The organism is Novosphingobium sp. 1529, from assembly GCF_040544855.1.
GTDB lineage: Bacteria > Pseudomonadota > Alphaproteobacteria > Sphingomonadales > Sphingomonadaceae > Novosphingobium > Novosphingobium capsulatum.
Map to the genome: position 1 here is coordinate 113,091 of NZ_JBEPKW010000010.1, position 54,004 is coordinate 167,094.

Here is a 54,004-nt window from a genome sequence, read left to right on the forward strand (position 1 = left end):
ACCACGCCGCCGCGCCTGCGGCTGCGCGACGCGGCGGGGCAATGGCATCAGGGCCAATGGACAAGGCCCGATTTCCCCGTGGCCGCCGAACTGGTCATCGCGCCTTCGGGCCTGGCGGGCCCTTTGCGCCTCGTCTCGCCGTTGGGGCAGCCGTGAGCGTGGCACAGCCCCCGCCGCACGAACGCGGCGCGGCGCTGCTGGGTGTGCTGCTGCTGGTGGCGATCATGGCCGTGCTGGCCGGCCTGATGCTCGATCGGCTGGGTCTGGCCACGCGGCTGGCGGGCAATGCGCAGGCGCAGGCAGCTGCCCGCCGCGCCCTGGCCGAAGGGGAAGTGCGGTTGCTTGCCAGGCTTGCCCAGCCCGGCGGCGCGCTTCACCGGGCGGAGCGTGGCGGTTGGGCGGTGCCGCGCGGGCAGATTGCCTGGCAACTGGCGCCGGGTGGCAACTGCTTCAACATCAACGCGCTGGTTGATGCGGCGCCCGATGGCACGCTGCGCGTGCGCCCGGCGGGCCTGCTCGAACTGCGCGCGCTGATGGCCTCGCTCGGTATCGGCAGCAGCCAGGCCGCGTCATTGGCTGCGGCCATGGCCGATTGGATCGATAGCGACGCGCTATCCTTGCCTGATGGCGCAGAAGATGCCGACTATGCCCGCCTGGCTGCGCCCTATCGCACCGCAGGCCGCCCGCTCGTGGCCGTGGGCGAACTGCGCGCGGTGCGTGGCATGACTGGGGCCCTCTATACGCGGCTTGCCCCCTGGCTCTGTGCCTTGCCCGAGGTGGGCAGCTCGCCTATCGCGCTGGGCAGCCTGGTGCCGGGGCAGGGGCGCCTTCTGGCAATGTTCGCGCCCGATGCGCTGAGCGTGGCGCGGGCCGAGCAGATCATCGCCCAGGCGCCACCCGGCGGCTATCGCGATCTGGCCTCTGCGCTGGGCGCGGGGCAGGGGCTGGCGACCGGGGAAATCGTGCTGGTCGATCGCTGGCTGCGGGCGCGGCTGGTCGCCACGATCGATTCGCAAGCCTTGGAGGAAGAGCTGCTGATCGATGCCGGCACCACCCCGCCACGGATCGCCGGGCGCAACTGGGGCGAGGCGGCTGATCGCTGAAAAAGTTATCCCCCGATGCAAGTTTTCCCTTTTCAAGGCGGCAGGATTGTTGCAAGGGCGGCCACCCGAACGGAGCACGCATTTGCAGCTTCGCTCGGAACGCGGAACAACGCCCCAGGGCGCCGCCGTGGCGATCGTAGCTCAGTTGGTTAGAGCGCCGGTTTGTGGTACCGGAGGTCGGGGGTTCGAACCCCCTCGATCGCCCCATTTCTCCCGACATGACAAGACATTCCCTGCGGGGGGCCCGGCGCGGCATTGGCGCGCCCGTTTCATCCCAAGGTTCAAGGCCTTCGCGCCGCTGTTTTGCTTGCCCTTGATCTGGCGCAATGGCACAGCATGCGGGCCGGGCCATGCCCGGTGGAGAAGGATCCCAAGTTCAAAAACATGCACGGTTTTGCGAACCCCGCCCGATTCCTGCGGCTTGCCCGCTGGCTCATGCCGCTGTTGCTGGGGGTTGGCCTGGTCCTGGCCTTTGGCGCGCTGGCCTGGGGCCTGCTGATGGTGCCGCCTGACCGGCTGATGGGGCAGACCGTGCGCATCCTGTTCATCCACGTGCCCTGCGCCTGGCTGGGCATGGCGGGGTGGACCACGATCGCGGTGTCGAGCCTGGTTGAACTGGTCTGGCGCCACCCGTTGGCGGCCATCGCGGCGCGCGCGGCGGCGGTGCCGGGCGCAGCATTCACGGCTATGTGCCTGATCACCGGATCGATCTGGGCACGGCCCACCTGGGGCACATGGTGGGTGTGGGATGGCCGCTTGACCAGCTATCTCATTCTGCTGTTCCTCTATTTCGGCTATATCGCGCTGGCTGGCGCGGCGCAGCGCGATGCCGCCGCCGGCAGCGGGGCCAGCCGCATCACCGCCATCTTCGGCATGGTTGGCGCGATCAATATCCCGATCATCAACCGTTCGGTGGTGTGGTGGAACAGCCTGCACCAGCCCGCCTCGATCACGATGGGCAAATCGGCCATCGATGCCACGTTCCTGTGGCCGCTGCTGATCGGCGCGCTGGGCTTTTCCTGCATTTTTGGCGGTGTCGTGCTGGCGCGCATGCGCACGCTTCTGGCCGATATCCAGGCCGAGGCGCGCCTGCGCCGCAAGGCCATGGCCTGATGTTGCACCGCGCGCTGCTGTTCCACGGAAACCCGCATCATGCATGAACGACTTGATCAATGGCACTATGTGGTGGCGGCCCTCACCATCGGGGTGGTGGGCACGCTGCTGCTGGTTGGCATCACGCTGTGGTCGATGCGGCGGGCAGAGGCCCGGCGCGACGCGGTGCGCGGCGGAACCCGCGCCCAGGCACGAAAGAACGAGGCATGAGCGCGATCAAGGCCAAGCATCAACGGTTGGTCCTGCTGGTGATCGCGCTGGCGGCGCTGATCGGGGCCGGGCTGCTCGCCGCCTGGGCGCTGTCCAAGCAGGCCAGCTATTTCTATGTGCCGAGCGACCTGATGGCCCATCCGCCCGAACAGGGCCGCGCCGTGCGGCTGGGCGGCATGGTGCAGCGCGGCTCGATCAAGACGATGCCCGATGGCGTGACGATCACGTTCGTGGTCGGCGATGGCAAGGCCACCGTGCCGGTGCGCTATGCCGGGATCACGCCGGATCTGTTCGTCGAAGGATCGGGCGTGGTCGCCGAAGGCCGCATGGAGGGAAAAACCTTCGTGGCCGACAATCTGCTGGCCAAGCATGACGAGAAATATGTCCCGCGCGAGATGAAGGACATGACAGAAGGGCAGGCCAAGGCCGTGGTGGCGGAAACGAAATGATCGCGGAACTCGGTCTTGCCATCCTGTGGATGGCGGCGGCGCTGGCCGTGCTGCAACTCGTGGCGGGCGCCCTGGCGCTGCGGCCGCAAGGCGCGGCGATGCTGGGCGTGGTGCGTCCGGTGGCGGTGATGCAGGGCATTCTGGTGGCGCTGGCCTTTGCCGCGCTGATCACCCTGTTCGTCACCACCGATCTCTCGGTCAAGCTGGTGGCGGAAAACAGCCACTCGGCCAAGCCACTGATCTTCAAGATTGCCGGCACCTGGGGCAACCACGAAGGCTCGATGCTGCTGTGGGTCACGATCATGAGCCTGGCGGGTGGCTTCGTGGCGCTGGTGGAACGGCGCCTGCCGGAAAAGACGCTGATGGCGACGCTTGCGGCGCAGGCTTTCGTCAGCCTCGGCTTCTACGCGTTCCTGCTGCTCGCCTCCAATCCGTTTGCCCGCCTGCCGCAGCCCGCGCCAGAAGGCGCCGGGCTCAACCCGTTGCTGCAGGATATCGGCCTCGCGTTCCATCCGCCCACGCTCTATGTCGGCTATGTCGGGCTTTCGATCGCGTTCAGTTTCGCCGTGGGCGCGCTGATCACCCGCGATGTCGGCCCGGCGTTTGCCCGCGCGATGCGGCCTTGGGTGCTGGGCGCGTGGATTTTCCTGACCATCGGCATCACCGCGGGTTCCTACTGGGCCTATTACACGCTGGGCTGGGGCGGCTGGTGGTTCTGGGATCCGGTCGAAAACGCCTCGCTCATGCCCTGGCTCGCAGCCACGGCCTTGCTCCATTCGGTCTCGGTGCTGGCGGCGCGCAATGCGCTGCGCGCGTGGACTGTGATGCTGGGCGTGATCGCGTTCTCCATGTCGATGGTTGGCACATTCCTGGTCCGCTCGGGCATTCTCACGTCGGTCCATGCCTTTGCCGTCGATCCGGCGCGGGGCAGCTTCATCCTGGCGCTGCTGGCGATCTACATCGGCGGCGCGCTGCTGTTGTTTGCCCTGCGCGCCAGCACGGTGACCGAAGGCGCGCGCTTTGCTTTCGTCAGCCGCGAGGCGGCCTTGGTGTTCAACAACGTGATGCTGTGCGGCATCCTCGGCATCGTGCTGCTCGGCACGCTCTATCCGCTGCTGACCGAGGCGTTCGGCGTCAAGGTTTCGGTGGGCCCGCCCTATTTCAATCCGGTGTCGGCGATCTTTGCCTTTCCGATGATCGTGGTCATGGCCGTGGGGCCGCTGCTGCGCTGGAAGGATGATCGGGGCGGGCGCATCGCGCCGGTCCTCGCCGTGCCTGCGTTGGTGGCCATCGCCGCCGGTGGCGCGGCGTTTGTCGCCGGGGTAAGGGTGCTGCCGGCGTTGGGCCTGGCGCTGGGCGCGGGGCTGGCCATCGCCAGCCTGCTGCCGCTGCGGGGACGCAACCTGCGCCGCACGCCGCTGCCCATCTGGGGCATGGTCATTGCTCACCTCGGCATTGCCGTGGCGGCCCTGGGCATGGCCAGCGAAAGCGCGTTTTCCACCGAAACCCTCGCCGCGCTCAATCCGGGCGAAACCCGCCAGGTCGGGCCCTATGCCCTCACGCTCGATCGCATCGATCCGGTAGCAGGGCCCAATTGGACCGCGCTGCAGGCCACGGTTTCGGCCCGCTATGATGGCGGCGATGCCACGGTGCTGCTGCCCCAGGCGCGGGTCTTTGCCAATCCGCCGGGCACGCGCACCGAATCCGCTCTGAAAACCCGCTGGAACGGCCAGCTTTATGTGGTTTTGGGTGAAGAGGGCCAGGATGGCCGCTGGCAGATGCGCTTCTGGTGGAAGCCGTTCGTGCCGCTGATCTGGCTGGGCGGCCTGCTGGTGGGCTTGGGTGGCTTCCTGGCGCTGATCGGCCGGGTGGCGCGCGATATGAAGCGCCTGGTCGCGATCGACAAAATCGCGTTCCGCCGGGAAAGGCAGGGACGATGAGCACGCAACCCGCTTCCCCCGCGCGCCGGCCAGGCCTGGCGCTGTGGTTGCCGCTGGTGCTGTTCGGCGGTTTCCTGGCGCTGGTGGTCTATGGCCTGGTGCGGCCAGACAACCGCGAGGTGGCCAGCACGTTCATCGGCAAGCCGATCCCGGCGTTTGCGCTGCCGCCGGCCAGCGATGACCGGCCGGGCCTGAGCAGTGCCCAGTTCGTGGGTGGCAAGCCGCGCCTGCTCAACATCTTTGCCTCGTGGTGCGGCCCTTGCGCGGTCGAATCGCCGCAACTAGCGCAACTGGCCAAGGCCGGGGCGGAGATCGACGGCGTGGCGATCCGCGATCGCAAGGATGATTTGGCGCGGTTCCTGGCCGCCAATGGCAATCCCTTTGCCCGCATCGGCCAGGATGATCTCAGCAAGGTGCAGATCGGCATCGGTTCGTCAGGTGTGCCGGAAACCTTTGTCGTCGATGCCCATGGCGTGATCCGCCACCAGCATATCGGCGCGATCATGCCCGAAGACGTGCCGGTGATCCTGGCCAAGCTCAAGGAAGCCGAACAATGAAACGGGCTCGTTTCATTTCTGCGGCGACGCTGGCGCTGCTGCTGCCGCTGGCGCCGCTGGCCGCGCAAGACAGCCTGCCGCCCGCGCCCTATGCCTATCGCCAGCTGCCCGATCCGGCGCAGGAGGCCAAGGCGCAGGCGCTGATGGAAACGCTGCGCTGCCTCAAGTGCCAGAGCCAGTCGATCGCCGATTCCGATGCCTCGATGGCTGGCGACATGCGCAACGAGGTGCGCACCCGCATTGCCGCCGGCGAAGATCCCGAGGCGATCCGGCAGTGGCTGATCGATCGCTATGGCGATTATGTCAGCTATACGCCGCAGGTGAAGCCGTTGACCTGGCCGCTGTTTGCCGCGCCGGTGCTGTTTCTGGGCTTTGCCGCCCTGCTGCTGCGGGGCCGTTTCCGCCGTGGAAAACGGGCCGATGCGGCCCTGCGCAAGGACAAGCCATGACCTGGGTGATCGTTCTGGGCGTTGCGGCCATCGTGTTTGCCGCGCTCGTGCTGGTGGGGCGGCTGCCGCGCGCCGGATGGGAAGTGACCGGCGCTGCGCTGCTGTTCGGCCTGGCGGGCTATGCCCTGCAGGGGCACCCGGCGGAGGCTGGCGCACCCACCCCGGCTGTGGAAAACGCCGCCGTGGCGGACGCGGCCCTGCTCAAGGAGCGCCAGGCCATGGGCAGTGCCTTTGGCAAGGGGCGCAGCTGGCTGATCCTGGCCGATGGCCTGACCCGGCAAGGGCAATATCGCGCCGCGGCCGATGTCTTGGCCAAGGCCGCGCAGGAAAACCCCGACGATGCCGATATCGAGGTGGCGCTCGGCAATGCTCTGGTCGGCCATAGCGAGGGCCTGATCACCCCGGCCGCGCAATATGCGTTCCGCCGCGCGGCGATGATCGATCCCAATCACCCCGGTCCGCCATTCTTCATGGGCCTGGCCATGGCGCAATCGGGGCGCCTTGCCGATGCCCGGGCGCTGTGGGCCGATCTGCTCGCTCGCTCGCCCGCCGATGCGCCCTATCGCCAGGATCTGGCGATGCGGCTGACGCGGCTGGACCAGATGATGGCGGCCAGCGGCATGCCTATCCCGCCGGCACAGCCTGAGGCATCGGGACAGGCGCAAGCCGCCAAGGCCCCGTCTGGCGCAGCAACCCCCACGCCCAAGCCCGCCGCACGGTGAAATATCGGGAACCGCTTGCCACAGATGGCGGTTTGGTCACCATTGCTTCAGGTTGGGCGCCGGTGCTAAGCGCCGCCCCGATTCGGCTCTATCGCGGGCCGGACAGTGCAATGGGGCCGAAGCGGCCGGGGGCAGTCTCGCCATGAACAATGCCGTGGGTGATGCCGTGGGTAACGCCGGAACCGCAGGGAATCCGTCCACGGCCAATGCTGCCTCGCCCGTTGCGGGCCATGGGCATGCGCATGGCCAGGGCCGTGGGCAGGCCAGCCTGATCAAGATGGCGGTCGGCGCTGTCGGCGTGGTCTTTGGCGATATCGGCACCAGCCCGCTTTACGCCTTGCGTGATACATTTGCCGGGCATCATCGCCTGCCGCTCGACCAGACGCATATCTATGGCATCGTCAGCCTGATGTTCTGGTCGATGATGATCATCGTGACGCTGAAATACGTCTCGGTGATCATGCGCGCCGACAACAAGGGCGAGGGCGGCAGCCTGGCGCTTTTGGCGCTGATCAACCAGCACACCGCCGGCAAGCGCTGGGGCCGTGGCATCGTTCTGCTGGGCGTCTTTGCCACCGCGCTGTTCTATGGCGATTCGATGATCACCCCGGCGGTGTCGGTGATGGGCGCGATCGAGGGGCTTTCGGTCTATCAGCCCAGCATGCAAAGCTGGGTGGTGCCGATGGTGGTGGCCATCCTGATTGCCCTGTTCCTGATCCAGAGCCGGGGCACCGAGCGCGTCGCCACGTTCTTTGGCCCGATCATGCTGGTCTATTTCGCCACGATCGCGGTGCTGGGCGCCATGAGCATTGCCCTGCTGCCCGAGGTGATCGGCGCGCTGTCTCCGCATCACGCCGTGGCCATGTTTGCCGCCGATCCGTTTCGCGGTTTCCTGGCCATGGGCGCTGCCGTCCTGGCGGTGACCGGGGCCGAAGCGCTCTATGCCGACATGGGCCATTTCGGACGCAACCCGATCCGCGTGTCCTGGCTGGCGCTGGTGCTGCCGGCGCTGGTGCTCAACTATCTGGGCCAGGCCTCGTTGCTGATGCGTGAAGGCTCTGCCGCGCTGGTGAGCCCGTTCTATTTCCTGGCGCCCGACTGGTTCCAGTGGCCGCTGCTGATCATTGCCAGCCTGGCGGCGGTCATCGCCAGCCAGGCGGTGATCTCCGGCGCGTTCTCGGTCACCCAGCAGGCGATCCAGCTGGGGTTCATCCCGCGCATGACGATCCGCCATACCAGCACGTCGGCCGGGCAGATCTATATCCCGGTGATCAATTCCGCGCTGATGGTGGCAGTCATCCTGCTGGTGCTGATGTTCCGCCATTCGTCGAACCTCACGGCCGCCTATGGCATCGCCGTGACCGGCGCGATGATGATCGACAACGTGCTGCTGGGCGTGGTGCTGATCAAGCTGTGGCACTGGCGGCCGGTGCTGGCCACGGGCCTGCTGGCGCTGTTCATGGCGATCGACCTTGGCTACCTGGGCGCCAACCTGACCAAGATCCCCGATGGCGGCTGGGTGCCGCTGGCCATGGGCATCACCATCTTTACGCTGCTGACCACCTGGTCGCGTGGGCGCGCCCTGATGCGCGCCGGGATGGCCGAAGGGTCCATTCCGCTCGAAGTGTTCACCAAGTCTGCCCATTCCAGCGCGGCGCGGGTGGCCGGTACGGCGATCTTCATGGCCTCGGCCTCCAACGGCGTGCCCTCGGCGCTGTTGCACAACATCAAGCACAACAAGGTGCTGCACAACCGGGTGGTGATCCTGACGGTGCAGATCCAGGACGAACCCTATGTCGATCTGGCGCAGCGGTCAGCGGTCAAGGATTTCGGCAACGGCTTCTATCGCCTGACGCTGCGCTTCGGCTTCCTGGAAGAGACCGACGTGCCCGCCGCGCTCAAGACCATCACCACCTGCGGCGAACCGTTCGACATGATGAAGACCAGCTTCTTCCTCTCGCGCCAGACGCTGATTCCGTCGGACAAGCCGGGCATGGCGCTGTGGCGGGAAAAGCTGTTTGCCTGGATGCTGCGCAATGCGGCGAGCGCCATGGAATTCTTCCGCTTGCCGACGAACCGTGTGGTCGAACTTGGCAGCCAGCTGCGGATTTGATCGAAAGCGGCGCCGTGCAGGGCTTGCCGCTGCGGCGTGGCATGCCATGCTCTGTAAGCTGCGCAATCTTGGGGCGCCCTGCGCGTGACTGAAGCTGATATCCTCCGCGATATTCTCGATACCCAGCTGGATATGCTGTGCCGGTTCACCGCCGATGGCACGATCCTGTTTGCCAACACCGCCTATGCCCGCATGATGGAAAGCCCGCGCGCCGCGCTGACCGGGCGCAACGTGTGGAAGTTCATCCCCACGAGCGAGCACGCCACGATCCAGCGCGAGATGGCGCTGCTGACCCCGGAAAACCCGTCACGCACCATCGAAAACCGCCTGGAGGCGGCCGATGGCAGCGTGCGGTGGACGCTGTGGCGCAACCATGCGCTGGAATTCGATGCCCACGGCCGCTGGCAGGTGATGCAATCGACCGGGATCGACATTACCGAGCGCAAGATCCTGGAAGACCGGCTGCGCCTGCTGATCGAAGAGCTTAACCACCGCGTCAAGAACTCGCTGATGGTGGTTCAGGCCATGGCCTGGCAATCGTTTCGCGGGATCGAGCAGCCCGCCGCGGCGGCCGTGGAGAATTTTACCGCCCGCCTGCATGCCCTGGCGGCAGCACATACCATCCTCAGCCGTGGTCAGTGGGCTGGCGCGCCGCTGGCCGATGTGGTGCGGCAGGGGCTGACGATCTGCGCAGGCAGTGTGCAGGGCGATGGTGGCGCCCAACGCTTGAGCCTTGGCGGGCCTGATGTGACGGTGGGCGCGGCGGCCACGGTGTCGCTGGTCATGGTGCTGCACGAGCTGGCCACCAACGCTATCAAGTATGGCGCGCTGTCTAACGCCGAAGGCACGGTGACAATTACCTGGGAGGTGGGCGATGATGGCGCGGTGGCGCTGGAATGGCGGGAGCAGGGCGGACCGCCGGTGGCGCCGCCCGCGCGCAGTGGCTTTGGTTCACGCCTGATCCGCGATGCCATCACCCGGCAGCTTTCGGGAGAGGCGCAGATCGATCACGCGCCTGATGGCGTTGTTGTGCGCCTGGTGTTGCCGGCCCAGCATTTTGAAGCGCCTGCCATTGCCCCGATCTGGTCAGACGCGACGAAGGACCCTGCATGACCGACCGCGCCCAATCGCTGTCTGGTCGCCGCATATTGGTGGTGGAGGACGAGTTCATCGTCGCTGCCATGCTGGCCGATGTGCTGGAGGACGAGGGCGCGCAGGTGATCGGTCCGGTGGGGACGCAGGCAGAGGGCATCGCGGCGGCTGCGACAGAATTCCTCGATGCAGCGGTGCTGGACTGGAACCTCAATGGGCAACCCGGGGCACCAGTGGCGCGCGCCTTGCGCGAGCGGGGCATCCCCTTCGTCATCGCCACCGGTTATGGCGCGGTGGAGGCAGAGTTCGCCGATGTACAGATCATGCACAAACCCTATGCCCCCGCTCAGTTGACCGCTTGCCTGGGAGGCTTGCTGGCCGGCTGAGCCGGGGGCACGGAGCCTGCGTTCAAGATCAGTGCTTGAGCGTGTCGGACGCTTCGTCGGCGCCCTGCTTCACGCGATTGCCAAACTTGTCGGCGGCGGTGCCGGCCTTGTCGGCCGCCTTGTCGATCTTGCGGCCAGCGTCGTCGGCGGCCTTGTCAGCGGCCCGGCTGGCATTGTCGAGCGCCTTGTCGGCGGCGGCACCCACGCTATCGGCAGCCTTGTCAGCGGCGCGGCCGGCATCCTTTGCGGCGTTCTGCGCATCGTTGGCGGCCGAGTCGGCAGCGGCGGCCGTCTTGTCCTGGGTCTTTTCCGAGCAGGCGGCAAGGCTGGCGCCGGCCAGCATCAGGGCGGGAAGGGCAAGGAAAATACGGCGCATGTGACGGTCACTCCCGTTCGTGGTGGTTTGCCAAGGCCAACGCCGAACGCGGCTTGGCGTTCCCCCACGCGGTGCGATCAATCGTGTGGCGTGTTGGTCTCGGCCTCTTCCACGCCCTGTTCGCTGCCCAGGCCATGGCGCAGCAGCATCGGGATCTGGGCAAAGGTGAACAGGAACGACAGCGCGCTCACGCCCCACAGCTTGGCCGTCAGCCAGCCATCAAAGGTCAAGGTATGGCGCAGCACTTCGTTGAGCACGGCCAGGAACAGGAAGAACCACGCCCAGTTGCGCGACAGCTTGCGCCAGCCGGTTTCATCCAGCCCGTCGAACGCGCTTTGCAGCAGCATGCGCAGCACCGCCTTGCCGCGCGCCAGGCCGATGAACAGGCCGGCGGCAAACAGCAGGTAGATCACCGTGGGCTTAATCTGGATCCAGAACGGATCGCCCAGGAACACGGTAAGGGTGCCAAAGCCCAGGATCAGCGTGGTGGACAGCCACAGCATCGGCGAAACCTTGCCCAGGCGCCATTTCGACGCGATCAGCGCGGCTACTGTGGCGATCATGAACACCACGGTGCTCTTGGTGATCGCCACCACTGCGCCCACGCCAGCATCGCTGCTCTTGTCCGGGCTGAAATGGCGATAGGCCAGGAAGAACACCAGCAGCGGCCCATAATCGACCGCCAGGTTCACCCAGGATGATTTGGGCTGCGATTTGGGCTGGGCCTGGTCCGCGCTCATTGAAACACCCCTGCAATCACCTTGGCCACCAGATCGGGATCGAACGGCCGAAGGTCGTCGATGGTTTCGCCAACGCCGATGGCGTGGATCGGCAGGCCATACTGTTCGGCGGCCGCCACCAGCACGCCGCCGCGCGCCGTGCCATCCAGCTTGGTCATGATCAGGCCCGATACGCCGGCCACATCCTTGAAAATCTCGATCTGCGACAGCGCGTTCTGGCCGTTGGTGGCATCGAGCACCAGCACCACGTCGTGCGGCGCCTCAGGGTTGAGGCGGCCGAGCACGCGGCGCACCTTGGCCAGTTCGTCCATCAACTCGCGCTTGTTCTGCAGGCGGCCGGCGGTGTCGACGATCAGCACGTCGGTGCCAACATCGGTGGCTGCCTTGACCGCGTCGAACACGATCGAGGCGGGATCGCCGCCTTCGGGCCCGGTGATGATGGGCACGCCCAGCCGATCGGCCCAAACCTTGAGCTGGCCGATCGCGGCGGCGCGGAACGTGTCGCCTGCCGCCAGCATTACCGAATAGTCCAGTTCCTGGAACAGGTGCGCCAGCTTGGCGATCGTCGTGGTCTTGCCCGAACCATTGACGCCAATCACCAGGATCACCTGCGGGCGGGGAAAGGCGACGATATCGAGCGGCTTGGCCACGCCGCGCAGGATCGCGGCGATTTCATCGGCCACGGCGCCGCGCAGGGTGGCATCATCGAGCCCCTGCTCGAACCGGGCACTGGCCAGCTTGGCGCGGATGCGCGCCGCCGCGCGCGGGCCCAGGTCCGACATGATCAGCGCGTCCTCGATCTCGTCGAGCTGGGCCTCGCTCAGGCGCGTGGCGCCGCCAAAGCCCGCCAGGTTGCCGGCCAGCCGCTCCGAGGTCTTGCGCAGCCCGCCTACCAGGCGATCCGACCAGCTGTCGCTACTCATGCCAGCATTCCTTCTTCGATTCTTTCAGGTGTCAGCGTCACCAGGCTGCCCGGCGCGGTGCCGGCAGGCAGGCGATAGGGCGCGAAATCCGGGCCATGGCCGGTGCCGTCGCGTTCGGCAAGCACTTGTGCAGGGCGGCCGACCAGACCTTGCAGCCAGGCCGCACGGGTTTGCGCCACGGCGGCACGCAGTTGCGCGGCGCGTTCGCGCACCACCGGCGGCGGCACTTGCGGCATGCGCGCGGCGGGCGTGCCGGGGCGGGGGGAATAGGGAAAGACATGGCCGTGGACGATGCCGGCCTGCGCCACGATGCTCAGGTTCTCGGCATGCATGGCGGCGTCCTCGGTGGGAAAGCCGGCGATCAGGTCGGCGCCGATCGCCATGTCAGGGCGATGCCGCCGCAGGGTTTCAACCAGGACCAGCGCCTGGGCACGGCTGTGGCGGCGCTTCATCCGCTTGAGCACCATGTCTGCGCCCGATTGCAGCGAGAGATGCACGTGCGGCATCACGCGCGGCTCGTGGCACAAGAGGTCGAGCAGCAGCGGATCGATCTCCACCCCGTCGACCGACGACAGGCGCAGCCGGGGCAGGGCAGGGAACGCGCGCAGGATCGCCGCCACCAGATCGCCCAGGCGCGCGGGTTCTGGCAAGTCTGCGCCCCAGCTGGTCAGGTCAACGCCGGTCAGCACCACTTCGGCCACGCCGTGGGCCAGATGGCCGGCCAGGGTATGCAGCACCTGCGCCACAGGCACCGACCGGCTGGCCCCACGCCCGGCCGGAATGATGCAGAACGTGCAGGCGTGGTCGCAGCCATTCTGCACCGCCACGAACGCGCGGGTATGCCGCTCGGATGCGGCGACCGGCACGGCCGGGGCAGGCACCTGCCAGCGGGCGGGATCGAGCTTGGCTGCGTTGGGCACCACGCCATCCACCTCTGCCATGGCGGCAAAGCCGGCGGGATCGATCGTGGCGGCGCAGCCGGTGACAAGCAGGCGTGCCCCGGGATGATCGCGGCGCAGGCGGCGCACGGCGCGGCGCGACTGGCGCACCGCCTCTGCCGTGACGGCGCAGGAATTGACCACCACCGTGGGCGTGGGCGCGGCGGCCAGCAGATGGCGGATCGTCTCGCTTTCCGACAGGTTCATGCGGCAGCCCAGCGTCACCACGCCAGCCGGATCGGGCAGCGCAGGATCGGCCAGCACAGGATCGGTTGCCACGTCAGGCGCAGAGGCTGCTTGGGCCAAGGCCGGCCTCAGAGCGGGTAGAGCGCGTCGTCGAATGCGCCTTCGAAGCTGGTGGTGGCAGGGCCGGTCATGACGATATGGCCGCCTTCGGGCCAATCGATCCGCAACGCGCCGCCGGGCAGATCGACCGTCACGCTCCGTCCCACCAGCTTGCGGCGCATCGCCGCCACTGCCGTGGCGCAGGCGCCGGTGCCGCAGGCGCGGGTCAGCCCGGCGCCACGCTCCCACACCCGCAGCGAGAGGTGATCGGGGCCGACCAGGCTGGCCACGTTGACGTTGACGCGTTCGGGAAAGACCGGGTCATGCTCGATGATCGGGCCGAGCCGGGCCAGGTCCACTGCGGCGGCATCGGGCACGAAGAACACGGCGTGGGGGTTGCCCACGTTGACGGCCACGGGGTTTTCCAGGTCTTCCCAGGCCAGCGGCATGGCCATGGTATCCATGGCATAGGCCAATGGAATGGCATTCCAGTCGAACCGGGGGGCGCCCATGTCCACCGCGATGCCGGCCTCGCTTGCCTGCGCCTCGATCAGGCCGCCGCCGGTTTCGATGCGGGTGCGGCCCGCTCGTTCGCCGCCCAGCAGCAGGCCCACGGCGCGGCTGGCGTTGCCGCAGGCGCCCACTTCGCTGCCATCGGGATTGAAGATGCGCATCTTCACGTCGGCCTGGTTCGACGGTTCCAGCACGATGAACTGGTCGCAGCCGATGCCGGTGTGGCGATCGGCCAGCGCGGCCGCGCGCGCGGGCGAGACCGGCAGCGCGGTTTCGCGCGCATCGATCACGACGAAATCGTTGCCCAGGCCATGCATCTTGATGAACGGAATACGCATGGGCGCGATCTAGGCGGCAAAGGGTGGCGGCGCAATGGCTGCGCTGCTTGTCACACCGGGTTCAGCCGAGCGCGGCGCGGTTCTGGCCTGGCGTTGCCGGCTCTTGCGCGGCTGCGTCGGCCGGGGTGGCGTTGCCGATCAGCAGATCGTCGGCGGCCAGTGCGGCGCGCACCGTCTGGGCATCCTGCGGATGGCCATAGAGGAAGCCCTGGCCCTTGAACGAGCCCAGCTTGCGCAGCTCTTCGAGCACGCCCTCGGTTTCGATCCCTTCGGCTGTCAGCGGCAGATCCAGCCCCTGGCCGAGCGAGGTGATCGCGGCCACGATCGTGGCGCTGTCCTTGCAGCTGTCGAGCGTGGAGACAAAGCTGCGGTCGATCTTGATGCGGTCAAACGGCAGCGAGCGCAGCTGCGCGATCGAGCTGTAGCCGGTGCCGAAATCATCGAGGCTCAGGCGGATGCCCTGGTTCTTGAGGCTGGCGACCAACGAGCGGACCAGCGGCAGGTTTTCGTGCAGGCAGGTTTCGGTGATTTCCACGTCCAGCCGGTGCGGGGGGAAATTGGCCTCGACCAACAGCTTGAGCAGGCGCTGTGCAAACCAGGGATCACGCAGTTGCAAGGGCGAGACATTGACCGACAGCGTGAGCGAGGGATCCCATTCGCGGGCATCGACCAGCGCCTGGCGGATCAGCGATTCCGAAAGTTCGGCGATCACGCCGATTTCCTCGGCCACGGGAATGAACACGTCGGGTGCGATCAGGCCATGGCGTGGCGATTGCCAGCGGGCCAGCATCTCGAAACCGGAAAGCCGGCCGGTGTCGATGTCGATCTGCTTTTCGTAATAGGGCACGAATTCGCCGCGCGCGATGCCTTCGCGGATGCCGGTTTCCAGCTCGGCGCGGAACCGCAGTTCCTTTTCCATCGTCGGGTCGAACCAGCAGAAGCGATTGCGGCCGCCGCTCTTGGCCTGGTACATGGCGAGATCGGCGTGGTGTTGCAGGCGGGCAGCGATCGTCGCGTCGTCAGCCTGGGGTGGCATGGTGGCGCCATCGCTGCGCGCCAGGCCGATCGACCCGGAAATATCCACCTCGCAATCAGGCAGGCGCACCGGCTCGCCCAGCGTGGCATTGAGCTTTTCGGCCAGTTGCTCGACCATCGCCGCGCGCGCCGGGTCAAACCGCATGGCGCAGGTGAATTCGTCGCCTCCGATGCGGGCGATAATCGCGCCTGCCGGCAATGTTGCGCGCAGGCGATCGGCCGTTGCCACGAGCACCGCGTCGCCGGTCTGGTGGCCATGCAGGTCGTTGGCGCGCTTGAACTTGTCGAGATCGAGCATGAACAGCGCCACGGCGTCGCCATGGGCGCGGGCCTCAGCCACCAGGGCTTCGATCGCGCCATCCAGGCTGCGGCGGTTGAGGCAGCCGGTCAGCGGATCGGTAAAGGCCAGGGTGCGGGCGGTCTCTTCCGCCCGGCGCCGCTCGCGCACTTCGCCGGTCAGTTCTACATACCGGCGCCAGCCAAAGATGATCAGCGCGATATTGAGCAAGAGCGCATTGGCCAGCACCGAATCGACACTCGCCCCGCCGAACAGCACATGGCGCAAGGCGCGGGTGAGCACTGCCGAACCGGACCCCACGAACAGGATGATCGCTGCGGTGATGATGCCCAGGGCGACGACATCGCGCTCGGCACGGGCGATGCCGGTTGGTGCCGCTGATGCGGGTTGGCCGCTTTCCATTGCCGCACTTGCCATACCGTTACCTGCTCGTTTCCCCCGGGGGGGCAGCTTGCATGCATGCCCTGTTACCCACCTGCGGGAAACTACGTGCAGGCTGTTGAAAGATTGGTTAAGGGGCCCAAAGCCCCCGCTTGGCCGGCATTTTTGCCGCAGGAGGGCGCGGCGCAGGGTTGCAATCGGGCAAGGGCGCGGGTAAGGGCACCGCTCTGCCAGAGCCGGGATTCGCCGGCGCTTGCGCAGAGTCGTTTTGTACGCCCCCTGTTGGATGGCGCACGCTGGTCGGCGAGGTTTCGCCCACCGGCGTTTTTCGCGTTATCGGCTGGCGGCGCCCGTTTTGGCAATGGAGCAGCGCGTGTTCGACAGTCTTTCCGACCGGCTTGGCGGTGTATTCGACCGCCTGCGCGGGCGCGGCGCGCTTTCCGAGGACGATGTTCGCGCCGCCATGCGCGAAGTGCGCATCGCCCTGCTGGAGGCCGACGTGGCCTTGCCGGTGGTGCGCCGCTTCATCGATCGCGTTACCGAAGAAGCCGTTGGCCAGTCGGTCCTGAAGTCGGTCACGCCGGGCCAGCAGGTCGTCAAGATCGTAAACGACGCGCTGGTTGAAATGCTGGGCAGCGAGGCCGCCGATCTCGATCTGGCAGCCGCCCCGCCGGTGGTGATCATGATGGTCGGCCTGCAGGGTTCGGGCAAGACCACCAGCACGGCCAAGATCGGCAAGCTGCTCAAGGAAAAGCGCGGCAAGAAGGTGATGATGGCGTCGCTCGACGTCAATCGCCCCGCCGCGCAGGAACAGCTGCGCGTGCTGGGCGAGCAGGCCGGCGTTGCCACGCTGCCGATCGTGCCGGGCCAGTCGCCGGTGGAAATCGCCACGCGCGCACTGCATTCCGCGAAGCTTCAGGCCGTGGACGTGCTGCTGCTCGATACCGCTGGCCGTCTCCACGTCGACCAGGCGCTGATGGACGAGATGAAGGCAGTCGCTGCCATCTCCGTGCCCAAGGAAACCCTGCTCGTCGTCGACTCGCTGACCGGCCAGGACGCGGTCAACGTGGCGCAGGCGTTCGCTGGCGAGGTTGACCTGACCGGCGTGGTGCTGACCCGCATGGATGGCGATGCCCGCGGCGGTGCGGCGCTGTCGATGCGCGCGGTTACCGGCAAGCCGATCAAGTTTGCCGCCACCGGCGAAAAGCTCGACGCGATCGAACCGTTCCAGCCCGAACGTGTTGCCGGCCGCATCCTGGGCATGGGCGATATCGTCTCGATCGTCGAAAAGGCGGCGGCGACGATCAAGCAGGACGAAGCTGAAAAGCTCGCCGCGCGCATGGCCAAGGGCCAGTTCGACATGAACGATCTGCGCATGCAGTTGCAGCAGATGCAGCGCATGGGCGGCCTGGGCGCGCTCGCGGGCCTGATGCCGGGCATGAAGAAGGCCAAGGCGGCGATGGCGCAGTCGGGCATGGACGACAAGGTGCTGCTGCACATGGATGCGATCATCGGTTCGATGACGGCCAAGGAGCGCACCAAGCCCGAACTCTTGAACGCCAAGCGCAAGATCCGCGTCGCCAAGGGGTCCGGCACCACGGTGCAGGACGTCAACAAGCTTCTGAAGATGCACATGGAAATGGCCAAGGCCATGAAGCAGATCAAGAAGATGGGCGGCCTCAAGGGCCTGGGCGCGCTGTTCGGCAAGGGTGGCCTTGGCGCCGCGATGCCGGGCCTTGATCAGCAGGCCGGCCCCGGTGGGCTCGGCGGCGGCATGGGCGGCGGCCTTGGCGGTATGGGCGGCGGTGGCGGCCTTCCCGGCCTGCCCGGCATGGGCAGTGGCGGCTTGCCGTCAAACCTGGCTGACCTGCTCAAGAAGAAATGATTTTATCCTGATTTTTCAGTTTGTTTGAAAGGTAGTCGAATGTCTGTTTCTCTGCGTCTGTCGCGTGGCGGTTCCAAGAAGCGCCCCTATTACAAGATCGTTGCTTCGAACAGCCGCGCCCCGCGCGATGGCAAGTATCTGGAGCAGGTGGGCACCTACAACCCGCTGCTCGCCAAGGACGCCGAAGACCGCGTGCGCCTGGTCGAAGACCGCGTGCGCTACTGGCTCGGCGTTGGCGCCCAGCCGACCGACCGCGTTGCCCGTCTGCTCGACAAGGCCGGCATCAAGGAACGCGCCCCCACCAACAACCCGCAGGCTGGCGAACCCGGCAAGAAGGCCAAGGAACGCGCTGAAGATCGCGCTGAAAAGGCCGCTGCTGCTGCTGAAGCGGCCGCTGCTGCCAGCGCCGAACCGGCTGCCGAAGCCACCGAAGCCTGAGCTTAGGCAAGCGGCATGACGCACGATCGTCCGGTCACGCTTGCGGCCATCGCCGGCGCGCATGGCGTGGCCGGCGAGGTGCGCCTCAAGCTGTTTGGTGAAGGCGTGGCGGCGTTGAAAGCCTACAAGGCGTTCAACGGCGGCACGCTGACGCTGCAAAAGCTGCGCGACGACGGCAAGGGCGGGGCAATCGCCCGCTTTGCCGAAGTCACCACGCGCAACGCGGCAGAAGGCCTGCGCAGCACGGCATTGACCGTCCCGCGCTCGGCCCTGCCGCCGCTCGCCGATGGCGAATATTACCATGCCGACCTGATCGGCCTGCCCGCCCATTCCACCGACGGCACCATGCTGGGCACCTGCGTGGGCGTGGACAATTACGGCGCGGGTGACGTGCTCGATATCGAACGGCCCGATGGCAAGCGCTTCATGGTGCCGATGCGCGCCGAAGCGGTGCCCGAATGGAACGCGGACCGCCTGTTGATTGACGCTCTCTACGCGGAATAGTATATACCTCCCGGATATACGGAGGTTGCCGTGACCGAGCAATTCACTGTCCGAAGTTTCAAGTCCGGCAATTCGGTGGCCCTGCGCCTGCCGAAAGGGCTTGGCATCGAGGCGGGCGAGGAACTGATCGTGGTTCCCCATGCCGATGGCAGCATGACCGCCTGGCGGAAAGCGCAATCGCGCGAGGCCTTTCTGCGGCTGTTTGGCAGCGTGTCTGAAGCCTTCATGGCGCAGGGGCGCGGCGACACCGACCAGGGCGACTATGACTGGCCCGACACGCCGCACCATCCGGCAGCGGCCTGATGTACCTGCTCGATACCAATGCATGCATTGATTTTCTCGCCGGGCGCAGCGAGTCACTTGCCGCGCGCATGGGCGAGAATTTCGGCAAGCTGTTCGTTTCCACGATATCGGTCGCCGAACTGATGGCCGGTATACGCACGTCTGCCGATCCTGGGCGGGACGCAAAGAAGATCGATATTTTCGTGGCCAGCCTGGAAACGCTCGATTTCGACCGTGCCTGTGCCCGTCGTTATGGCGACATGGTGCGCGCCATTGGTGTGTGCAGGAAGAGCTTCGATCGGTTGATCGGCGTGCAGGCGCTGGAACGTGGGTTGACGCTGGTGACGCGCAACGCGCGCGATTTTGCCGATGTGCCAGGATTGAAGATCGAGAATTGGGCGGATTGAAGCACGGTTGCCAAGGCCGCTCCCGCACGCCAAGGCCCCTCCACCAGCCTGCGGCTGGTCCCCCTCCCCGTGTCGGGGAGGATTGAGCAGGACTTTTTTGTAGATGACCTTCCACGCTGCCGTTCTCACGCTTTACCCCGAGATGTTTCCCGGGCCGCTGGGCGTGAGCCTGGCCGGGCGCGCGCTGGGGGAGGGGAAGTGGACGCTCGATCCCGTGCAGATCAGGGACTTTGCCGCCGACAAGCACCGCACGGTGGACGATACGCCGGCCGGTGGCGGGGTAGGGATGGTGCTGCGCGTGGATGTGCTGGCCAAGGCAATCGATCATGCGCGGGGGGTGATGCTGCAGAAGATCCTCCCCGATACGGGGAGGGGGACCGCCGGCGCAGCCGGTGGTGGAGGGGACTCTAAGCCTGAAACGCCGCTTGAGGACGCCAATCCCCTCCACCAGCCTGCGGCTGGTCCCCCTCCCCGGGCCGGGGAGGACATTCCCGTCATCGCGATGACGCCGCGCGGCAAGCCGTTGACCCAGGCCCGCGTGCGCGAGCTGGCGGCTGGGCCCGGCGTCATTGTCGTCTGCGGCCGGTTCGAGGGTTTTGACGAGCGCATATTCGAGGGCCGCCAGGTGGAGGAAGTCTCGGTGGGAGACATCATCCTGTCGGGCGGCGAATGTGCCGCGCTGATGCTGCTCGATGCTTGCATTCGCCTGCTTCCCGGCGTAATGGGCGCGGCTTCTAGTGGGCATGAAGAGTCGTTCGAAAACGGGCTGCTCGAATATCCCCACTATACCCGCCCCCAGGAATGGGAAGGGCGCACGATCCCGCAAGTGCTGCGATCGGGGGATCATGCGAAGATCGCGGAATGGCGGCAACGCCAATCCGAGGATGACACACGGTTACGCAGGCCGGATCTTTGGGAGCGCCACGTCGGCGTTCGGGTCCAGTCTGCCTCTGGCGCGCGGCAAAAAAGTGCAGGACGTTTGAAAAATGAACCTGATTCAGCAGATTGAAGCTGAAGCGATCGCCGAATTCAAGGCGTCGAAGACCATTCCCGAATTCCGCGCTGGTGATACCGTGCGCGTCGGCGTGCGCGTCGTTGAAGGCGAGCGCACCCGCGTTCAGGCCTATGAAGGCGTCGTGATCGCGCGTTCGAACCGCGGCATGGGCTCCAACTTCACCGTTCGCAAGATCTCGTTCGGCGAAGGCGTGGAACGCGTGTTCCCGCTCTACTCGCCCAACATCGATTCGATTACCGTCGTCCGTCGGGGCGTGGTGCGTCGTGCGAAGCTGTACTACCTTCGCGGCCGCACCGGCAAAAGCGCCCGTATTGCCGAGCGCCGTGACACGCGCCCCGGCCAGGAAGGCTGAGAAGCCGCCGCCGCGACACGGAAATGACCGTGAAAAAGGCGTCCTGGCATATCCGCCAGGGCGCCTTTTTTGCTTATCGGGAACATCCCCTTGCCATGCAATTCCGCCTTCACCTGCTTGCCACGGCGCTGGTCTGCGCCCCTGTTCTTGCCCATGCCGCCCCTGCTGGAACAGCCCCGGTGACCGCGCCCAGCGCCGCTCCCGTGCTGACGCTCGAACGGGTGTTCGCCAGCCCCTCGCTCAACGGACCCACCCCGCGCGGCGTGCAGCTGTCGCCCGATGGGCGCTATCTCACCCTGCTCAAGAACCGTGCCGACGATCGCGAGCGGTTCGACCTGTGGGGCTTTGATCGCAAGACCGGCAAGTGGTCGATGCTGGTCGATTCGCTCAAGCTGTCGTCGGGCCGGGTGTTGAGCGAAGCGGAAAAGATGCAGCGCGAGCGCCAGCGTATCGGCGATCTCAAGGGCATCGTCAGCTATGACTGGGCGAGTGACAGCAAGACCGTGCTGGTGCCGCTCGATGGCGATCTGCTGCTCGCCGGGCTGGATGGCAAGGTGCGCAAGATTGCCGGCACCACCGGGGGCGAGTTGAATCCGCGCCTTGGGCCGCAGGGCGATACCCTGGCCTTCGTGCGCGATCGCCGGCTGTGGATCGCGCCGGCCGATGGCAAGGCGCCGCCGCGCGCGATCACGCCAGAGGAAAGCGCCGAAACCGTCCACTGGGGCGAGGCGGAGTTCGTTGCCCAGGAAGAACTCAACCGCATGAGCGGGTTCTGGTGGGCGCCCGATGAAAAGCGCCTGGCCGTGGAACGCTTTGACGAGGCGGCCGTGGGCGTGGTGACGCGTGCGGCGATCGGCGCCGATGGCACGCGCACTTATGACCAGCGCTATCCCGCGGCGGGCGGCGCCAATGCCGATGTCTCGCTGTGGCTGATGGATGCCGATGGCGGCCATCGCGTTCAGGTGGACCTGGGGGCGGACAAGGACATCTATCTCGGCCGCGTCGATTGGGCGAGCGATGGCAAGACGCTCTATGTCCAGCGGCTGGACCGCGCGCAGACCCGGCTCGATATGCTGGCGGTGGACCCGGCGACCGGTGCTTCGCACGTGTTGTTCACCGAGCAGGCGCACGAGAAGAGCTGGATCAACCTGTCGAGCAACTATCGCTTCCTCGATGATGGTAGCCTGATCTGGTGGTCGGAACGCGATGGCTTTGGCCATCTCTATCGCCGCTTCAAGGATGGCCGCTGGCAGCAGCTGACCAAGGGGGACTGGGTCGTCACCGACCTGGTTGGCGTGGACCAGAAGACCGGCCGCGTCTATTTCGCTGGCACGCGCGACGATGTGCTGGCCGGGCAGGTCTATGCCCTGTCGCTCACCGCGCCCGACAAGATCGCGCGGCTGACCGACCTGGCCTTTGACAACAAAGCGAGCATGGACGGCAAGGGCCAGGCCCTGATCGTCACGCGCAGCGCCGATGCGCAGCCGCCGCAATCCTATCTGGCCGATGCCCATGGCAAGCGGCTGGCGTGGATCGAGGAAAACAAAGTGGACGCGGCCCACGCCTATGCCCCCTATCTGGCGGCGCATCGTCCCGCCACGTTCGGCACGATCGCGGCGGCAGACGGCACGCCGCTGCACTACATGATGATCACCCCGCCGATGGTGCCGGGCAAGCGCTATCCGGTGTTCACCTATCACTATGGCGGCCCCACCGCGAACGTGGTGCACAAGGGCTGGCAGGGCGCGCTGGCCCAGGCGATTGTGGCCAAGGGCTATATCTATTTCGCGCTGGACAACCGCGGCTCGGAAAACCGTGGCGTCGATTTCGGCAGCAAGATCTGGCACGCGATGGGCACGGTCGAGGTGGAAGACCAACTGGCGGGTGCGCAGTGGCTCAAGACCCAGCCCTATGTCGATCCCGCGCGCGTCAGCACGTTTGGCTGGTCCTATGGCGGCTACATGACGGTCAAGATGCTCGAAGCGCATCCTGGCGTCTGGGCTGCGGGCATCGCCGTGGCGCCGGTCACCAAGTGGGAGCTTTACGATACCGCCTATACCGAGCGTTATCTCGGCAATCCCAAGCAGGTGCCCGAGGTTTACAAGGCCGCCGGCGCGCTGGAGCAAACCGGGCAGATTCGCGATCCGCTGCTGCTGGTCCACGGCATGGCCGACGACAACGTGGTGTTCGAGAACAGCACCGCGCTGATCGCCAAGATGCAGGGCGAGGCCATTCCGTTCGAGATGATGCTCTATCCCGGCTACACCCACCGCATCAGCGGGCCCAAGGTGAGCCAGCATCTCTACGAGACGATGTTCCGCTTTCTCGACCGCAACGGCGCGGGCAGCGGCAAATAAGACGTTTGGGGGGCAAAAGCCCCTTTCGCTTGGCTGGTTGGAACCAGCCGCTAAGGAACGGGCGCGCGCAAGGCGCCCGCAAGGGAGTGACAGGTATCATGGGTTATCGGGTTGTAGTGGTGGGTGCGACGGGCAATGTTGGCCGTGAGATGCTCAACATCCTGGCCGAGCGCGAATTCCCGATCGACGAGATCGCCGTGCTGGCCTCTTCGCGCTCGCAGGGCAGCGAGATCGATTTCGGTGAAACCGGCAAGAAGCTCAAGGTGCAGAACGTCGAGCATTTCGACTTCACTGGCTGGGATATCGCGCTGTTCGCCGCAGGCTCGGCGCCGACCAAGATCTATGCGCCCAAGGCCGCATCGCAGGGCTGCGTGGTGATCGACAACTCGTCGCTCTATCGCATGGACCCGGACGTGCCGCTGATCGTGCCCGAAGTGAACCCCGATGCGATCGACGGGTACAAGGCGCGCAACATCATCGCCAACCCCAACTGCTCCACCGCGCAGATGGTCGTGGCGCTCAAGCCGCTGCACGACAAGGCCAAGATCAAGCGCGTGGTTGTGGCCACCTATCAGTCGGTGTCGGGCGCCGGCAAGGAAGGCATGGACGAACTGTTCGAGCAGAGCCGCGCGATCTTCGTGGGCGATCAGGTCGAACCCAAGAAGTTCACCAAGCAGATCGCCTTCAACGTGATCCCGCACATCGACAGCTTCCTGGATGATGGTTCGACCAAGGAAGAGTGGAAGATGGTGGCCGAAACCAAGAAGATCCTTGATCCCAAGGTCAAGGTCACGGCAACCTGCGTGCGCGTGCCGGTGTTCATCGGCCACTCCGAAGCGATCAACCTGGAATTCGAGGACGAAATCTCGGCCGTCGAAGCCCAGGACCTGCTGCGCGAAGCGCCGGGCGTGATGCTGGTCGATAAGCGCGAGGACGGCGGCTATGTCACGCCGGTGGAATGCGTGGGCGATTATGCCACCTACGTTTCGCGCGTGCGCGAAGACTCCACCGTCGACAACGGCCTGTCGCTGTGGTGCGTGTCTGACAACCTGCGCAAGGGCGCGGCGCTCAACGCCGTGCAGATTGCCGAACTGCTGGGCCGTCGCCACCTCAAGAAGGGGTGAGCTCGCACACCTTTTGGGTATAGAAAAGGCCCCGGTATCCGCGCTGGATACCGGGGCCTTTTTGTTTGTGGCTACGCAGATTACTGCGTGACGCGGGTGGTGGTGGTTACCGTGCTGGCGGCGGAAGCCGTGCGCACCGGGGTATGCGTGGTGCGGCGGGCCACCTTGCGAACCGTGACCTTCTTCACCGGCGCGCGGGCTGCGCCCTGGGTGGTGACAGTGGTTTCCACCGTGGCCGGCGCGGGCTGCGGCGTGGTCAGCGCCACGGCAGCGGCCTGACGGGCAGCGGCGGCGTCAGCGGCTGAGGACTGCGCGGCAGCGGTGGCGACATCGGCGCGGGCGTTGGCGGCATCGGCCTGCTGCTGCGCGGCATCGGCCTGGGCCTGCGCGTTGGCGACGGCTGCAGCCGACTGGCGCGCGGCCATCTCGGCCTTGTGCTTCTGCATCATGCCAATCGCCGTATCGGCAAGGGCCGAGGCGTGGATGGCGTCATCGATCGCTTCCGGCTTGTGGCCGGCCGACAGATTTTCCTGGGCGTGGGCCAGCGCTGCCTTGGCCTGCGCGGTTTCGCCCGGGCGGAATTCGGCGGTGCCGAGCTGTTCGGCGGTATCGATCTTGGCCTGCGCGGCGGCAATCGCCTGGCGGGCGCGTTCGGCCTTGCCGGTGGCATGGGCGGGGGCCGAGAAACCGGCGATCATGGCAGTGGCCGCCAGCAGCGGCGCGACGAGCTTGGTCTTGGTCATCGAACGATCTCCACTATGGGATGGCCGTGTGCGGCCGTGTTGGCAGGGGGAACCGCAAGCGGCGCGTTTGCGTTCCGCCGCGCTTTCGGTTCATCGTCAACGCGATGCGGTTTGGCGCAGAGGTGTGCCTGCTGTGCGGCAAAGCGAGTGATGCGGGGTTGCGCTGGGCCTGCGCAAAAGAAAGAATGCCAACCCCGAAACTAGAGATTGGCGCTATAGGCATTGCCGAAGCGCACCCCACGCCAGTATGGCCGCCGTCAAGGGCCAGGTTGGTCTTTGCACGTCGCCGGAGGGACAATGTTCGCACACTTCGATGCCCTTCACGCGGTTGCCGGCCTGCTGGTTGGCATTCTCGTGGGCCTGACGGGTGTTGGCGGCGGGTCGCTGATGACCCCGATCCTGGTGCTGATCTTCGGGATCAACCCCGGCACGGCGGTGGGCACCGATCTGCTGTTTGCCTCGCTGACCAAGGTGGTCGGCTCCACCGTGCACGGCAAGCGCAACACGATCGATTGGCCAATCATGGCGCGCCTGGCCGCAGGCAGCGTGCCCGCAGCGATTGCCGCGCTGGTCGTGCTGTCGTGGGCGGGCAAGGTGGGCGGGCACACCAGCCACACCATCCTGCTGGTTCTCGGGGTAATGTTGATCCTCACCTCGATCGCCACGCTGTTTCAAAAGCGGATCGTGGCGATGGTCCGCCATGTCGACGCAACGCAGGTGGGCCTGGGCACCGCTGACGAGGCCAAGCCAGTCTGGGCGACCGTGCTGCTGGGCGTCGTGCTGGGCGTGCTGGTCTCGATCTCGTCGGTGGGGGCAGGGGCGATCGGCGTGACTGCGCTGCTCATGCTCTATCCCACCTTGCGGATTTCGCGCATCGTCGGCACCGATATCGCCCATGCCGTGCCGCTGACCATGGTGGCCGGCTTTGGCCACTGGATCATCGGCGACGTCAATCTGGCGCTGCTCGTGGCGCTGCTGCTTGGCTCTATCCCCGGGGTGATCATCGGCAGCCTGTTGTCGACCCGCGCGCCCGACCGTATCCTGCGGCCGGCGCTGGCCGCCGTTCTGTTCATATCCGGGATCAAGTTGCTGACCTGATGGAAAAGACCACCACGTTTTTCGACGGTTTCGATGGCGCCCGCCTGGCGCTGCATGAAATGGGGACCGGGCGCCCGGTCATCCTGCTGCACGGGCTGTTTTCCTCGGCCGAGATCAACTGGATCAAGTTCGGCACGGCGGCGCAGCTGGCCGCAGCCGGTTTTCGCTGCCTGATGCCCGATCTGCGCGCCCATGGGCAAAGCGCGGCGCCGCATGCGGCAAAAGCCTATCCGTCTGATGTCTTGGCCCGCGATGCCCAGGCGCTGGTGACCCACCTGGGCCTGGTCGATTTCGATCTGGTCGGATTTTCGCTTGGCGCCCGCACTGCGACACGCAGCGTGATCGCCGCGCCGCCGTTGCAACGGCTGACACCGCGCCGGCTGGTGCTGGCCGGGATGGGGCTGGAAGGACTAGCCGGCTGGAACCAGCGCCTGGCCTTCTTTCGCGACGTGATCGATCGCTTCGGCACGATCCGCCATGGCGATCCGGCCTATCTTTCGCAGCAGTTCCTCAAGAGCAGCGGAATCGATCGCGCCGCCGTGCGCCAGTTGCTGGGCGCGATGGAGGATACCGATCCCCAGGCGCTGGCCGCGATCACCATGCCCACGCTGGTCTTGTGCGGCGATCAGGACAACGACAACGGCTCGGCCGACAATCTGGCGGCCGCCTTGCCCAACGCACGGCGCGCCACCATTCCCGGCACGCACATGGGCTGTGTCACGCGGCCCGAACTGGGCGCGGAACTGGTTTCATTTTTGACCGCCTCGGCTTGACCTGAGCCCGTTTGGGCGGCACCCCACCGGCAATGGCCACGCCGCGCGCGTGGCGGACCGGTTCAGGGAGTGCCCCCAAGATGAAGTCCCTTGTTTCCACCCTCGCGCTGGTGGCGGCCACGCTGACCGCGCCTGCGGCGCTTGCCGCCGCACCCACCACAGCGGCGCCGTCTGCTGCCACCCCGGCCACGGTCGATGCCTGGCTGGCCCAGGCTGACAAGGCCTATGCCGATCAGACGGTCACCTCGGGCCGCGCCGAATGGGTCTATGAGACCTATATCACCGACGATACTGCCCAGATCACCGCCGATGCCGGCGCGACGATGAGCAAGCTGCAGGTGGCGCAGGCCAAGCAGGCCGCCGAATTTGCCAAGGTGCCGGGCCTGTCGCCCGAAACCCTGCGCAAGCTGACGATGATCCGCACCCAGATCACCAGCCCGGCGCCATCCACCCCCGGCGCGGCCGAGGAATTCGCCGCGCTGCAGGCGCGCATCCAGGGCCTTTACGGCAAGGGCCACGGCACCCTGCGCGGTCAGCCGATCAACGGCAGCGATATCGAAGAGGCCATGGCCACCGATCGCAACCCGGATGAACTCAAGGAAATGTGGCTGTCGTGGCACGACAGCGTCGGCACGCCGATGAAGGCTGACTATGCCAAGATGGTCGAGATCGCCAACGCCGGCGCGCGCGAGCTGGGCTATCCTGACACCGGTGCGCTGTGGCGCGCCAATTATGACATGACGCCCGACCAGTTCGCCGCGATGACCGAAAAGGTCTGGGGCGAAGTGCGCCCGCTCTACCAGCAGCTGCACTGCTATGTGCGCGGCAAGCTCAATGCCAAGTATGGTGACGCGGTGCAGCCCAACAAGGGCCCGATCCGCGCCGATCTGCTGGGCAATATGTGGGCGCAGGAATGGGGCGGCATTTACGATGTGGTCGCCCCGCAGGGTGCAGGCGACATCGGCTATGACCTGACCGGCCTGCTCAAGGACAAGGGCTATGACCCGCTCAAGATGGTCAAGACCGGGGAGGGCTTCTACACCTCGCTCGGTTTCCAGCCGCTGCCCGCCACGTTCTGGCAGCGCTCGCAGTTCACCAAGCCGCGTGACCGCGATGTGGTTTGCCATGCCTCGGCCTGGGATCTCGACAATGTCGATGACCTGCGCATCAAGATGTGCATCAAGGTCGATGCCTCGGATTTCGTGACCATCCACCACGAACTCGGCCACAATTTCTATCAGCGCGCCTACAACCAGCAGCCTTCACGCTGGTACATGGAAGGCGCCAACGACGGCTTCCACGAGGCGATCGGCGATACCATGGCGCTGTCGATCACGCCCGATTACCTGGTGAAGCTTGGCCTGCTCGATCCGTCCAAGGTGCCCGGCCCTGACAAGGATATCGGCCTGCTGCTGCGCCAGGCGATGGACAAGGTGGCGTTCCTGCCGTTCGGCCTGCTGATCGATCGCTGGCGCTGGGGCGTGTTCTCGGGCCAGATCGCGCCGGCCGATTATGAAAAGGCGTGGAACGAGATGCGCCTGTCCTACCAGGGCGTGGTGCCACCGGGGCCGCGCGGGGCTGATGCCTTTGATCCGGGGGCGAAGTACCACGTGCCGGCGGGCGTGCCCTATACCCGCTATTTCCTGGCGCGCATCCTGCAGTTCCAGTTCTATGAAGCGGCCTGCAAGGAAGCCGGCTGGAAGGGCCCGCTGCACCGTTGCAGCTTCTATGGCAATCCCAAGGTCGGGGCCAAGCTCGATGCCATGCTCAAGATGGGCGCGTCCAAGCCCTGGCCCGATGCGCTGCAGGTGTTCACCGGCACGCGCGAGATGAGCGGCGGGGCGATGCTGCGCTATTTCGCGCCGCTCACCGCGTGGCTGAAGAAGCAGAACGCGGGCGCGGACTGCGGCTGGTAAATCCCGCGTCGCAGCAGGGCGCATAAAGCCAGGCAAGAGGCCGGATTCCTGGGTGAATCCGGCCTCTTTTTGCGTGCGGTGCAGCGCAAGCCATGGATTTCACAGGGTGAATTTACGCGCTTGCCACGCCCCGGCAGGTATGAGACGCTTTGCTCAACAAAACAGAACACACATGTTGAGGATGCTGGGGATGGAAATCAAACTTCCCGCCATTGCTTGCGCTGTTGTTGGCGGCATCCTGCTCGCCACGGCGCCCAGCGCCCAGGCGGAAACCGTTTCGGCCATGACGCCCGCCAGCGTGGTCACCGCGCTCAAGGCGCAGGGCTATGTCGCCACGCTAGGGCAGGATTCCTCGGGCGATCCGCTGGTCACGGCCGAAATCGGCGGCTGGCGTTCGCAAGTGGTGTTCTATGACTGCAACGAGGTGACGCACGGCGCCTGCCAGTCGCTGCAGTTTTCCAGCAGCTTTCACCCCGAACGCCCGTTTGACGCGGAAAAGGCCGTGGCTTTCGTCAACGCCAACCGCTTTGGCGCGGTCTCGGTGGCGGCAGACAAGTCTGTCACCGTGTCATGGGACGTGATCACCGGCAGCGGGATTGATACCTCGGTGTTTGCCATGGTGGTCAAATCCTATCGCATGGCGCTCGATTCGATCGGCAGCGAGGTGTTCCCCGCATCCGGCCATCCGCAGCTGGCCAGCGCGGCGCGCTGACGGCTACAGTCCTCCGTCATCCCGGACTTGATCCGGGATCCCGCTTCTTCACATCAAGCTCAGCGTGGAAGGAAAGCTGGACCCCGGATCAAGTCCGGGGTGACGTCGGGAGTGTGCAGGGGCGTAATATCACCGGAACGGCGGCTCGTTGAACGCGCGCAGCTTGCGGCTGTGCAGGCGGTCGCCCTCGGCGCGGAGCAGGGCGCAGGCGGTGGTGCCGATTTCCAGGTGGGCGGCAATCGCTTCTTCGTAAAAGCGGTTGGCCTGGCCGGGCAGCTTGATCTCGCCGTGCAGCGGCTTGTCCGACACGCACAGCAGCGTGCCATAGGGCACGCGGAAGCGATAGCCTTGCGCGGCGATCGTGGCGCTTTCCATGTCGATCCCGACAGCGCGGCTCAGGCTGAGGCGGCGGGCGGAATGGGCATAGCGCAGTTCCCAGTTGCGATCGTCGGTGGTCACGATCGTGCCGGTGCGCATGCGCGTCTTGAGGTCTGCCCCGCCGCTGCCGCTGACCACTTCGGCGGCCTGGGCCAGCGCCACCTGCACTTCGGCGATGGCCGGCACTGGGATTTCGGGCGGCAACACGTCATCCAGCACGTGATCATCGCGCAGATAGGCATGGGCCAGCACATAGTCGCCGATCTTCTGTGTGGGGCGCAGGCCGCCGCAGTGGCCGATCATCAGCCAGGCTTCGGGGCGCAGCACGGCCAGGTGATCGCAGATCGTCTTGGCGTTGGAGGGGCCGACGCCGATGTTGACCAGGGTGATGCCCGAGCGATCCGGGCGGATCAGGTGATAGGCCGGCATCTGGTGGCGACGCCAGGCGGTATCAGACAGCCGCTCGCGCGCGTGGGGCGTGGCCGCATCGAGCGCCAGGCCACCCGCGCCGGTCAGTGCGACGAATTCATCCTGGCCCAGCTGGCGCCCGGCCCAATCGACGAATTCATCGACATAGCGGTGATAGTTGGTGAACAGGATATAGCGCTGAAAATCGGCCGGGTTGGTGCCGGTGTAGTGCGCCAGGCGGGCTAGGCTGAAATCGGTGCGCAGGCCGTCGAACAGCGCCAGCGGCGCCGCGCCCGCCCCGCCATCGAGACTGGCATCCAGCGCATCGGCGATCTCGTCGCCGATATGGGCGAGGTCGGTGGTGGGGAAATGCTTGGCCAAGTCGTTGGGCGAGACCGAGCCAAAACCCAGGCTGCCATCGACCACATAGGGAAAGGGGATTTCCTGGGCCGAGGTCGCCACTTCCAGCGTCACCTCATAGTCCACCATCAGCAGGCCCAGCTGCTCTTCCAGGTAATCGGCAAACAGCGCGGGCCGGGTGATCGTGGTGGCATAGCTGCCCGGCCGTGTCAGGCGGCCAAAGGCGCGGCCGGCGGCGGTGCCATGGCTGACCCCGGCAAAGTGCAAGCGCAGCTCGGGATAGCAATAGGCGCCGTTCTGGCGCACGGCCGGATCGGGCAGGGTGCCATCGGCGATATAGCGGGTGATATCGCCGCGCAGCCGGGCGCAGGCCGCTTCATGGCGGGCGGCGAGTTCGGCAATGATGGCAGCAGGAGAGGTGGCGGTGAAAATGTCGCTTGCGTTCATGCCTTCGATGTAGCGCAGCACGATGACAGCGCAAGGGCAGCAGCAGCTGGCCGTGGCAGGTCGGCCTGTCGCCCAGCAAAAAAGGCGCCCCGGTGAGGGAGCGCCTTTTCTGTTTGCTGCCAATGCCGGCAACGACGGGATCAGGCTTGCGCCTCGCCCTCGTCGAGCAGGTCGGCCGGGATTTCGCCCGGTTCGGCATTGGGATCGTAGTCTTCGGTGAAACCGCCGGTGTCGCCTTCGAACATGGCGTCGATCACGTCGACACCCTTCGACTGCAGTTCGGCTTCGTCAGGCGAACGGGCGACGTTCACCTTGACGTTGACCGACACTTCGGGGTGCAGCGAAACGCGCACGTCGAACAGGCCGATGGTCTTGATCGGGCGTTCGAGCACGATCATCGACTTGGAAACCTTGGCGCCATCGGCAACCAGGGCGTCGACGATGTCGCGCACCGAGACCGAACCATAGAGCTGGCCAGAGTTGGACGAAGCGCGGATGAGCACCACTTCCTTGCCTTCGACCGAGCCGGCTTCGCCCTTGGCTTCTTCGCGGCGCGCCGCGTTTTCAGCTTCGATGCGGGCGCGGTTGGCTTCGAAGACCTTGCGGTTGGCTTCGTTGGCGCGCAGGGCCTTCTTGTTGGGAAGAAGGAAATTGCGGGCGTAACCGTCCTTGACGGAAACTTCATCGCCGATGTGGCCGAGCTTTTCGATGCGCTCGAGCAGGATGATCTGCATGGCTGGCGCTCCTTACTTCACGATGTAGGGCAGGAGGCCGATGTGCCGGGCGCGCTTGATCGCCTGGCTCAGCTCACGCTGCTTCTTCGCCGAAACGGCGGTGATGCGCGACGGGACGATCTTGCCACGTTCGGACATGAAGCCCTGGAGCAGGCGCACATCCTTGTAGTCGATCTTCGGAGCGTTCTTGCCCGAGAACGGGCAGCTCTTGCGACGGCGGAAAAACGGACGAGCCATGGCTTATTCCCCTTCGCGTTCGCGACGACGGCTGCGTTCGCGGTCGTTCTTGCGCATCATCACCGACGGGCCGGCTTCGTGTTCTTCCACGCGCACGGTCATGTAGCGGATGACGTCTTCGTTGATCGCGGTCTGGCGTTCCAGCTCGGCCACGACGCCCGCGGGGGCTTCGATGTTGAGCATCACGAAGTGCGCCTTGCGGTTCTTCTGGATCTTGTAGGCCAGCGAGCGCAGGCCCCAGGTTTCGGTCTTGGTGACCTTGCCCTGGTTCGATTCCACGATTTCGGTGGCGGTAGCGGCAAGCGCATCGACCTGAGCCTGGCTCAGATCCTGGCGCGCCAGAAACACATGCTCGTAAAGCGGCATGCTTCGCGTCCTTTATCTAGTCTAACCGATCGCTGGCTTGTCCGCGGGATTGCGGGGCCCCTCCGGCTTTCTTCGTGCTTCCTGCGGCGATTCGCGCGCAAGAGAGGTGGCCCTTAGCCCTTCTGGGCCGGAATGCAAGCCATTCAGCCTGTTTTGGCGGAGGCATCGCCGCGCGTGCGTGGGGCCAGGCGCTGCCCGCCAAAGACCACGGCGAGCAGCGGAATGCGCCGCACCACCAGGAACATCAGGATCGACAGGCCCAGCACCAGCGCCGAAAGCGCGGCCCACTGCATGGTGGGAAAGGGCCAGTCCGCCGCGCCCAGCTTTGCCAGCCCCAGGATCACCAGCATCGCCACGATCATGTGAAACAGATAGATCGCCATGGCGCCGTCCACCAGGAACGAGACGGTGCGGCTGGGCCGATCGAACAGGTGCGCCAAAAGGCGGAACACGATCAGCGACATGGCATAAGTGAGCGCGCAGGCCAGGGCGCCATCCACGATGCGCAGGGCGGGTGCGGGATCACCGTCCCAGCCCAGATGCGGGCGCACCAGCGGATCGAGCAGGAAATGCCCCAGCATCAATGGCGGCGCCGCGAACCAGGGCCAACGCCCCTCGAATGCGAACAGCTGGCTGCCCAGCTTGAGCCGCCAGCCTAGCGCGCCGATCACGAATGCGGGCAGATACTGGCCATAGCGCAGCAGCAGTTCCTGCTCGAACACCGCCTCGTTGTCTTGCAGGCCCAGCACCTGCGCGCCCCAGGCAAGGCCAGCGCCCCAGGCGGCGAGCGCTAGCAGCGGGATCGGCCAGGTGCCGCGATCCAGGCCCAGCAGCGGCCGCCACACGCCATCGGGCACGACGGCGCGGCGTGGGCGGAGCGCATAGGTAAATATGAAGGCCAGCAGCACGATCAGGAACCACAGGTGTTCGAACGCCAGTGGCCAGCCATAGAGCCCCGGCGCCCAGGCGGCCGAGAGCATGACTTTGAGGTGATACTGGATCACCGCCAGGCTGGCGATGCTGGCCACCAGCGGCAGCGCCACGCGCATCATCCGATCGCCCAGCCATGACCGCCGCCCGCGCCGGGCGCTGGCCATGCCGGAGAAATAGCCGGCCAGGATGAAGAAGGCTGACATGCGGAAGGAATGGATGAACGACAGGCCCACCCCCAGCACCGGATTGGCCATCCAGGCGGGAAAGCCCGGCGACAGGATCATCGTGGCGGTGGTGCCGACGTGAAAGGGAATGCCCAGCAGGAGCAGGACCGCGCGCGCCGCATCGAGATGATGGAGGCGTTGCTGCATCAAGACGGGGCGTTCAGGTCAGCAGGCGGCAGGGCAGGGCGCATGGCCAGCCCCGTAACCCCGCCGCGCGCCCGCGTCCATGGCCAAGCCGCGTGCTGCGGCCAATTGCCAGTCTTGCGCGGCAATCAGGGCAGGCACCAGGGCTGTGCGTGCCAAAGGTCAGGCGGCGTCGCGGATGCTGGGCTTGGTCGGGCGGCCCAGCGCCATGCGGCGGTGATGGCCCACGGCAAAATCGCTGATCAGCGTGGCAAACACGTCTTCATGCAGCGGGTGGTCGAATTCCAGGCCCGAGGTCATCGGTTCGGACCACGCGATGAACGCCAGCTTGGGCTTGAGGCCGGGCAGCATCAGCATGATCGGCTCACCGATGCGCTGCTTTTCGAGTCCCTCGATCCGCGCGCCATAGGGCGTCAGATCTTTGAGCATGACGGTGGCCCGCACCAGCCCATGCTTGACGCGCACGGGCAGTTCCACGCCGATGCGGGGGAAGCGGCGCGCCTCTGCGCTGTTCGCGCCGGGCGTGGGCGGCATGCCGGGGCCGCCTTCGCGCGGGCCGGTTGCATCCAATTCCTGCTTGCGAAACATGGTGTTCTCCACTGGCCAAATGCCTTTGACCGGGAAGAACGGCGGATGCCGGGCAGGTTTCAGCCGCCCGCGCAGATTACCTCGCGAACCGCGCAAGGATCAGCGCGCGGCGAGCTGCTTTTCCACCAGCGCAATGGCGGCCGCCACGGCGGTTTCGCGCCCCAGGGCCGAGGTGTCGAGCAAGGCGGCGCCCGGCGCCTGGCGCAGCGGCGCAGTGGCGCGGCCGGCGTCCCGTGCGTCGCGCGCGGCCAGGTCTGCCTCGATCTCTTCGCGGGAGACGGTGCGGCCCTGGCCGGTCATTTCCGCCCAGCGGCGCAGCGCGCGCGAGGCCACGCTGGCGGTCACGTAAAGCTTGGCATCGGCGTGCGGGGCAATCACCGTGGCGATGTCGCGCCCATCGAGCACCGCGCCGCCCGGCTGGTTGGCAAAGGCCTGCTGCCGCTCAAGCAAGGCGGCGCGCACCGCCGGGTGGATCGAGACGCGGCTGGCCAGGCCCCCGGTCGCTTCCGAGCGCAGATCGGGATCGGCCAGCAGGCTTTCGGGAAAGGCCGTGGCGGCCAGGGCATCGGCCGGATCATCGGGGTTGCCGCCCTGCAGCGCCACCTGGCGGCCGACCGCGCGATAGAGCAGCCCGGTATCGAGGTGCGGCAGCCCGAAATGGGCGGCCAGCGCGCGGGCGATCGTGCCCTTGCCCGATGCAGTGGGGCCATCGATGGCGATGATCATCGCGCCTTGTTCCTTCTGTCGTGCAGTGCCTTGCCCAGGCCCCACAGCGCGATGGCCGACCAGAACCCTTCCAGCACCAGCGAGGCGGGGTTGAGGTTGACCATCAGCGACACGGTCAGCAGTGCGGCACCGGCCAGATTGGTGCCGTGCTGCACGAACGGATTGGGCCGTCGGCCATGCGCGCCCTCGCGGGTGGTGTAGCCATAGGCCAGGATGATGCAGGCCATGCCGATGAAGCCGCAGATATTGGCGAAAAGCGGCGATAGCGTCATGCGGCGGTGGCCGTGGCGATCAACTGTTCGAACACCGGGAAGCTCGTGGCGATCGGGCGGGTATCGTCGATGCCCACGCCATTGGCGCTGGCCAGGCCCGCCACCGCCATCGACATGGCGATGCGGTGATCCAGATGCGTGGCCACGCTGGCATCAGCCGGCGTGCCGGGCAGCGGGGCGCCGCCGGTGCCATCGATGATCATGCCGTCTTCGGTTTCGGTGACGCGTGCGCCGGCCAGTTCCAGCGCCACGCGCATGACGGTGATGCGGTCGGACTCCTTCACACGCAGCTCTTCCAGCCCGCGCGTGATCGTGCGGCCCTGGGCATGGGCGGCGGCCACGAACAGTACGGGGAATTCATCGACCATGCTGGGCACCACGGCGGGATCGACATCGATGCCGGTGAGGGCAGAGGCGCGCACGCGCAGATCGGCCACCGGCTCTCCGCCCACGTCGCGGCGATCGATTTCCTCGATGCTGCCGCCCATCAGGCGCAGCACGTCGAACAGCGCGGCGCGGGTGGGATTGAGGCCGACATTCTCGATCACCAGGTCGGAACCCGGCACGATTAGTGCGGCCACGACAAAGAACGCGGCCGACGAGGGATCGCCCGGCACGGTGATCGCCTGCGGCTTGAGCTCGGCCTCACCCACCAGGCGGATGACCCGCGCGCCGTCGCTGGCGATCTCGACCGACAGATCGGCGCCAAAGCCCTTTAGCATGCGCTCGGAATGATCGCGCGTCGGGATCGGCTCGATCACCGTGGTAATGCCTGGCGTGTTGAGTCCGGCGAGCAGCACCGCGCTTTTCACCTGGGCCGAGGCGACCGGCAGGCGATAGCTAAGCGGCACCGGCGTGGCCGCACCTTCCACGATCAGCGGCAGGCGCCCGCCGGGATAGGCGGTGAAGCGCGCGCCCACCTGGCTGAGCGGATCGATCACCCGGCCCATCGGCCGCTTGGACAGGCTGCCATCGCCCACGAAGCAGGCGGTGATCGGATGGCTGGCGACCAGCCCCATCAGCAGGCGGGTGGAGGTGCCCGAGTTGCCCATGTCGAGCGCGCCGGCCGGTTGCAGCAGCCCACCCACGCCCACGCCCGCGACCAGCCAATCGCCATTGGCCTGGCGTTCGATCGTGGCGCCCATGGCGCGCATGGCCGCGGCCGTCGAAAGCACGTCTTCGCCTTCGAGCAGGCCGGTCACGCGGGTTTCCCCCACGGCCAGCGCGCCCAGCATGATCGAGCGATGGCTGATCGACTTGTCACCGGGCACGCGAATCCGGCCCTTGAGAGGCCCCTGGGCAGAAAAGCGGCGGGGGCGCATCAGGGCGGGATCGGAATGGCTGCTCACGGGCTCGGTCTTTCCAGAATGGCAAAAGGGCGGCAAAAACGCGCGGCTTTTGACAGCGCGCGGCCACTATGGCAAGGCGCGCGCCGCAGTCTGTCGTGCGCACGCTTGATTTCCGGGTAACGCGCCCCCAAGACGTTTTTTTGGTTCCGGTCCGCGCCGCATCGGCAGCGGGCGAGCTTTTCGAGGATTATTCATGGTCAAGCCTGAATGGGGCGCCAAGCATAGCTGTCCGAAGTGCGGCACCCGCTTTTACGACCTCGGCAATGCCGACCCGGTCACGTGCGTGGAATGCAAGTATTCCTGGCATCCTGAGCCGGTGCTCAAGTCCAAGCAGCCGATCCCCTATGAAGAGATCCAGAAGGAGAAGGTCGAGGCCGATGCCGACGTCGATCTGGCCGAAGAGGATCTGGACATCGACGAGGACGGCGATTCGCCCGACAACGACGTCGACCTGGGTGGCGACGACGATCTCGGCGTAGGCGCCCACGAAGGCGAGGACGACGATAACTAAGGGTTTCCGGCCGGGCCGGGGGATGTCCACAGGACATTTTCCGGCAGGCCGGTAAAATTGGCGAGAGGCGCAAAAAAGCCTCTTGCCAGCCGCCACCCTCTCCCTTAGAGGCGCGGCTCCCGGCGATGATCACCTTCTGGTGTGACCGCAGGGCAGGGTGCCTCCCAGGGCATTCTGGCAGACTTTCGGGGCCGTAGCTCAGCTGGGAGAGCGCTACAATGGCATTGTAGAGGTCAGGGGTTCGATCCCCCTCGGCTCCACCAGTCTGCGAAAAACCCTGGTTTTCCAGGGTGCTTCGTTCCTTGTGGACGATATATGCCTGGAACGTGTGGGGCCGTAGCTCAGCTGGGAGAGCGCTACAATGGCATTGTAGAGGTCAGGGGTTCGATCCCCCTCGGCTCCACCAGTTCCCTTCCAAAAAGCCCCGCAAGCCGCGGGGCTTTTTGCGTTTCGGGGCTCAAGTCATTCGCGTTCGGGCACCGGCACGTTGAAGCCATTGAGTGTGACCGACACCAGGGCATAGAGGCCGACCAGGAAGATCAGTTCCTCCACGCCAGCCTGGCCGAACGTCTGCTTGGCCAGGGCATAGACCGGCTCGGGCAGCACACCCCCGCGCGAGAGGGCATAGGCAAGGTCGAAAGCCACGCTTTCGTCCTCGGCCAGGTCTGCCGGCTTGAGATCGGCGGTGAGGGTGGCGAGGCGCTGCGCGCTCATCCCTTCCTTTTCCGCCACGGCGACGTGGGCATAGATTTCATAGGCGGCGTCATAGCGCGCGCCCACGGTCAGGATCACGATCTGGCGCACGCGATCGGGCACGGTGGCCTTGGCCGTCAGCGCCAGGGTCAGATCCCAGATTGCCTTGCCGATTTGCGGCGAATGCAGCCACGGGTTCCACGGCCCCATCAGGGCGCCGGATTCGTCGATCACCTTGAAGGCGTTGAAGTTGCTGGCAATGCCTTCACGCATCGCCTCGTAAAGCGGCTTCTGTTCGTCGGTCAGCTGTGACGGCGGAATGAGCGGCAGGCGCATGGGCGCTCCTTTTTGTGCGGTGCAACAGGTCCCGTGCCTGCAATCCGCCCATGGCCTGCCGGTTCCGCCCGCGCTTACATTTTCAGGCCGATCTCGCGCAGGCGTTCCTGCAGGTAATCGTCAGCCGTGATCGACACGGGATAGCGATCGGGATTTTCCGCCGTGATGCACTGCGGCAGGGTGTGGAACGGGAAATCGCTGCGCAGGTGCAGGAAGAACGGCATCGAATAGCGGCTGTAGCTGGCCCGCGCGCCATCGGGATTGCGCACGCGGTGGGTGGTTGATGGCAGGACGTGGTTGGTCAGGCGCTGCAGCATGTCGCCGATGTTGACCACCAGTGCGCCGGGCGGGGGTGAAACCTCGATCCAGCGGCCATCGCGGGCCAGCAGTTCCAGGCCCGCTTCCTCGGCGCCGAGCAGCAGGGTGATGAGATTGATATCCTCGTGCGCGCCGGCGCGGATCGCGCCGTCCGGGGCGCCGGGCACCGGCGGATAATGCAGCAGGCGCAGCACCGAATTGCCATCGGCAATGGCCGGATCGAACCAGTGCTCGTCCAGCCCCAGCCACACCGCGATGCGCGAGAGGATGCGCGCGCCGACCTGATCGAAAGCGGCGTAAAGCGTGGTGAAGGTTTCGTGGAAACCCGCGATCTCGGCCGGCCAGACATTGGGCGGCATCGCCCCGGCGAGGGGGTGACCAACCGGCAGGTCGCGGCCGACGTGCCAGAATTCCTTCAGGTCGCTGACCTTGGCGCCCTTGGCGATCTCGGTGCGGAACGGCGTATAGCCGCGCGCGCCGCCGATGCCGGGAACCGCATAGGCGCGCTTTTGCGCATCGGGCAGGGCAAAGAAGGCCTGGGTCTGCGCCCAGGCGCGCGCCACCAGATCGGCGTCAAGGCCGTGGTCCTTGACCATGGCAAAGCCGAATTGCTGGAAACTGGCACCGATATCGTGGGAAAGTTCTGCCGGATCGGCAGCCAGGGACAGGACGGGTAGAGTATCGAGGTTCATTTGGCTCCCCGGGGGAAAATGCGGTATGGGCGCGCCTCTATCCCCATAGTCCGCAAGGTTTCCATGATTCAGATCAGTGCCGATACCCAGCTTTGGCTGATGAAGTCCGAACCCGACGTATATAGCTGGGACGACCTGGTCAGCGAAGGCGAGGGCACCTGGGATGGCGTGCGCAACCACTTGGCGGCGCGTAACCTGCGGACGATGAAGGAAGGCGACCTTACGTTCTTCTATCACTCCAACATCGGCAAGGAAATAGTTGGCATTGCAACGATCAGCGTGCCCGGCCTGACCGACCCCACCGATCCCGACGGCAAGTGGGCAGCGGTGAAGGTCAAGCCCGTGGCCAAGCTGGTGCGCCCGGTCAGCCTCAAGACGATCAAGGCCACGCCTGATCTGGCTGACATGGAATTGCTGCGCCTGTCGCGTCTGTCGGTCTCGGCAGTGCGCCCCGCCGAATGGGATCATATCCTGGCGATGGCCGGCGGCACGGTCTGACCACGGCCGCCCGCCGCTCATTGTTGGCCATGCTGCCCTTTGGGCCCGTCGCTCAACCGTTCGTCTCACAGGTTGGAACCAAAGCCGCGCCCAAGGCGTAGTTGCTTTCGAAGGATGCGGCCGGCTTCCCCCTCTCACGGCCGCATCCACCCCACCTTTTCAAGGAGATACGCCATGGGTGAGCTCAAGGATCGCGCCAAGGGTCTGACCAACGAAGCGGTTGGCAACATCAAGGAAGCCGCCGGCAAGATGACCGACAACGGCAAGCTTCAGGCCGAAGGCCTGGCCCAGCAGGCCAAGGGCAAGACCCAGCAGGCCGCTGGCAAGGTCAAGGGTGCGCTGGGCGACGATATCTAATCGACGTTGCTGACAGTCCCTGAATGGTCTGACCTGTAATGGTCTGGCGGGCCGCCCTTTTCCCAGGGCGGCCCGCTTTGTTTTGGGCGGGTGATTGTGCGGCCTGTCCCATGACGGAACGCCGCCGAATTGGCGGCGACTGCGCCGGTGCCATCATGGTTAAAATCGCGTTAAAGCGGATAGCCATGCTCGAATCCACGCCCCAACCCGCCGGCCCTGGTGCCCAGGCACCCGGCCACCCGTTCCGCGCCACCCTGCCGCGCCGCGTGCTGCTGCCGATGCCGGTGTTCGAGCCAGAAGTGCAGGCGGCCATGGCGCGCGCCGCGCTGCGCTCCCAGCCGATGAACTGGAAGCGCATCACCGTGCAGGACGTGAAGGAATTCCTGATGGCCTACTGCGCCTGCTTCATGGCGATCATGGCCTTCATGAGCTGATCGCCGGGGCGAGCAGCGGGGGCTGTCTAACCCGCCATCTCGTCAAACGTGTGGGTTTCCTGCGCGCCCAGGTGGGCCACTTCGGCGCGATAGAGCAGCCAGCCGAGCCATGCCGAAAACAGGCAGAGAATGCCCGTCAGCAGCAACTGGTCGACAATGCGCATGCCCGCTGCCGTCAGGCCCATGGCCAGCAGCGAGCCGGCAAGCATGGCGCCGGAATTGACGATGTTGTTGGCCGCAATCGTGCGCGCTGCCTCGCACTTTTCCACCACCGTGGTGAGAAAGGCATAGAGCGGCACGATGAACATGCCCCCGGTGATGGCGATGCCCAGCAGCGTGCCGATCAGCGGCACGGCCAGCGGCGCGGTGATGAAAGCCGTGAGGTTGAGCAGGCCGCGCTGTGCTGGCACCGGCCAGGCCGCGCAGACGAAGTGGAAGCCGACGACGAACAGCGCGGTCCCGACCACGCAGATCGGGGCATAGCGGGCCGAAACCGTGCCCTTGAGCAGGCGGTTGATCGAGACCGAGCCGATCGCGATCCCCACCGAGAAGATCACCAGGAACAGGCTGGCCACTTCCTTGCTGCAACCCAGCACGTTCTTGGCCAGCGGTGGGAACTGCACGAACAGGATCGCGCCCACGGCCCAGAAGAAGCTGATCGCCGCAATGGCCAGGAACACCCGTGGATGGCGCGTGGTGGAATGGACCAGGCGATAGAGCGAGACCACCTGATCGGCCACCACCACCGGCACCAGGCCCAGCGCGCGCAGCACATTGCGCGGGCGCGCCAGGAACGGGCGCAGCAGGGGCAGGGCGAGCGGTTCGTTCGGCTGTTCGGGCGGGGCGGGGGGCACGCTGCGGCCGGCAAAGAAGCCGATCAGCGCGGTGACGATCACTGTAACCGCCGCTGCCGGCGCAGAGATATAGCCGGCCACGATCGTGCCGGCCAGGATCGCCATGTAGGTACCCGCTTCGACCAGGCCAGTGCCGGCCAGCACTTCATCGGCATGAAGATGCTGGGGCAGGATGGCGTACTTGATCGGGCCGAAAAACGTGGAATGCACGCCCATGGCGAAGAGCGCCAGCAGCATCAGCGGGATGGCCAGCCCTTCGACATGGAAGCCCTTCCACGCCAGCAGCAGACCGGTGGCGCCGACGGTCATGATCCCGATCTCGCAGGTTTTGACGATGCGGATGATGCGGGCCTTGTCGCGCATGTCGGCCAATTGGCCCGACAGGGCGGACAGCGCCACGAACGGGATGATGAACAGCGCGGTGGCCATGCCGGAAAAATGCGCTTCGGCTTTTTCCGAATTGTACACGTTGAACACCACGAACAGCACCATGGCATTCTTGAACAGATTGTCGTTGAACGCGCCCAGTAACTGGGTGACGAACAATGGCAGGAAGCGACGGGCGCGAAGGAGATGCGTTGTAGTTGTCATTCTAAGCGGTGCCGGGCATCCCTGGTCTCTGTTCCGCCTGCCTTAGCGCGCCACGCCGGGTGGGCAAGGGGCAAGCGGTGGGCGCCACAAGATTTAACCCGCAGCCCGTCTTACATGGGTGGCACCAGGGCGCACGGCAAGATGGGCTGGGGCAAAGGCGCCACGCAAGCATGATGGCAGGCCCTTCGTGCACAAACCGTTTCCATGTTGGCCCCGGCCGTCTTATTGCGGAAAAGACATGCTCACGCTGCCCAACATCCTCACCCTTTCGCGCATCGTTGCCGTGCCCTTGCTGGTTGCCCTGCTGTGGTGGCCGGGCTGGCCCACTGGCTATGCCCTGGGTTTTGCCATGTATTGCCTGATGGGCGTGACCGATTATTTCGACGGCTATCTGGCACGCGCGCAAGGCACGGTGTCCAAGCTGGGCGTGTTCCTCGATCCGATTGCCGACAAGATCATGGTGGCCGCCGTGATCCTGGTGCTGACCGCGCAGGGCGTGCTGACCGGGCCCTATGTGGGAGACATGCACGTAATCGCTGGCCTGGTGATTCTGCTGCGCGAAATCGCGGTGTCGGGCCTGCGCGAGTTTCTGGGCGGCATCCAGGTTTCGGTGCCGGTGTCCAAGCTCGCCAAGTGGAAGACCACGTTCCAGATGGTCTCACTCGGCGCGCTGATCCTGGGCTGCGCCACGCCATGGTGGACTCTCACGCTCCAAGGGATCGTCATCAACGTGCCGCATACGGTGGGCCTCGCCACGCTATGGGGCGCGGCCGGGCTGACGGTGATCACTGGCTGGGATTACCTGCGGGTGGGCTTGAAGCATATGGATTGACGGGGGGAGTGCATGAAGCAAAGCTGGACCCCGGATCAAGTCCGGGGTGACGGTAAATTTATACGTTACCTCTATTCTTCGTCACCCCGGACTTGATCCGGGGTCCAGCTTGATACCTTAGACAGCGGTCGCCGTCCTTAGCCGCAAGGCGGCAGAGCCCCGCTTACAAACTCTCTGCCAGATAGCGATCGGGCCGGTGCCAGGTCATGATCATCAGGTTCGCGCAGACCGCGCTGGCCAGCGACCAGATCGCGCGTTCGGGGCCGAGCACCAGGGCCGAGGTGGCGATGATCGTGGCGTCGGTGATCATCAGCAGGCGGCCAAAGCTCCACCCCTTTTTGCGGCTGAGCCAGCGGGCGATCACGCTCGATCCGCCCACGGCGGTGCCGTGGCGCGTTACCGCGAGCAGCCCCATGCCCATCACCGTGCCACCGATCACCGCGGCGGCGGCCGGGCTGGCCGATGTCAGCACCAGGCCCTTGGCCACCAGCGTGACCAGGCCGGTGATGGCCAGCGTCGCGACCAGGCTGCGCAGCGTGTAGCGCGTGCCCTGGCTGCGCCAGAAGATCAGGAAGATCGGCAGGTTGAGCACGGCAAACAGCGTACCGGGCGAATACGGCACAAGGTAGGACAGCAGCAGGGCAAGGCCGGCCATGCCCCCGGTGATCAGCCGCGCCTGGTGCAACAGGTGCACGCCGAGTGCCAGCAGCAGGCACCCGGTCGCAACCCCATAGAGATCTTCCAGCGCGTTGTGGCGCTGCACCTTCATGGTGCGCGCAGTTCCTCTGCCAGCAGGCGGAACTCGTCGGCGCGGGGCGAATTCTTGCGCCACACCAGGGCGATCTCGCGATAGGCATGATCGGATTGCAGCGGGCGGGCAACGATATGGGTGTCGTTGAGGATGCCGGCGTCCACCGCCATTTCGGGCAGCATGGTCAGCCCCAGGCCATTGTCCACCATCTGCACCAGAGTGTGCAGGCTGGTGCCGATCATCGTGGCGCTGGCGCGCAGCTCCGGCCGGTTGCAGGCGGCCAGGGCATGCTCTTTCAAGCAGTGCCCGTCTTCCAGCAGCAGCAGGCGGGTTTCATCGATCAGCGCGGGTGGCACCGATTCGGGCGGGTTGCGCGGATCGTCCTGCGGGAACGCCACATAGAGCCGGTCCTTGAACAGCGGCGCCACGTCCACCTCGCCGGTGGCAAAGGGCAGGGCCAGCAGCACGCAATCGGCGCGGCCATGGTGCAGCGATTCGATCGCGGCGGCGCTGGGCTCCTCGCGCAGGAACAGCTTCAATTGCGGGCGTTCCTGGCGCAGGCGCGGCAAGATGCGCGGCAGCAGGAACGGCGCGATCGTGGGGATCACGCTCATGCGCAGCTCGCCGGCCAGCGGCACGCCATGCGATTGCACCAGTTCGGACAGTTCCTCCGCTTCGCGCAGCAGGCGGTGCGCCTTGGCCACCACCTGGTTGCCCAGCGGGGTGAACCGCACGACGCGGCGCGTGCGCTCCACCAGCGTCACGCCGAGCAGCGATTCGAGTTCGCGCAGCCCGGCCGACAGCGTGGACTGCGAGACGAAGCACGAATCGGCGGCTTTGCCGAAGTGGCCATGTTCATGCAGCGCGACGAGGTATTGCAGCTGCTTGAGCGTGGGCAGGTAGGTGCTCATTCCCCGAGTGGCTCGTCAGCTTCGGGTTCGGCTGGCGTTGCCTTGGCCGGGCCGTTGTTGCCGATCTGGTCGATGTGCGCCATCTTGAGCTTGCCGTTGACCACGGCAAAGGCCAGGCGCCCTTCCACCAGTTCCAGCGCATCGCGGCCGAACTGTTCGTAGCGCCAGGTTTCCAGCAGGGCCAAGCCCTTGCGCTGCCCGGCGGCCAGTGCCTCCAGATCATCGCTGCGCGCCAGAAGACGCGAGGCCACGTCGATCTCGCGGCTGCGGATCTTGAGCAGCAGCTTGAGCAGATCGGCCACCAGGGCGCCTTCCTTGCCCAGCGGGGCGCCGCGCGGCGCGCGCGGGGGCATTTCCGCCTCGGTCAACGGCTTGGCATCGGCCAGCGTCTGCATCAGGCGGCGTCCGATATCGTTATCCTTCCATCCGGTAGAAAGGCCGCGCACCTTGGCCAGGTCGTGCTGTTCGCGCGGCGGGTGGCTGGCAATGTCGGCCAGCGTTTCATCGCGCATGATGCGCCCGCGCGGGATATTCTTGTCCATCGCTTCGGCCTCGCGCCAGGCGGCGATCGCGCGCAACCGGCCAAGCACGGCGGGGTTGCGGCTGGGCGGGCGAATCTTTTCCCACACCTTGCCCGGATCGTTGCGATAGTTTTCCGGGTCGGCCAGCTTTTCCATCTCGATATCCAGCCACTCGCCGCGCCCGGTCTTGATCAGGCGCTTGAGCATGCGCGGAAAAATCTTGGAAAGGTGGGTCACGTCGCCGATCGCATATTCGATCTGGCGTTCGGTCAGCGGGCGGCGCGACCAGTCGGTAAAGCGCGCGCCCTTGTCGATCGACAGGCCCAGCCACGCTTCCACCAGGTTGGAATAGCCGATCTGCTCGCTTTGCGAGAGGGCCATCATGGCGATCTGCGTGTCGAAGATCGGGTGCGGCGTGCGGCCCGAAAGATTGTAAATGATTTCAACATCCTGGCCGCCGGCGTGGAAGACCTTGAGCACGTCTTCGTTGTCGACCAGCAGATCGAGCATGGGCGAAAGGTCGATCCCCGGCGCCAGCGGATCGATCGCCGCAGCTTCCTCTTCATTGGCGATCTGCACCAGGCACAATTCCGGCCAATAGGTGTTCTCGCGCATGAATTCGGTGTCTACCGTGACGAAGTCTGACTTGGCCAGCCGCTCGCACAGATCGGCAAGCGCGGCGGTCGTGGTAATCAGCGGATGTATCTTCATCGTTCTTTTCTGTATGGCCCGAACCGCACCCGGGTGCCAAACACCCGTGGCGGCATGGGGCCGGTGGTGCCCCCGTCCGGGAGCGGCGGCTTGACAAAAGCGTGGCCATCGCCTCTTGGCCGCGCCTGACATTTAAGCCTGTCTCACCTGCCTTATTGCAGACCGATTGGAAAGAGTTTCGATGCATCCTTATCGTTCCCACACCTGCGGCGCCCTCTCGCGCGAGCATGTCGGCGAAAATGTTCGCCTTTCGGGCTGGGTGCATCGCAAGCGCGACCATGGCGGCGTGCTGTTCGTCGATTTGCGCGATCACTACGGGATCACCCAGATCGTGGCGGACAGCGACAGCCCGGCGCTGCCGCTGCTCGAATCCGTGCGCGTGGAAAGCGTTGTGACGATCGAAGGCGTGGTCAAGGCCCGCAACGAAGCGACCGTCAACGCCAACCTGGCGACGGGCGCGATCGAAGTGTTCGCCAAGGTGGCCACGGTGCTTTCGGCGGCAGAAGAGCTGCCCATGCCGGTGGCCGGCGAGCAGGAATATCCCGAGGATATCCGCCTGCGCTATCGCTTCCTCGATCTGCGCCGCGAAACCCTGCACGCCAACATCGTGACGCGTACGCGAATCATCTCCGACATGCGCCGCCGCATGGAAGGCGCGGGCTTCACTGAATATTCCACGCCGATCCTGACGGCATCGAGCCCGGAAGGCGCGCGCGACTTCCTGGTGCCGAGCCGCATCCACGCCGGCAAGTTCTATGCGCTGCCGCAGGCGCCGCAGCAGTACAAGCAGCTGCTGATGGTGGCGGGCTTTGACCGCTATTTCCAGATCGCGCCGTGCTTCCGCGACGAAGATCCGCGCGCCGACCGCCTGCCGGGCGAATTCTACCAGCTCGACCTGGAAATGAGCTTTGTGACCCAGGAAGAAGTCTGGGAAACGATGGAGCCGGTGATCGGCGGCGTGTTCGAGGCCTTTGCCGAAGGCAAGCCGGTGACGCCGATTGGCCAGTTTCCGCGCATTCCCTATGACGAGGCGATCCTCAAGTACGGGTCTGACAAGCCGGACCTGCGCAACCCGCTGCTGATCACCGATGTTTCGCACCACTTCACCCAGTCCGGCTTTGGCCTGTTTGAAAAGATCGTCGGCACCGGCGGCGTCGTCCGCGCCATTCCGGCGCCGAACACGGCAGACAAGAGCCGCAAGTTCTTTGACGAAATGAACGACTGGGCCCGCGCCGAAGGCCATGCTGGCCTGGGCTATGTCACCCGCAAGGGCGGCGAGTTTGGCGGGCCGATCGCCAAGAATCACGGCGCCGAAGGCATGGCCGCGCTCTATGCCGAGCTGGGCCTGGGCGAAAACGACGGGCTGTTCTTTGCCGCTGGCAAGGCAGATCAGGCCGCCAAGCTGGCGGGCCTGGCGCGCAACCGCGTTGCTGCACAGCTCGGCCTGGTCGAAGAAGGCACCTACAAGCTGTGCTGGATCGTCGATTTCCCGTTCTATGAATGGGATGAAGACAACAAGAAGGTGGAATTCAGCCACAACCCGTTCTCCATGCCGCAGGGCGGGATGGACGCGCTGACCAACCAGGACCCGCTGACGATCAAGGCCTTCCAGTACGATCTGGTCTGCAACGGCTATGAAATCGCCTCGGGCTCGATCCGCAACCAGTCGCCCGAAACCATGGTCAAGGCCTTCGAAATCGTTGGCCTGACCAAGGCTGACGTGGAAGAGCGCTTTGGCGGCCTCTATCGCGCGTTCCAGTATGGCGCGCCGCCCCACGGCGGCATGGCCGCTGGCGTCGACCGCATTGTCATGCTGCTGTGCGGGGCGCAGAACCTGCGCGAGATCACGCTGTTCCCGATGAACCAGCGGGCCGAAGACCTGCTGATGGGGGCGCCCTCGCCAGCCGAGCACAAGCAGTTGCGCGAGCTCAACATTCGCGTTGTCGAACAGCCCAAGGGCTGAGCGGCAGCGCATTCCGACCGGCGCTTGTGTCCCACGGCTGACAGGCCAGGATGCGGGCGCCTCTTGCCAGCGGTTCAACAGCCTATTAGGGCGATGCCTGACCCGCGACCACCAACCTGTTTCCTGCGAAGGGGCATATAATGAGCGATACCGCCGACCGCGTTAAGAAGATCGTTGTCGAGCACCTCGGCGTCGAGGCCGACAAGGTCACCGAAGACGCCAGCTTCATCGACGATCTCGGCGCTGACTCGCTCGACATCGTCGAGCTGGTCATGGCCTTTGAAGAAGAATTCGGTGTGGAAATCCCCGACGATGCGGCCGAGAAGATCTCGACCGTGTCTGACGCGATCAAGTACATCGACGAAAACAAGGGCTGATCGCCCCGCTTCCCCAACCGTTCCGGCCAGCAAGTGCGGGCCGGGCAGGGGAGGAATTCGGCAGGCTCAGTCCCCATATCTGCGGGGCTGGGCCTGTTCGTTTTTGATTTTGCGGAGAAAAGAATGCGTCGTGTCGTCGTAACCGGCCTCGGCCTTGTCACCCCGCTGGGCGCGGACGTGGAAACCGTTTGGGCGAATCTGCTCGCCGGCAAGTCTGGCGCCGGGCCGATCACGCGGTTCGATGCCAGCAACCAGAAGTGCCAGATCGCTTGCGAAGTGAAGCCGGCCGACCATCCCTATGGCTTTGATGCGTCACGCCGAGTCGATCACAAGATTCAGCGCCAGGTCGATCCGTTCATCGTCTATGGCATCGATGCTGCCGGCCAGGCGCTGGAAGATGCCGGCCTGGTGGACATGGACGATGATCTCAAGACGCGCACCGGCTGCTCGATCGGCTCGGGCATCGGCGGTTTGCCGGGCATCGAGAGCGAATCGATCGTCCTGCACGAAAAGGGCCCTGGCCGCGTCTCTCCGCACTTCGTGCATGGCCGCCTGATCAACCTGATCTCGGGCCAGGTTTCGATCAAGTATGGCCTGATGGGCCCCAACCACGCGGTTGTCACCGCCTGTTCCACCGGCGCCCATTCGATTGGCGATGCCGCTCGGATGATCAAGGATGGCGACGCTGACGTGATGCTGGCGGGCGGCGCGGAAAGCACGATCAACCCGCTGGGCGTGGCCGGCTTTGCCCAGGCCCGCGCACTCAACTGCAGCTACAACGACCGGCCGGAACAGGCCAGCCGCCCCTATGACAAAGACCGCGATGGTTTCGTCATGGGCGAAGGCGCCGGCGTCGTCGTGCTGGAAGAATACGAACACGCCAAGGCGCGTGGCGCGAAGATCTATGCCGAAGTGGTCGGCTATGGCCTGTCGGGCGATGCCTATCACGTGACGGCGCCGCACCCGGAAGGCAAGGGCGCCGAACTTGCGATGCGCATGGCGCTGCGCAAGGCCGGTCTGGAGCCGGGCGACATCGACTATGTCAATGCCCACGGCACCTCGACCATGGCCGACACGATCGAACTGGGCGCGGTCAAGCGCGTGCTGGGCGATGATCTGTCGGGCGCCTCGATGAGCAGCACCAAGTCGGCCATCGGCCACCTGCTCGGTGGGGCCGGCGCGGTCGAAGCGATCTTCTGCATCCTCGCCATCCGCGACCAGATCGTGCCGCCCACGCTCAACCTCGACAATCCCGATGAGGGTACCGAGGGCGTGGACCTGGTGCCGCACGTGGCCAAGAAGCGCCAGGTGCGCGCCGTGCTCAACAACTCGTTCGGGTTTGGCGGCACCAACGCCAGCCTGATCATGAAGGCGGTTTGAGCCGCAAGGCCAACCCGCGTGGCAAGCCGAAAGGCCGCCGTAAACCAAGGAAACGCGCTCCCATGATTGCCCGCATCGGTAAAGTCCGGCTGGTCATCCTGGGGGCGCTGCTCCTGGCGGCAGCATGGGGCACCCACTTCCTGTGGGGCTGGTATGGCCCAGGCCCGCTGGCCAAGGATACGGCGTTCGTCGTTCCCGATGGCGCCAGCATCGGCTCCATCGCCAGCAAGCTGGAGGCCGAAGGGGGAGTCGCTTCGGCCAGCACGTTCCGCGCCCGCGCGCGCCTGCTGGGCACGACGGCGCCGATCAAGGCCGGCGAATTCAGCCTGCCGGCCCACGCCAGTGGCTCTACCATCCTCAAAATCCTGCAAGGGGCCGAAGGCGCGATGCGCCGCCTGGTCACCGTGCCCGAGGGCATGCCCGCGATCATGGTGCAGGAACGGCTGATGGCGCAGCCGCTGCTCACCGGCACCGTCGACGTTCCCGAAGAGGGCACCGTGCTGCCCGACAGCTATGAATTCCGCCGTGGCGAACCGCGCAAGGCAGTGCTGGCGCGCATGCAGGCGGCCATGACCAAGACCCTGGCCGAACTCTGGGCGCAGCGCAGCGCTGATACCGTGGCCAAGACCCCGCAAGAGGCGCTGATCCTGGCCTCGATCGTGGAAAAGGAAACCGGCAAGCCAGCCGAGCGCCGCATGGTGGCCGGGCTCTATTCCAATCGCCTGCGCAAGGGCATGCTGCTGCAGGCCGATCCCACGATCATTTATCCGATCACCCGCGGCAAGCCGCTTGGCCGTCGCATCCGCCAGTCGGAAATCCAGGCTGTAAACGATTACAATACCTATTCGATGACAGGCCTGCCCAAGGGGCCGATCACCAATCCCGGCCGCGCCTCGATCGAGGCAGTGCTGCATCCGGCGCATACCGAAGCATTGTATATGGTAGCCGATGGCACCGGTGGCCATGTCTTTGCCGATACTCTGGCCGAACATAATGCCAATGTGGCCAAATGGTTCGCCATTCGCCGGGCGCGCGGTGATCTCTAGGCTGGCATTTGCGCAACTACGGCTCTATTGGTCCGATACGGAGTTTTACGGATTTGCCGCCTGATGCGCGCGCGCATCGCTCCGGCTGTTCCGATTTCTCCCGCGCGGCGGGCCGCGCCGGGTGAGCGGGCCCCTGGTCCTGACAGCCCGGCTACCCGCCGCGCTCTTTGGCCAGATGGAAGGGTTGCGCCGCGCGCATTATCCGCCCGAACGCAATCATGTGCCTGCCCATGTCACGCTGTTTCACGCGCTGCCGCCCTCCGCCCATGGCGAAGTGCAGCGCTTGGCTGCCCGCGTTTGTGCGCAAACCGCGCCACCGACCGCGCATCTCGCCGGTCTGGCAGACCTGGGCACTGGTACGGCCGTTGCCGTGCACAGCCCTGCGCTGAACGCGGTGCATGCTGATTTGGCGGAAGCGCTCCAGGGGTTGCTCGGCCTGGCAGACCAAGGCCGGCCGCGCTTTCATGTAACTATCCAGAACAAGGTTGTCCGCAGCGATGCCCGCGCGCTCCAGGCGGCGCTGGCGGGCCGGTTCGAGGGGCAGACCTTTGCCTTTGCGGGGATTGACCTCCACGCCATTGAGCGCCTGCCCCAAGGCGGCGCCACCTGGCAGCCCGTAGGGCAGTGGACGTTTCGCGGCCGCTAAAATCCTCCCCGGCACGGGGAGGGGGACCGCGCGAAGCGTGGTGGAGGGGATCTTCGGCCTGAAACGCCGTTTGCAGCCGCCAGTCCCCTCCACCAGCCTGCGGCTGGTCCCCCTCCCCCGGTGGGGGAGGATCAGGGTGCAGGCACGACGTCGAAGGCAATGTTCAGCCGCTCCCCCGCATCGAACGGCACCGTGCCATGCCACAGCGTGGAGGGAAACAGCACCAGTTGCCCAACCATCGGCGCGATCGTGCCATAAGGTGCAAGATCCAGGCCCAGCTCCTGCGGCGGGGCGCCATAGTGAAAGTGTCCGGCGTCGGGCGCGGTGCTTTCGGCCGGAGCGGGCAGGGCGACATAGAAGGCGCTGCTGATCCACCCCAACGGATGCGAATGGGTGACGTTGAAGCCGTGCCCGTGAAGCCGGACCGACCAACTGCCGCTGATCCGCACCGCATCGCGCGGGCGTGAGAGCAGCGGGTGGGCAGGATCGGGCGGGGGCAGGGCGGCAATGTAATCGCGCGTTGCCGCCAGCAGCGCCGCGCGCGTGCGCACCAGCAAGGGTTCGTGGCGCAGCAGCACGCTGCGGTCGGTCTGGGTGCCGCCACGCACCGATTGTTCGGGATAGGGCAATTGCGCCCGGTGCAACCCGCGCAACAGATCGGCCAGTTGCGCCAGTTCCGTGCCGCTCAGTCCCACGGCCATGCTGCGCACGAATGCAGGATCGCCATCGAGCCATTCGGCCCGCGGATCGTCCAGCAGGCGCCAGCAGGTGGAAACATAGGGCCAGACCTGCCCGGCCAGCGGCGATCCTGGCGCCTGCTGCGCCAAGGGCAGGGCAAGGGCCAGCGCGGCATCGGGCGCGCCGTCGCGCAGTGCCTGGCGGATGCGGGCGATGGTGATCACCGGGCTGTTGGGGAGCGCGCCCTGGTGCAACAACCGGGTCATCTCTGCGCCATCGCCGCTTTCGCCGGCCAGGAACACCCGCGCTTGGATCAATGCAGGCAGCGTGCCCAGGTGTCGTTCCGCCTCGTCCAGGATGGCGGCGGCGCGGGGCCAGTCGCGCACTTGGGCCACGGCCGCAAACCACCCTAGCCACAGCGCGGGCTGCGCCGGATGGGCGCGCGCGGCGCGGGCAAAGCTGGCGTCAAAGCTCTGGGCGTCGCCGTTTACCCAGCGCAGCGAGCCCAGCACGCGGTGCCCGTCGGCCCAGGCGGGGTGGCGCGCCAGTGCTGCTTCCAGCGTGGCCAGCGCCTGCGTCACCTGGCCTTCGCTGGCCAGCGCCAGGGCGTGGTTGCGCTGTGCGTCGAGATGGTCGGGCCAGCGGCGGCACACTGCGGCAAACAGATGCGCGGCGGGATGGCCCAGTTCATAGCGCGATTGCGCATGGAGAAAGGCGATCGTCGCATCGTCGGGCGCCAGGGCATGGGCGCGCGCCATGGCGCCTTGCGCGCCGACCATGTCTTGCCGCGCGCGCAGGATGCGGGCGCGGTCGAGCCATTCGCCCGCGCTTTCGCTCATGCCGGCTGCGGGGCAAGCCCGGCCAGCACCGCGCCATGCAGGGGTTGCTGCGCGGCTTCGGCGGCCATGGCGCTGCGCAGCCGGCCCAGCCATTCGCGCCCGTCCACGCCGCGATAGTCGATCAGCGGGTCGTGCCCTTCGGGCAGGTTGTTCTGGCCGATATGCACGGCCAGCCACGATGGCGGGGCAAACAGGTCCAGCTCGCGCGCGATCAGGCGGCCGTGGCGGCGGAAATGGGCGATCTTCAAGGCCAGGCTGTCGGGGATGTCCATCGCCGCGACATGGCGCCACAGCTCGGCATCCTGCCGCTGCGTGAGCTTGTAGTGCAGGATGATGAAATCGCGGATGCGCTCCATTTCGCCGTGGGCGATGCGGTTGAATTCATCGCGCGTCGCGGGATCGAAATCGCGATCGGGAAACAGCGCCAGGATCTTGGAGATATTGGCCTGGATCAGGTGGATGGAGGTGGATTCGAGCGGTTCGAGAAAGCCCGAGGACAGCCCCACGGCAATCACGTTGCGGTTCCAGTGCAGCTTGCGCCGCCCCGCCTGGAACCGCACCGCGCGCGGATCGCCCAGCGCCGCTCCATCCAGGCTGCTGGCGAGATCCTCGGCCGCGCGGTCTTCGTCCAGGAACGCGCTGCAAAAGACATAGCCGTTGCCGACGCGGTGTTGCAGCGGGATGCGCCACTGCCACCCCGCCGCGCGCGCGGTCGATCGGGTATAGGGCGTAGGGTTGGGATCGGCGGCGGGATGCGCGCAGGGCATGGCCACGGCGCGGTCACACGGCAGCCAGTGCGACCAGTCGTCGTATCCGGTCTTGAGCGCGCCCTCGATCAGCAACCCGCGAAAGCCCGAGCAATCGATGAACAGTTCTGCCTCGATCCGGCGGCCATCGGCCATCGTTACCGCCTCGACAAAGCCGGTCTCGCCATGCAGTGCCACATCGGCAATGCGCCCTTCCACCCGCGTGACGCCGCGCCGTTCGGCAATCGTGCGCAGGAAGCGGGCATAGAACCCGGCATCGAAGTGATAGGCATAATCGAACGTGCTCATCACGCTGCGTGGATCGGGTGAGGGGTGGGCAAAGCGCCCGGCCCGCGCCAGGTGCCAGGCCATGGCATGCTCGTCGAGCGGGGCGGTCTCCCCCTGGCGCCGCGCCTGCAGCCAGTATTGGTGCATCGGCACCATGTCGAAATTGCGGCCATAAGGCCCGAAGGGATGGAAATAGCGCGAATTTTTCGCGCCCCAGCCGACGAATTCGATCCCCAGCTTGAAGCTGCCCTTGGTCCGCGCCAGAAACTCCCGCTCGTCTATGCCCAGGGTCTGGTTG

At 66.0% G+C, this 54,004-nt stretch carries 59 protein-coding genes and 3 tRNA genes (2 of these 62 only partly in view); 38 read left to right on the forward strand and 24 right to left on the reverse strand.

Annotation, left to right across the window (positions count from 1 at the left end):
• From ABIC78_RS16890 to ABIC78_RS16950, 13 genes are all read left to right on the forward strand, one after another.
• Positions 1–156, forward strand: the final stretch of a protein-coding gene (locus ABIC78_RS16890) for a type II secretion system protein GspJ (protein ID WP_168352911.1). The gene continues 405 nt to the left of window position 1, outside the view; the window shows 156 of its 561 coding nt (coding positions 406–561); its start codon lies off the left edge, out of view; the stop codon is at positions 154–156.
• A 2-nt stretch (positions 157–158) separates the two neighbouring features.
• Positions 159–1,103: a type II secretion system minor pseudopilin GspK gene (gspK, locus tag ABIC78_RS16895; protein WP_354490929.1), complete on the forward strand. Its 945-nt coding sequence runs from the start codon at positions 159–161 to the stop codon at positions 1,101–1,103.
• Positions 1,104–1,233: 130 nt separating this feature from the next.
• Positions 1,234–1,310, forward strand: a tRNA-His gene (locus ABIC78_RS16900).
• Between the two features lie 177 nt (positions 1,311–1,487).
• A complete protein-coding gene (gene ccmC / locus ABIC78_RS16905; protein ID WP_309805578.1) occupies positions 1,488–2,216 on the forward strand; it encodes a heme ABC transporter permease CcmC in 729 nt (242 codons plus the stop codon).
• 39 nt (positions 2,217–2,255) lie between these two features.
• Positions 2,256–2,426 carry a hypothetical protein gene (locus ABIC78_RS16910; protein WP_354490931.1) on the forward strand — a complete coding sequence of 57 codons (171 nt, stop codon included), beginning with the start codon at positions 2,256–2,258 and terminating at the stop codon, positions 2,424–2,426.
• The gene (gene ccmE, locus ABIC78_RS16915) at positions 2,423–2,875 is read left to right on the forward strand and encodes a cytochrome c maturation protein CcmE (protein WP_062784942.1); all 453 of its coding nucleotides are present in this window, start codon (positions 2,423–2,425) and stop codon (positions 2,873–2,875) included. The genes ABIC78_RS16910 and ccmE overlap by 4 nt, the downstream gene beginning before the upstream one ends.
• Positions 2,872–4,815: a heme lyase CcmF/NrfE family subunit gene (locus tag ABIC78_RS16920; protein ID WP_169049281.1), complete on the forward strand. Its 1,944-nt coding sequence runs from the start codon at positions 2,872–2,874 to the stop codon at positions 4,813–4,815. Before ccmE ends, ABIC78_RS16920 begins: the two co-directional genes overlap by 4 nt.
• Positions 4,812–5,372, forward strand: a complete 561-nt coding sequence (locus tag ABIC78_RS16925) for a DsbE family thiol:disulfide interchange protein (protein ID WP_169049282.1) — start codon at positions 4,812–4,814, stop codon at positions 5,370–5,372. The genes ABIC78_RS16920 and ABIC78_RS16925 overlap by 4 nt, the downstream gene beginning before the upstream one ends.
• Positions 5,369–5,821, forward strand: a complete 453-nt coding sequence (locus ABIC78_RS16930; protein WP_354490934.1) for a cytochrome c-type biogenesis protein — start codon at positions 5,369–5,371, stop codon at positions 5,819–5,821. The genes ABIC78_RS16925 and ABIC78_RS16930 overlap by 4 nt, the downstream gene beginning before the upstream one ends.
• Complete coding sequence (locus ABIC78_RS16935) at positions 5,818–6,543, forward strand: tetratricopeptide repeat protein (protein WP_354490936.1); 726 nt, start codon at positions 5,818–5,820, stop codon at positions 6,541–6,543. Before ABIC78_RS16930 ends, ABIC78_RS16935 begins: the two co-directional genes overlap by 4 nt.
• Before the next feature lie 142 nt (positions 6,544–6,685).
• Entirely contained in the window at positions 6,686–8,656 is a 1,971-nt protein-coding gene (locus ABIC78_RS16940; RefSeq protein WP_054132567.1) for a potassium transporter Kup, read from the forward strand.
• Between the two features lie 84 nt (positions 8,657–8,740).
• Positions 8,741–9,769, forward strand: a complete 1,029-nt coding sequence (locus ABIC78_RS16945; RefSeq protein ID WP_354490938.1) for a sensor histidine kinase — start codon at positions 8,741–8,743, stop codon at positions 9,767–9,769.
• On the forward strand, positions 9,766–10,134 hold the full coding sequence (locus ABIC78_RS16950; RefSeq protein WP_107718271.1) for a response regulator: 369 nt from the start codon (positions 9,766–9,768) through the stop codon (positions 10,132–10,134). Before ABIC78_RS16945 ends, ABIC78_RS16950 begins: the two co-directional genes overlap by 4 nt.
• Before the next feature lie 28 nt (positions 10,135–10,162).
• Here ABIC78_RS16950 and ABIC78_RS16955 read toward each other — a convergent pair whose 3' ends face one another.
• The 6 genes from ABIC78_RS16955 to ABIC78_RS16980 form a co-directional block, all read right to left on the reverse strand.
• A complete protein-coding gene (locus tag ABIC78_RS16955) occupies positions 10,163–10,510 on the reverse strand; it encodes a hypothetical protein (RefSeq protein ID WP_022678369.1) in 348 nt (115 codons plus the stop codon).
• Between the two features lie 77 nt (positions 10,511–10,587).
• Positions 10,588–11,250, reverse strand: coding sequence for an inner membrane-spanning protein YciB (locus ABIC78_RS16960; RefSeq protein ID WP_022678368.1), 663 nt, complete (start codon positions 11,248–11,250; stop codon positions 10,588–10,590).
• On the reverse strand, positions 11,247–12,173 hold the full coding sequence (ftsY, locus tag ABIC78_RS16965) for a signal recognition particle-docking protein FtsY (RefSeq protein ID WP_054132562.1): 927 nt from the start codon (positions 12,171–12,173) through the stop codon (positions 11,247–11,249). The genes ABIC78_RS16960 and ftsY overlap by 4 nt, the downstream gene beginning before the upstream one ends.
• Entirely contained in the window at positions 12,170–13,390 is a 1,221-nt protein-coding gene (locus ABIC78_RS16970) for a MiaB/RimO family radical SAM methylthiotransferase (protein ID WP_354490941.1), read from the reverse strand. Before ABIC78_RS16970 ends, ftsY begins: the two co-directional genes overlap by 4 nt.
• 35 nt (positions 13,391–13,425) lie before the next feature.
• Positions 13,426–14,247: a diaminopimelate epimerase gene (dapF, locus tag ABIC78_RS16975; protein ID WP_354490943.1), complete on the reverse strand. Its 822-nt coding sequence runs from the start codon at positions 14,245–14,247 to the stop codon at positions 13,426–13,428.
• A 61-nt stretch (positions 14,248–14,308) separates the two neighbouring features.
• Complete coding sequence (locus ABIC78_RS16980; RefSeq protein WP_354490945.1) at positions 14,309–15,982, reverse strand: putative bifunctional diguanylate cyclase/phosphodiesterase; 1,674 nt, start codon at positions 15,980–15,982, stop codon at positions 14,309–14,311.
• 352 nt (positions 15,983–16,334) lie between these two features.
• Here ABIC78_RS16980 and ffh point away from each other — a divergent pair, with 352 nt between their 5' ends.
• The 9 genes from ffh to ABIC78_RS17025 all read left to right on the forward strand — a co-directional run bounded on the left by ffh (position 16,335) and on the right by ABIC78_RS17025 (position 24,325).
• Positions 16,335–17,846, forward strand: a complete 1,512-nt coding sequence (gene ffh, locus ABIC78_RS16985) for a signal recognition particle protein (protein ID WP_028658413.1) — start codon at positions 16,335–16,337, stop codon at positions 17,844–17,846.
• Positions 17,847–17,885: 39 nt separating this feature from the next.
• Positions 17,886–18,284, forward strand: coding sequence for a 30S ribosomal protein S16 (gene rpsP / locus ABIC78_RS16990; protein WP_022678363.1), 399 nt, complete (start codon positions 17,886–17,888; stop codon positions 18,282–18,284).
• 15 nt (positions 18,285–18,299) lie between these two features.
• Positions 18,300–18,788: a ribosome maturation factor RimM gene (gene rimM, locus ABIC78_RS16995; RefSeq protein ID WP_354490948.1), complete on the forward strand. Its 489-nt coding sequence runs from the start codon at positions 18,300–18,302 to the stop codon at positions 18,786–18,788.
• Positions 18,789–18,818: 30 nt separating this feature from the next.
• A complete protein-coding gene (locus ABIC78_RS17000) occupies positions 18,819–19,091 on the forward strand; it encodes an AbrB/MazE/SpoVT family DNA-binding domain-containing protein (protein WP_022678361.1) in 273 nt (90 codons plus the stop codon).
• Positions 19,091–19,477 carry a type II toxin-antitoxin system VapC family toxin gene (locus ABIC78_RS17005; RefSeq protein WP_168352846.1) on the forward strand — a complete coding sequence of 129 codons (387 nt, stop codon included), beginning with the start codon at positions 19,091–19,093 and terminating at the stop codon, positions 19,475–19,477. The genes ABIC78_RS17000 and ABIC78_RS17005 overlap by 1 nt, the downstream gene beginning before the upstream one ends.
• 103 nt (positions 19,478–19,580) lie before the next feature.
• On the forward strand, positions 19,581–20,486 hold the full coding sequence (trmD, locus tag ABIC78_RS17010; RefSeq protein WP_168352847.1) for a tRNA (guanosine(37)-N1)-methyltransferase TrmD: 906 nt from the start codon (positions 19,581–19,583) through the stop codon (positions 20,484–20,486).
• A complete protein-coding gene (rplS, locus tag ABIC78_RS17015) occupies positions 20,464–20,844 on the forward strand; it encodes a 50S ribosomal protein L19 (RefSeq protein WP_022678358.1) in 381 nt (126 codons plus the stop codon). The genes trmD and rplS overlap by 23 nt, the downstream gene beginning before the upstream one ends.
• 95 nt (positions 20,845–20,939) lie before the next feature.
• On the forward strand, positions 20,940–23,201 hold the full coding sequence (locus tag ABIC78_RS17020; protein WP_168352848.1) for a S9 family peptidase: 2,262 nt from the start codon (positions 20,940–20,942) through the stop codon (positions 23,199–23,201).
• Positions 23,202–23,299: 98 nt separating this feature from the next.
• A complete protein-coding gene (locus ABIC78_RS17025; protein ID WP_054132743.1) occupies positions 23,300–24,325 on the forward strand; it encodes an aspartate-semialdehyde dehydrogenase in 1,026 nt (341 codons plus the stop codon).
• A gap of 80 nt (positions 24,326–24,405) precedes the next feature.
• On the opposite strand, the gene ABIC78_RS17030 is transcribed toward ABIC78_RS17025, so the two are convergent.
• The gene (locus tag ABIC78_RS17030) at positions 24,406–25,068 is read right to left on the reverse strand and encodes a hypothetical protein (RefSeq protein WP_168352849.1); all 663 of its coding nucleotides are present in this window, start codon (positions 25,066–25,068) and stop codon (positions 24,406–24,408) included.
• Positions 25,069–25,365: 297 nt separating this feature from the next.
• On the opposite strand from ABIC78_RS17030, the gene ABIC78_RS17035 reads away from it, so the two are divergent.
• The 4 genes from ABIC78_RS17035 (at position 25,366) to ABIC78_RS17050 (ending at position 29,567) form a co-directional block, all read left to right on the forward strand.
• On the forward strand, positions 25,366–26,166 hold the full coding sequence (locus ABIC78_RS17035) for a sulfite exporter TauE/SafE family protein (RefSeq protein WP_022674836.1): 801 nt from the start codon (positions 25,366–25,368) through the stop codon (positions 26,164–26,166).
• Complete coding sequence (locus tag ABIC78_RS17040; protein ID WP_354490952.1) at positions 26,166–26,939, forward strand: alpha/beta fold hydrolase; 774 nt, start codon at positions 26,166–26,168, stop codon at positions 26,937–26,939. Before ABIC78_RS17035 ends, ABIC78_RS17040 begins: the two co-directional genes overlap by 1 nt.
• An 80-nt stretch (positions 26,940–27,019) precedes the next feature.
• Positions 27,020–28,855, forward strand: coding sequence for a M2 family metallopeptidase (locus tag ABIC78_RS17045; RefSeq protein ID WP_354490954.1), 1,836 nt, complete (start codon positions 27,020–27,022; stop codon positions 28,853–28,855).
• A gap of 190 nt (positions 28,856–29,045) precedes the next feature.
• Entirely contained in the window at positions 29,046–29,567 is a 522-nt protein-coding gene (locus ABIC78_RS17050; protein WP_168352853.1) for a YbjN domain-containing protein, read from the forward strand.
• A 129-nt stretch (positions 29,568–29,696) separates the two neighbouring features.
• Here the strand turns inward: ABIC78_RS17050 and ABIC78_RS17055 are convergent, their stop codons facing one another.
• The 9 genes from ABIC78_RS17055 to aroA all read right to left on the reverse strand — a co-directional run bounded on the left by ABIC78_RS17055 (position 29,697) and on the right by aroA (position 36,706).
• Complete coding sequence (locus ABIC78_RS17055; RefSeq protein ID WP_082208963.1) at positions 29,697–31,160, reverse strand: AMP nucleosidase; 1,464 nt, start codon at positions 31,158–31,160, stop codon at positions 29,697–29,699.
• A gap of 140 nt (positions 31,161–31,300) precedes the next feature.
• A complete protein-coding gene (gene rplI / locus ABIC78_RS17060; RefSeq protein ID WP_354490956.1) occupies positions 31,301–31,894 on the reverse strand; it encodes a 50S ribosomal protein L9 in 594 nt (197 codons plus the stop codon).
• 12 nt (positions 31,895–31,906) lie between these two features.
• Positions 31,907–32,131 (reverse strand): 30S ribosomal protein S18, encoded by a 225-nt coding sequence (rpsR, locus tag ABIC78_RS17065; RefSeq protein ID WP_011445073.1) that lies wholly within the window; start codon positions 32,129–32,131, stop codon positions 31,907–31,909.
• Between the two features lie 3 nt (positions 32,132–32,134).
• Positions 32,135–32,497, reverse strand: a complete 363-nt coding sequence (rpsF, locus tag ABIC78_RS17070) for a 30S ribosomal protein S6 (protein ID WP_022674842.1) — start codon at positions 32,495–32,497, stop codon at positions 32,135–32,137.
• A 143-nt stretch (positions 32,498–32,640) separates the two neighbouring features.
• Complete coding sequence (locus ABIC78_RS17075) at positions 32,641–33,801, reverse strand: acyltransferase family protein (protein ID WP_354490959.1); 1,161 nt, start codon at positions 33,799–33,801, stop codon at positions 32,641–32,643.
• Between the two features lie 159 nt (positions 33,802–33,960).
• Entirely contained in the window at positions 33,961–34,386 is a 426-nt protein-coding gene (locus ABIC78_RS17080) for a PilZ domain-containing protein (RefSeq protein WP_022674844.1), read from the reverse strand.
• Between the two features lie 99 nt (positions 34,387–34,485).
• Positions 34,486–35,112: a (d)CMP kinase gene (locus tag ABIC78_RS17085; protein WP_354490961.1), complete on the reverse strand. Its 627-nt coding sequence runs from the start codon at positions 35,110–35,112 to the stop codon at positions 34,486–34,488.
• Positions 35,109–35,384, reverse strand: a complete 276-nt coding sequence (locus tag ABIC78_RS17090; RefSeq protein ID WP_022675693.1) for a CBU_0592 family membrane protein — start codon at positions 35,382–35,384, stop codon at positions 35,109–35,111. Before ABIC78_RS17090 ends, ABIC78_RS17085 begins: the two co-directional genes overlap by 4 nt.
• On the reverse strand, positions 35,381–36,706 hold the full coding sequence (gene aroA, locus ABIC78_RS17095; protein WP_354490994.1) for a 3-phosphoshikimate 1-carboxyvinyltransferase: 1,326 nt from the start codon (positions 36,704–36,706) through the stop codon (positions 35,381–35,383). The genes ABIC78_RS17090 and aroA overlap by 4 nt, the downstream gene beginning before the upstream one ends.
• A 220-nt stretch (positions 36,707–36,926) precedes the next feature.
• Between aroA and ABIC78_RS17100 the strand changes: the two genes are divergently transcribed.
• From ABIC78_RS17100 to ABIC78_RS17110, 3 genes are all read left to right on the forward strand, one after another.
• Positions 36,927–37,244 (forward strand): TIGR02300 family protein, encoded by a 318-nt coding sequence (locus ABIC78_RS17100; protein WP_022675695.1) that lies wholly within the window; start codon positions 36,927–36,929, stop codon positions 37,242–37,244.
• Between the two features lie 187 nt (positions 37,245–37,431).
• Positions 37,432–37,507 (forward strand) — tRNA-Ala (locus tag ABIC78_RS17105).
• Between the two features lie 67 nt (positions 37,508–37,574).
• A tRNA-Ala gene (locus tag ABIC78_RS17110) sits at positions 37,575–37,650 on the forward strand.
• Between the two features lie 56 nt (positions 37,651–37,706).
• Here ABIC78_RS17110 and ABIC78_RS17115 read toward each other — a convergent pair.
• Positions 37,707–38,273: a carboxymuconolactone decarboxylase family protein gene (locus tag ABIC78_RS17115; protein WP_062784904.1), complete on the reverse strand. Its 567-nt coding sequence runs from the start codon at positions 38,271–38,273 to the stop codon at positions 37,707–37,709.
• Positions 38,274–38,347: 74 nt separating this feature from the next.
• On the reverse strand, positions 38,348–39,283 hold the full coding sequence (locus tag ABIC78_RS17120) for an isopenicillin N synthase family dioxygenase (RefSeq protein WP_354490964.1): 936 nt from the start codon (positions 39,281–39,283) through the stop codon (positions 38,348–38,350).
• A gap of 63 nt (positions 39,284–39,346) precedes the next feature.
• On the opposite strand from ABIC78_RS17120, the gene ABIC78_RS17125 reads away from it, so the two are divergent.
• The 3 genes from ABIC78_RS17125 to ABIC78_RS17135 all read left to right on the forward strand — a co-directional run bounded on the left by ABIC78_RS17125 (position 39,347) and on the right by ABIC78_RS17135 (position 40,572).
• Positions 39,347–39,781: an EVE domain-containing protein gene (locus ABIC78_RS17125; RefSeq protein WP_062784900.1), complete on the forward strand. Its 435-nt coding sequence runs from the start codon at positions 39,347–39,349 to the stop codon at positions 39,779–39,781.
• 174 nt (positions 39,782–39,955) lie between these two features.
• Complete coding sequence (locus ABIC78_RS17130; protein WP_062784898.1) at positions 39,956–40,138, forward strand: CsbD family protein; 183 nt, start codon at positions 39,956–39,958, stop codon at positions 40,136–40,138.
• 185 nt (positions 40,139–40,323) lie between these two features.
• On the forward strand, positions 40,324–40,572 hold the full coding sequence (locus ABIC78_RS17135; protein WP_171796397.1) for a hypothetical protein: 249 nt from the start codon (positions 40,324–40,326) through the stop codon (positions 40,570–40,572).
• A 26-nt stretch (positions 40,573–40,598) separates the two neighbouring features.
• On the opposite strand, the gene ABIC78_RS17140 is transcribed toward ABIC78_RS17135, so the two are convergent.
• Positions 40,599–42,017: an MFS transporter gene (locus tag ABIC78_RS17140; protein ID WP_022675701.1), complete on the reverse strand. Its 1,419-nt coding sequence runs from the start codon at positions 42,015–42,017 to the stop codon at positions 40,599–40,601.
• Positions 42,018–42,255: 238 nt separating this feature from the next.
• On the opposite strand from ABIC78_RS17140, the gene pgsA reads away from it, so the two are divergent.
• Complete coding sequence (gene pgsA / locus ABIC78_RS17145) at positions 42,256–42,849, forward strand: CDP-diacylglycerol--glycerol-3-phosphate 3-phosphatidyltransferase (RefSeq protein WP_022675702.1); 594 nt, start codon at positions 42,256–42,258, stop codon at positions 42,847–42,849.
• Positions 42,850–43,012: 163 nt separating this feature from the next.
• Here the strand turns inward: pgsA and ABIC78_RS17150 are convergent, their stop codons facing one another.
• The 3 genes from ABIC78_RS17150 to rnd are packed head-to-tail and all read right to left on the reverse strand — an operon-like array spanning position 43,013 to position 45,743.
• Positions 43,013–43,618, reverse strand: coding sequence for a YitT family protein (locus ABIC78_RS17150; protein WP_168352861.1), 606 nt, complete (start codon positions 43,616–43,618; stop codon positions 43,013–43,015).
• Positions 43,615–44,511, reverse strand: coding sequence for a hydrogen peroxide-inducible genes activator (locus tag ABIC78_RS17155; protein ID WP_168352862.1), 897 nt, complete (start codon positions 44,509–44,511; stop codon positions 43,615–43,617). Before ABIC78_RS17155 ends, ABIC78_RS17150 begins: the two co-directional genes overlap by 4 nt.
• On the reverse strand, positions 44,508–45,743 hold the full coding sequence (gene rnd / locus ABIC78_RS17160; protein ID WP_171796395.1) for a ribonuclease D: 1,236 nt from the start codon (positions 45,741–45,743) through the stop codon (positions 44,508–44,510). Before rnd ends, ABIC78_RS17155 begins: the two co-directional genes overlap by 4 nt.
• Positions 45,744–45,924: 181 nt before the next feature.
• On the opposite strand from rnd, the gene aspS reads away from it, so the two are divergent.
• From aspS to ABIC78_RS17185, 5 genes are all read left to right on the forward strand, one after another.
• Positions 45,925–47,706: an aspartate--tRNA ligase gene (gene aspS / locus ABIC78_RS17165; RefSeq protein ID WP_062784886.1), complete on the forward strand. Its 1,782-nt coding sequence runs from the start codon at positions 45,925–45,927 to the stop codon at positions 47,704–47,706.
• Positions 47,707–47,846: 140 nt separating this feature from the next.
• Complete coding sequence (locus ABIC78_RS17170) at positions 47,847–48,083, forward strand: acyl carrier protein (protein WP_028657713.1); 237 nt, start codon at positions 47,847–47,849, stop codon at positions 48,081–48,083.
• Between the two features lie 123 nt (positions 48,084–48,206).
• Positions 48,207–49,463: a beta-ketoacyl-ACP synthase II gene (gene fabF / locus ABIC78_RS17175; protein WP_022675711.1), complete on the forward strand. Its 1,257-nt coding sequence runs from the start codon at positions 48,207–48,209 to the stop codon at positions 49,461–49,463.
• 62 nt (positions 49,464–49,525) lie between these two features.
• Positions 49,526–50,509, forward strand: a complete 984-nt coding sequence (mltG, locus tag ABIC78_RS17180) for an endolytic transglycosylase MltG (RefSeq protein WP_354490970.1) — start codon at positions 49,526–49,528, stop codon at positions 50,507–50,509.
• Between the two features lie 121 nt (positions 50,510–50,630).
• Complete coding sequence (locus ABIC78_RS17185; RefSeq protein WP_354490972.1) at positions 50,631–51,155, forward strand: 2'-5' RNA ligase family protein; 525 nt, start codon at positions 50,631–50,633, stop codon at positions 51,153–51,155.
• Between the two features lie 131 nt (positions 51,156–51,286).
• Here ABIC78_RS17185 and ABIC78_RS17190 read toward each other — a convergent pair whose 3' ends face one another.
• Together ABIC78_RS17190 and ABIC78_RS17195 are read right to left on the reverse strand one after the other, a co-directional pair.
• Positions 51,287–52,672 carry a putative 2OG-Fe(II) oxygenase gene (locus ABIC78_RS17190; RefSeq protein WP_354490973.1) on the reverse strand — a complete coding sequence of 462 codons (1,386 nt, stop codon included), beginning with the start codon at positions 52,670–52,672 and terminating at the stop codon, positions 51,287–51,289.
• On the reverse strand, positions 52,669–54,004 hold the 3' portion of the coding sequence (locus ABIC78_RS17195) for a tryptophan halogenase family protein (RefSeq protein WP_354490975.1). Its footprint extends 176 nt past the window's final position; only the last 1,336 of its 1,512 coding nucleotides appear in the window; its start codon lies off the right edge, out of view; its stop codon occupies positions 52,669–52,671. Before ABIC78_RS17195 ends, ABIC78_RS17190 begins: the two co-directional genes overlap by 4 nt.

Excerpts from the sequence above, each read along its gene's own strand:
- ABIC78_RS17055 (WP_082208963.1), bottom strand. The coding sequence starts at position 31,160 with ATGAACGCAAGCGACATTTTCACCGCCACCTCTCCTGCTGCCATCATT.
- rplS (WP_022678358.1), top strand. The coding sequence starts at position 20,464 with ATGAACCTGATTCAGCAGATTGAAGCTGAAGCGATCGCCGAATTCAAG.
- ABIC78_RS17040 (WP_354490952.1), top strand. The coding sequence starts at position 26,166 with ATGGAAAAGACCACCACGTTTTTCGACGGTTTCGATGGCGCCCGCCTG.
- ABIC78_RS17045 (WP_354490954.1), top strand. The coding sequence starts at position 27,020 with ATGAAGTCCCTTGTTTCCACCCTCGCGCTGGTGGCGGCCACGCTGACC.
- trmD (WP_168352847.1), top strand. The coding sequence starts at position 19,581 with ATGACCTTCCACGCTGCCGTTCTCACGCTTTACCCCGAGATGTTTCCC.
- ABIC78_RS17100 (WP_022675695.1), top strand. The coding sequence starts at position 36,927 with ATGGTCAAGCCTGAATGGGGCGCCAAGCATAGCTGTCCGAAGTGCGGC.
- ABIC78_RS16955 (WP_022678369.1), bottom strand. The coding sequence starts at position 10,510 with ATGCGCCGTATTTTCCTTGCCCTTCCCGCCCTGATGCTGGCCGGCGCC.
- ABIC78_RS16930 (WP_354490934.1), top strand. The coding sequence starts at position 5,369 with ATGAAACGGGCTCGTTTCATTTCTGCGGCGACGCTGGCGCTGCTGCTG.
- rpsF (WP_022674842.1), bottom strand. The coding sequence starts at position 32,497 with ATGCCGCTTTACGAGCATGTGTTTCTGGCGCGCCAGGATCTGAGCCAG.
- ABIC78_RS17085 (WP_354490961.1), bottom strand. The coding sequence starts at position 35,112 with ATGATCATCGCCATCGATGGCCCCACTGCATCGGGCAAGGGCACGATC.
- ABIC78_RS17005 (WP_168352846.1), top strand. The coding sequence starts at position 19,091 with ATGTACCTGCTCGATACCAATGCATGCATTGATTTTCTCGCCGGGCGC.
- ABIC78_RS17155 (WP_168352862.1), bottom strand. The coding sequence starts at position 44,511 with ATGAGCACCTACCTGCCCACGCTCAAGCAGCTGCAATACCTCGTCGCG.
- ABIC78_RS16980 (WP_354490945.1), bottom strand. The coding sequence starts at position 15,982 with ATGGAAAGCGGCCAACCCGCATCAGCGGCACCAACCGGCATCGCCCGT.
- ABIC78_RS17025 (WP_054132743.1), top strand. The coding sequence starts at position 23,300 with ATGGGTTATCGGGTTGTAGTGGTGGGTGCGACGGGCAATGTTGGCCGT.
- ABIC78_RS16940 (WP_054132567.1), top strand. The coding sequence starts at position 6,686 with ATGAACAATGCCGTGGGTGATGCCGTGGGTAACGCCGGAACCGCAGGG.
- rimM (WP_354490948.1), top strand. The coding sequence starts at position 18,300 with ATGACGCACGATCGTCCGGTCACGCTTGCGGCCATCGCCGGCGCGCAT.
- ABIC78_RS17030 (WP_168352849.1), bottom strand. The coding sequence starts at position 25,068 with ATGACCAAGACCAAGCTCGTCGCGCCGCTGCTGGCGGCCACTGCCATG.
- ABIC78_RS17050 (WP_168352853.1), top strand. The coding sequence starts at position 29,046 with ATGGAAATCAAACTTCCCGCCATTGCTTGCGCTGTTGTTGGCGGCATC.
- ABIC78_RS17170 (WP_028657713.1), top strand. The coding sequence starts at position 47,847 with ATGAGCGATACCGCCGACCGCGTTAAGAAGATCGTTGTCGAGCACCTC.
- rplI (WP_354490956.1), bottom strand. The coding sequence starts at position 31,894 with ATGCAGATCATCCTGCTCGAGCGCATCGAAAAGCTCGGCCACATCGGC.
- ABIC78_RS16935 (WP_354490936.1), top strand. The coding sequence starts at position 5,818 with ATGACCTGGGTGATCGTTCTGGGCGTTGCGGCCATCGTGTTTGCCGCG.
- dapF (WP_354490943.1), bottom strand. The coding sequence starts at position 14,247 with ATGCGTATTCCGTTCATCAAGATGCATGGCCTGGGCAACGATTTCGTC.
- ABIC78_RS17130 (WP_062784898.1), top strand. The coding sequence starts at position 39,956 with ATGGGTGAGCTCAAGGATCGCGCCAAGGGTCTGACCAACGAAGCGGTT.
- ABIC78_RS17090 (WP_022675693.1), bottom strand. The coding sequence starts at position 35,384 with ATGACGCTATCGCCGCTTTTCGCCAATATCTGCGGCTTCATCGGCATG.
- pgsA (WP_022675702.1), top strand. The coding sequence starts at position 42,256 with ATGCTCACGCTGCCCAACATCCTCACCCTTTCGCGCATCGTTGCCGTG.
- ABIC78_RS16910 (WP_354490931.1), top strand. The coding sequence starts at position 2,256 with ATGCATGAACGACTTGATCAATGGCACTATGTGGTGGCGGCCCTCACC.
- ABIC78_RS17120 (WP_354490964.1), bottom strand. The coding sequence starts at position 39,283 with ATGAACCTCGATACTCTACCCGTCCTGTCCCTGGCTGCCGATCCGGCA.
- rnd (WP_171796395.1), bottom strand. The coding sequence starts at position 45,743 with ATGAAGATACATCCGCTGATTACCACGACCGCCGCGCTTGCCGATCTG.
- ABIC78_RS17080 (WP_022674844.1), bottom strand. The coding sequence starts at position 34,386 with ATGTTTCGCAAGCAGGAATTGGATGCAACCGGCCCGCGCGAAGGCGGC.
- ABIC78_RS16950 (WP_107718271.1), top strand. The coding sequence starts at position 9,766 with ATGACCGACCGCGCCCAATCGCTGTCTGGTCGCCGCATATTGGTGGTG.
- ABIC78_RS17020 (WP_168352848.1), top strand. The coding sequence starts at position 20,940 with ATGCAATTCCGCCTTCACCTGCTTGCCACGGCGCTGGTCTGCGCCCCT.
- ABIC78_RS17115 (WP_062784904.1), bottom strand. The coding sequence starts at position 38,273 with ATGCGCCTGCCGCTCATTCCGCCGTCACAGCTGACCGACGAACAGAAG.
- rpsR (WP_011445073.1), bottom strand. The coding sequence starts at position 32,131 with ATGGCTCGTCCGTTTTTCCGCCGTCGCAAGAGCTGCCCGTTCTCGGGC.
- mltG (WP_354490970.1), top strand. The coding sequence starts at position 49,526 with ATGATTGCCCGCATCGGTAAAGTCCGGCTGGTCATCCTGGGGGCGCTG.
- ABIC78_RS17075 (WP_354490959.1), bottom strand. The coding sequence starts at position 33,801 with ATGCAGCAACGCCTCCATCATCTCGATGCGGCGCGCGCGGTCCTGCTC.
- ccmC (WP_309805578.1), top strand. The coding sequence starts at position 1,488 with ATGCACGGTTTTGCGAACCCCGCCCGATTCCTGCGGCTTGCCCGCTGG.
- ABIC78_RS17190 (WP_354490973.1), bottom strand. The coding sequence starts at position 52,672 with ATGAGCGAAAGCGCGGGCGAATGGCTCGACCGCGCCCGCATCCTGCGC.
- ABIC78_RS17140 (WP_022675701.1), bottom strand. The coding sequence starts at position 42,017 with ATGACAACTACAACGCATCTCCTTCGCGCCCGTCGCTTCCTGCCATTG.
- ABIC78_RS16920 (WP_169049281.1), top strand. The coding sequence starts at position 2,872 with ATGATCGCGGAACTCGGTCTTGCCATCCTGTGGATGGCGGCGGCGCTG.
- rpsP (WP_022678363.1), top strand. The coding sequence starts at position 17,886 with ATGTCTGTTTCTCTGCGTCTGTCGCGTGGCGGTTCCAAGAAGCGCCCC.
- ABIC78_RS17150 (WP_168352861.1), bottom strand. The coding sequence starts at position 43,618 with ATGAAGGTGCAGCGCCACAACGCGCTGGAAGATCTCTATGGGGTTGCG.
- ABIC78_RS17135 (WP_171796397.1), top strand. The coding sequence starts at position 40,324 with ATGCTCGAATCCACGCCCCAACCCGCCGGCCCTGGTGCCCAGGCACCC.
- aspS (WP_062784886.1), top strand. The coding sequence starts at position 45,925 with ATGCATCCTTATCGTTCCCACACCTGCGGCGCCCTCTCGCGCGAGCAT.
- ccmE (WP_062784942.1), top strand. The coding sequence starts at position 2,423 with ATGAGCGCGATCAAGGCCAAGCATCAACGGTTGGTCCTGCTGGTGATC.
- ftsY (WP_054132562.1), bottom strand. The coding sequence starts at position 12,173 with ATGAGTAGCGACAGCTGGTCGGATCGCCTGGTAGGCGGGCTGCGCAAG.
- aroA (WP_354490994.1), bottom strand. The coding sequence starts at position 36,706 with ATGCGCCCCCGCCGCTTTTCTGCCCAGGGGCCTCTCAAGGGCCGGATT.
- fabF (WP_022675711.1), top strand. The coding sequence starts at position 48,207 with ATGCGTCGTGTCGTCGTAACCGGCCTCGGCCTTGTCACCCCGCTGGGC.
- ABIC78_RS16960 (WP_022678368.1), bottom strand. The coding sequence starts at position 11,250 with ATGAGCGCGGACCAGGCCCAGCCCAAATCGCAGCCCAAATCATCCTGG.
- ABIC78_RS17035 (WP_022674836.1), top strand. The coding sequence starts at position 25,366 with ATGTTCGCACACTTCGATGCCCTTCACGCGGTTGCCGGCCTGCTGGTT.
- ABIC78_RS17125 (WP_062784900.1), top strand. The coding sequence starts at position 39,347 with ATGATTCAGATCAGTGCCGATACCCAGCTTTGGCTGATGAAGTCCGAA.
- ABIC78_RS16925 (WP_169049282.1), top strand. The coding sequence starts at position 4,812 with ATGAGCACGCAACCCGCTTCCCCCGCGCGCCGGCCAGGCCTGGCGCTG.